Origin of the sequence: Actinacidiphila yanglinensis, from assembly GCF_900107965.1 — a bacterium.
Classification (GTDB): domain Bacteria; phylum Actinomycetota; class Actinomycetes; order Streptomycetales; family Streptomycetaceae; genus Actinacidiphila; species Actinacidiphila yanglinensis.
Map to the genome: position 1 here is coordinate 56740 of NZ_FNVU01000021.1, position 55886 is coordinate 112625.

A 55886-nucleotide genomic window follows, 5' to 3' on the forward strand; every position below is an offset into this window, starting at 1 on the left:
GGGTGCTGCTGGCCCATCCGCTCAGCCACGGCGGACGTACTCCCGCGGCGCGCGCGGCCACCGAGGCGGGCACGGCGCCCGAGGCCGCGGTCGACGGCACGGGGGAGGGCGCGGCCCCGGGCGGGAACGCGGCTGCCGGCGGGGGCGGGGCCGCGGTCCCCGATCGGCCCGGACCCGATGTCACGGCCGGGCGCGGACGAGGCCGCCGGACGGCCCTGCTGGTCGCGGTGTTCGGCCTGATCGCCGGCTGCTCGGCCTACGGCGAGGGCGCGCTCGCCGAGTGGGGTGCGCTGCACATCCAGCAGGACCTGCACAACGGCCCCGGCATCGCCGCGGCCGGATACGCGTGCGTCACTTCGGCGATGACCATCGGGAGGCTGACGGGCGCGGCCCTGATCACCCGGCTCGGGCAGAGTCGCGCGCTGGTGCTCGGCGGGCTGACCGCGTGCGCCGGGATGCTGGTGGGCGCGCTCGCGCCGTACACCGCGCTGGTGATGGTCGGCTTCGCGCTGACCGGCCTCGGACTGGCGAACCTCTTCCCGACCGCCATCGCGCGCGCGGGCGAGCTGACCGGTCCCAGCGGGGTGGCCGCCGCGTCCACCGTCGGCTACGGCGGGATGCTGCTCGGCCCGCCCTCCATCGGCTTCCTCACCGACGCGGTCGGCCTGCCCACGGCCCTCACCACGGTCTCCGCCCTCGCCGCTCTGGCCGCGCTGATCGCCTGGTCGGTACGGCACACGGCGCCGCCCCGCACGGTTTGACGTACCTCACCGGCGCGGAAACGGCGCCGAGGCGGCATCCTGTTGGGCACCCGGACGTCCGACAGCGCGGCGCCGCACACCGATGTGACGTCCGCCCGGGCGGAAGACCCCTCCGTGGACGCGTACCCGGGTGCGCGCGGAACCCCGGTGCGTCCGGTCGCCGCGGCCACGAACGCAGGAGGAGCCGATGCACATGCAGCCCTGGGCCGTCCGTACGGCCCGTGCCGTGGTCAGGGAGCGGTCCTCCCGGATCTACCTCGCCGCGGTCGCGGTGTGCCTGGTGCTGACGCTGGTGGAGACGGCGGTCGCGGGCGACCCCGCGGTGTCGTTCCCGGGCGTGCTGCTCGAACTCGCCACGCTGCCGTGGACGCCGGTGCTCTGGCGGCTGTTCGTGGCCGCGGGCGGGCTGGACGTTCAGGCGGCGGCCGATGGTTGGAGCGGATGGACGCTGACCCTGGTCGCGGCGGCTGTCTCCGCCGCCCTGGATGCGCTGCTGATCGGCTGGGCGGTCCGCACCGCCCGCCGCCGCGCGCTCACGTCACGCTGAAGACCGACGCGCTGGACGGGGACGCCGTACCCCAGGGTTCGGGGGCTTCGGGGACGTCGATGCCGGAGGAACCTGATCCGTCAGGACTTGACGAGCATGCGCTCCAGCACGGCGCGGTGGCACGGGCGGGCCTGCTCATGGCGCTTGCGGCCGGCCTCCGTGATCGCGACGCGGACTCCGCGCCGGTCCTCGCTGCAGATGCCGCGGTCGACCAGGCCCTCCTTCTCCAGGCGGGCCACCAGCCGGGACAGCGCGCTCTGGCTGAGGTGCACGCGATCGGCCAGCTCCTGCACGCGGAAGGTGCAGCCGTCCTCCGCGTCCTCGCCGACCAGCACGTCGAGGACCTCGAAGTCGCTGGCGCCCAGTCCGTACTGGTGCAGCTCGCGATCGATCTCGCAGGCAGTGCGGGCGTGAACGGCCAGGATGTCCCGCCATTCCTGCACGAGCGCGCGCTCACCCTTGTCGCCTGTCATGCCGCCACGGTAGCAGAAAACGGACCCGTATGCACGGGCATTAAATGCGCTTGCATTGGATGCGCATGCATGTAATCTGTTCGCCATGACCTCTCCGTCAGTCCCGTCCTCCCCCGTCTCCCGCTCCGGCGAGCGATGGAGTGCCCTCCAGTGGGGCACCCTCCTCGTGCTGTGCGCCGCGCTGTTCCTCGACGCGCTCGACGTCTCCATGGTCGGTGTGGCCCTGCCCTCGATCGGCAGCGACCTGCACCTGTCCACGTCCTCGCTGCAATGGGTCGTCAGCGGCTACATCCTCGGCTACGGCGGCCTGCTGCTCCTCGGCGGCCGCGCGGCCGACCTGCTCGGCAGACGCCGCGTCTTCCTGATCGCGCTCGGCGTCTTCGCGGTGGCCTCGCTGCTGGGCGGCCTGGTCGACTCCGGCGACCTGCTGATCGCCACCCGCTTCGTGAAGGGCCTCAGCGCCGCGTTCACCGCTCCCGCGGGCCTGTCCATCATCACCACGACCTTCCCCGAGGGCCCGGTCCGCAACAAGGCGCTGACCATCTACTCCAGTTGCGGTGCCACCGGCTTCTCGATGGGCCTGGTGCTCTCCGGCTTCCTCACCGAGGCCGGCTGGCGCTGGACGATGCTGCTGCCCGCGCCTGTCGCGGTCATCGCCCTGATCGCCGGTCTGAAGCTGATCCCGAAGATCCCGCGTGACAAGGCAGACGGCCGCGGCTTCGACCTGCCTGGTGCCGTCACCGGTGCGGGCTCCATGCTGCTGCTGGTGTTCACCGTGGTCTCGGCGTCCAGCGTCGGATGGGCCTCGGCCCGCACGCTCGGCTCCTTCGCCGCGGTCGCGGTCCTGCTGGCCCTGTTCACCGTCATCGAGCAGCGCTCGTCCTACCCGCTGGTCCGGCTCGGGGTGCTCCGCAACTCCAGCCAGGTCCGCGCCAACCTCGGCGCCGCCACCTTCTTCGGGTCGTACGTCGCCTTCCAGTTCCTCGTCACGCAGTACCTCCAGAACGTCCTGGGCTACAGCGCCATGCAGACCGCGCTCGCCTTCCTGCCCGCGGGCTCGCTCGTCGCGATCCTGTCCACCCGGATGGGCCCGGTCGTCGACCGCTTCGGCACCCCGCGGGTGATCGCCGCCGGCTTCACCTCGCTGGTCGTCGGCTACGTGCTCTTCCTGCGGATCGGCCTCCACCCGAACTACGCGGCGGTCATCCTGCCCTCGATGCTGCTGCTCGGCGGTGCCTTCGCGACCGCCTTCCCGTCCCTGAACATCCAGGCCACCAACGGCGTCCGCGACGACGAGCAGGGCATGGTCTCGGGGCTGCTCAACACGTCCTTCCAGGTGGGCGGCGCGATCTTCCTCGCCGTGGTCACCGCGGTGGTCACCTCCAGCGCCGGAAGCCACCCCGCCACCCCGCAGGGCACCCTCGACAGCTACCGCCCCGGCCTGTGGGTGGTGACCGGGATCGGCTTCGCCGGCCTGCTGCTCACCCTGTCCGGGCTGCGCCGCCGCCGTCCTTCCTACGGCATCCTCGTCGCCTCCTCCGAGACGGAGCCGGCACGCATCGACGTAGACGCCGCTGACGGTGCCGTCGAGACGGCCGCGGTCGGCGGTGCCGGCGTGGACGCCGCCGGGACGACCGGGCACGAAGGACGGACGGTGGTGCGCGACTGAGCCGGACGGGGACCGGGACCGGAGCCGGACTTGAAGGTGAAGCCGAACCCGTAGGACCCGACCGACCGGCCGGCCCCGCGCGAGGAGGGAACGCGCGGGGCCGGCCCGCGTGTTCACCCTGGGGACGGGCGTGCCCGCGGATGTGCGGGGGCGGGGTGTCGGGGAACGCGGCGGTACTGTACGCCGTCTATGAACCCGTGGTACGGAGAAGGGCGAGGCGGTGGACATGAACGGTGCGGCCAGGGGAGACCGGGGCACGGTCGGGCGGCGGACCCAGGCGGAGCGTGAGGCCGCCACCGTGGAGACGATGTACGCGGTGGCGACCGCCGCCGTCCTCGGCGCGGTCGGTTTCCTCGTCGTGACCGCGCCCGTGATGGCGGGCGTCGTGCACGGCAGGGCGCGTTCCGGCTGCGTCACCGCGGCGATGCTCGTGGCAGCCGTGCTGTTCTTCGGCCGGATCGTGCTGACGCTCCTGCGGTTCGAACGCCGCGCCCGGCAGCGGCGGAAGGACCCCTGGTACCCGTGGGATGCGGTACCCGTCCCGGAGACGTACGGCGACGCGGGCGATGCGGGGCTCCCGCCGGTGGCGCGGCACCGGCCGCGGCGGGTGGTGCGGCGCGCCGCGAGCAGCGGGGGGAAGCGGGAGGAGAGCGCGGGGAGTGGTCGAAGCGGCGGGACCGGCGGGTCGGGTGGCCACGACGGCTGAGGTCGCGTCGGCTGAGGGCGGGTCAGCGAGGGTGCGTCAGTAGGGGGCGGGACGGTCGGGGCGTGTCCGGCTGGGATTGCTGCGGCGCCGCGAAGGGATCAGCCGAGCCAGCCGGGCCGGACCAGCCCGGACTCGTAGGCGTGCACGACGAGTTGGGCCCGGTCGCGGGCGCCGAGCTTCACCATGGCCCGGCTGACGTGCGTCTTCGCGGTGAGCGGGCTGACCACCAGCCGCCGGGCGATCTCCTCGTTGGACAGGCCGATGCCGACCAGTGCCATCACCTCGCGCTCCCGGTCGGTGAGCTGGTCGAGGTCCGCCGCTGCCGCCGGCTCCTTGGAACGGGCGGCGAACTCGGCGATCAGCCGCCGGGTGACGCCGGGGGAGAGCAGGGCGTCGCCTCCGACCACCGCCCTGACCGCGCGCAGGAGTTCGGCCGGCTCGGTGTCCTTCACCAGGAACCCGGACGCGCCCGCCCGGATGGCCTCGAAGACGTACTCGTCGAGTTCGAAGGTGGTGAGCACCACCACCCGCACCTCCGCGAGCGCCGGGTCCGCGGTGATCGTACGGGTGGCGGCCAGGCCGTCCATCAGCGGCATCCGGATGTCCATCAGCACCGCGTCCGGGGTCAGTTCGCGCACCAAACGGACGGCCTGCGCGCCGTCGGCCGCCTCGCCGACCACCTCGATGTCCTCCTGCGCGTCCAGCAGCGCCCGGAACCCCGCGCGGACCAGGAGTTGGTCGTCGGCCAGCAATACGCGGATCATGGGCGCTCCTTGGCGGAGGACAGGCCGGTGCGGAGGGATGAGCCGGGTGGACCGGGGGGGCGGGGCGGGTCGTGCGGGCCTTGCGGACCGGGCTGCTGCATGGGTCCCCAGGCGCAGCTCTGGTCGGTGGTACCGGGGTCGCCGTCCTCCGCGCGCGCGGCCAGTGGGAGCACCGCCCGGACCCGGAAGCCGCCGTCGCCGCGGGGCCCGGCGCTCACGTTACCGCCGAGCGCACCGGCCCGTTCCCGCATCCCGACCAGGCCGTTGCCGCCGCCTGTCTCGCCGCCCGCGACCGCCGGGCCGTCGTCGTCGACCAGTACCTCGACGGCGTCGGGCCGGTACGTCAGCCGGATCCGCGCGGTGCGGGACCCGGAGTGCCGCATGATGTTCGTGAGCGCCTCCTGGACGATCCGGAAGGCGGCCAGGTCGGTACCGGGCGACAGCGGCACGCGGTCGCCCTCGATCGCGACGTCGGCGGCGAGCCCCGCGACGGTGGCCTGCTCGACGAGTTCGGGCAGCCGGTCAAGACCCGGGGCAGGGGAGCGCGGGGCCTCCCCGGGCGCACGCAGGGTGCCGAGCACCTGGCGGACCTCGCCGAGCGCCTCCTTGCTGGCCGCTTTGATCGTGGTCAGCGCGGTCCTGGCCTGCTCCGGGCGCTTGTCCATCAGGGCGAGCGCCACGCCGGCCTGCACGTTGATCACCGAGATGCTGTGGGCGAGGACGTCGTGCAACTCGCGGGCGATCCGCAGCCGTTCCTCGTCGACCTTCCGGCGCTCGGCCTCCGCCCGCTCCCGCCGGTCGCGGGCGATCTGCTCCCGCCGGACCCGGAACAGCTCGGCCGCGGCGAGCACCGCCAGCAACCACGCGCCGACGCCCGACACTTCCGTCCAGGACACCCGCCGGTCGCCGGACGGCGGCAGCCACTGGTAGAGCCAGGTGCCGACCAGGATGTGGGCGGCGTAGGTCAGCGCCGCGATGATCAGCACGGCCCTGCGGTGGCCGGACGCGACCGCGCTGAAGAACGCGACCACCATCGCGAGGAACACCGGTCCGTACGGATAGCCGAGCACGATGTAGAGCAGCGTGACGGCGGCGGTGCCGGCCGCGACGGCGACCGGTTGCCGGCGACGGAACAGCAGCATCGCCGGCCCGGCGAGCAACAGGACGTATCCCAGCGCGTCCAGGTCGGTACGGTCCGGCTGGTGCCGCCCGGCCACCCTGGTGCCGCCCACCTGGATGAGCGTCAGCACGATCACCGGCACCCATACGGACCGAGCGCGCAGAAGCCCGCGGTGATGGGGTCGCTGCGGGTTCTCGTACGTCACGCGTCCCACGCTAGACCGCCCGTCACCGGCTTGGCGTCCACCGCCGGTCGGCGACGCGACTACTTCGTCCGAAGTACTCGGAGGTGCGCGGCATCCGCTGTCGGCCACGGGACGGCTCCACCGCGGCTGTCCGCGGAGAGGGGTCGGCGGTTCCGCGGACCGGCTCCGGGGAGGCTACGCCCGCTGGTTCGCGTGCTTCCGCCGGTCGCCCGGGGCGTCGTCGTCCATCCCGGCGCCGTCCGTACCGCTTGCGGCAGGCGTGTCGGGTGCGGCGAGCGGGTCCGGCCGATCCGCTGTATCGGGTATCCGGTCCTGCGGGGGCAGCCCGACCTGGAGGCCGAGCGCGGCGGCGGCCTGGTCGAAGAAGGGGCCGCGGGCCTCGACCACCTGGTTGAACTGGCCGAACACCTCGAAGCTGACGATGCCGAAGACCTGGGCCCAGGCGGCGACGAGCGCGGCGATCACCGGAGCGGGCAGCTCCGGGGCAAGCTCCTCGGCCAGCCGGACGGCGTCGGCCCGGACCGGCTGCGCCAGCGGACCGCCCGCGGGGTCGCCGAGCCTGCCCTCCGCGTGGGCGTCCTTCGCCACCTCTATCAGCGCGAGGCCGACCCGCGAGGCGGGCACGACGGTGTCCTGCGGCGCGGCGTAACCGGGCACGGGGGAGCCGTAGATCAGGGCGTACTCATGCGGGTGGGCGACCGCCCAGTCGCGGGAGGCGCGGCAGACCGCGGTCCAGCGGTCGAGCGGCTCGGCGCGCAGCGCGGCGGCCAGCGCCTCCTCGGCGGCCGAGCCGACCTCGTCGTACGCGTCGATGATGAGGGCGGTGAGCAGGTCGTCGCGACTGGGGTAGTAGCGGTACAGGGCGGAGGAGGCCATGCCGAGTTCGCGGGCCACCGCCCGCAGGGACAGCCGCGCCGCGCCCTCGTCGGCGAGCTGCCGGCGGGCCTCGTCCTTGATGGCCGCGGTGATTTCGTCCCTGGCCCGTTCCCTGGCCCCTTTGATCACGCTCATGACCTCAGTGTGCCACGGAAAGAGATCGCCGTCCACGAACGAGAGCAGTGCTCTTGCTTTTTCGGGCGAAGGTCGTGCACACTGTTCTCAAGCGAGAGCACCGCTCACACAAGTGGGCGGGTGTCCACATATCCCATGAGGGAGCCATCATGTCCGAGCAGGCCGCAGCCGCCCCGCACGTCAAGAAGCCGGGCTGGTTCACTGTCAACGTCCTCAACCGCAGCATCGCCTGGCTGACCGACCGCGGGCTGAGCGTCTGGGGCTCCCGGGTGCTGGCCGTCCGCGGCCGCAAGAGCGGTGAGTGGCGCCGTACCCCGGTCAACGTGCTGACCCTCGACGACGAGCGCTACCTCGTCGCGCCGCGCGGCCACGTCCAGTGGACGTACAACATGCGGGTCGCGGGCGGGGGCCGGCTCCTGCTCGGCAAGCGGGTGGAGGAGTTCACCGCCACCGAGGTCGGGGACGACGACAAGCCCGCCGTGCTGCGCGCCTACCTCAAGCGCTGGAAGGCCGAAGTGGGCGTGTTCTTCGACGGGGTGGGGCCGGATTCCTCGGAGCAGGAGCTGCGCGCGATAGCGCCCAAGCACCCGGTCTTCCGGATCGACCGGGCCCCGGGCAAGCGGTGAGGCGGGGGCCCGGTCGCGCCCGGGCGGCGGTCGCCGCAGCGACCGCCGCGGGGGCGGTCAGGTGCGGTCGACCGCGTCCAGCGCGCGACGGGCGATCGGGTGGGTGCGCACCAGGTCGGCCAGCGAGCGCTTGCCCCGGGTGATCCCGGCGAAGGCGCGCCAGGCCGGCGGGAAACTGGTCAGTACCGCGTGGAGCAGTCCGGGGCGACGCTCGAAGAGCGCCAGCATCCGCCGCCCCACGCCCATCTCGACACCGAGCCCGGCTTTGACCGCGAAGGCGTAGTTGAGGGCCTGGCGGCGGGCGTCCACCGCGTCGTGGGCCTCAGCGATGCGCACCGCCCACTCGCCGGCCAGCCGGCCGGAGCGCAGGGCGTAGGAGATGCCCTCGCGGGTCCAGGGCTCCAGCAGCCCGGCCGCGTCGCCGCAGACCAGCACGCGGCCGCGGGAGAGCGGGGAGTCGTCGGAGCGGCAGCGGGTCAGGTGCCCGGAGGAGACGCTGGGCTCGAATCCGGACAGGCCGAGCCGGGCGATGAAGTCGTCCAGATAGCGCTTGGTGGCGCCCCCGTCGCCGCGCGCGGAGATCACACCCACCGTGAGGGAGTCGCCCTTGGGGAAGACCCAGCCGTAACTGCCCGGCAGCGGGCCCCAGTCGATGTGGACCCGGCCGGTCCAGTCCTCCGCCACCGAGGCGGGCACCGGGATCTCGGACTCCAGCCCGAGGTCGACCTGGTCGAGCTTCACCCCGACATGGGCTCCTATGCGGCTGGCGCTGCCGTCGGCGCCGACCACCGCGCGGGCGTAGACGATCTCCTCCGCGGCGCGCTTGCCGGCGATGCCGCCGTTGGTGACGACGACCGCGACGGTCCGGCGGTCGGGCACGCCGGGGCCGTGCTGTTCGACCCGGGTGACGGTGACTCCGGTGCGGACCTCGGCGCCGGCCTCACGGGCGGCCTCGACCAGCCCGTTGTCGAACTCGGGGCGGTTGATGAGGCCGAAGAGCATCTGCCGGGAGCGCTTGGTGCGGGTGAGCCGGCCGTTGAGGCTGAAGGTCACCGCGTGCACCCGGTCGCGCAGCGGGAGTTCGTAGCCGGGCGGCAGCGCGTCCCGGGACGGCCCGATGATGCCGCCGCCGCAGGTCTTGTAGCGGGGAAGTTCGGCCTTCTCCAGCAGCAGGACCCGCCGGCCGGTCACGGCTGCCGCGTGGGCGGCCGACGCGCCCGCCGGGCCCGCGCCGATCACCACGACGTCCCAGACCGTCTGGGTCTGGTCGTCCTCCGCGCCGCTGCCCTGCGCCGCCTGCTCACCGCTCACGTCGTTTTCGCTCCCGCTCGCCACGCTCGGCCGTCCTCGCTGTTCAGCGCTCTTCGCAAGCATCCTATTGCGCCCGTGGCCAAGGGCTCGCTGTGGCACCATCGGCAGCGGCCCGCCGGTCCAGGTGGGGGCCCGGTGCGCCGGTGTCTGTCGTCGTTTGTCACTCTTTCGTTGCCGTCGTGTCGGCCCCGTCCACCCTCTACCAGGAGAACTCATGTCGTCAGTCCCGCTGTCCGAGACCGTCGCGTCGCTGATCCCCCGTGCCAGGACCGAGCTGGCCGAGCTGGTGTCGTTCGCCTCGGTGGCCGACGAGCGGCAGTTCCCCCGCAGCGAGTCGCACAAGGCCGCGGCGTGGATCGTGGACGCGCTGCGGCAGGAGGGCTTCGACGAGCTGGCCCTGCTCGACACGCCCGACGGCACCCAGTCGGTCTACGGCCGGCTGCCGGGCCCGGCCGACGCGCCGACGGTGCTGCTGTACGCGCACTACGACGTCCAGCCGCCGCTGGACGAATCGGCGTGGCTTTCCCCGCCGTTCGAGCTGACCGAGCGGGACGGCCGGTGGTACGGACGCGGTGCGGCCGACTGCAAGGGCGGTCTGGTGATGCACCTCACCGCGCTGCGCGCGCTCGCCGAGCACGGCGGCGTCCCGCTCAACGTGAAGGTGATCGTCGAGGGTTCCGAGGAGCAGGGCACCGGCGGCCTGGAGCGGTACGCCGAGGCGCACCCCGACCTGCTGACCGCCGACGCCATCGTGATCGGCGACACCGGCAACTTCCGGGTCGGCCTGCCGACGGTCACCTCGTCGTTGCGCGGCATGGTGCTGATGGAGGTCCGGGTGGCGACCCTCGGGGGGAACCTGCACTCCGGGCAGTTCGGCGGTGCGGCCCCCGACGCCCTGGCCGCCCTGATCCAGATGCTCGCCAGCCTGCGCGACGCGTCCGGCGCGACCACCGTCGACGGCCTGGACGGCTCCGGCGAGTGGACCGGACTGGCCTATGACGAGGCCGACTTCCGCCGCGACGCCAAGGTGCTGGACGGAGTGGACCTGGTCGGCGGCGGCGCGATCGCCGATCGGCTGTGGGCCCGGCCCGCGGTCACCGTGCTCGGCATCGACGCGCCGCCGGTGGTCGGTGCCACCCCGTCGGTGCAGGCCGAGGCCGGTGCCCTGGTGAGCATCCGGGTGCCCCCGGGCTTCACCGCCGAGCGGAGCGCCGAGGCGCTGGAGGCCCACCTGCGGGCGGCGGCGCCCTGGGGCGCGAAGGTCGAGGTGGCGCAGCGCGGGAGCGGGCAGCCGTTCGCCGCGGACACCGCCAGCCCCGCTTATGCCTCGATGGCGGAGGCGATGCGCGAGGCGTACGGCGAGGAGATGGCGGTGGTGGGCCAGGGCGGTTCCATCCCGCTGTGCAACACCCTGGCCACCCTCTACCCGGAGGCCGAGATCCTGCTGATCGGGCTGAGCGAGCCCGAGGCGCAGATCCACGCGGTCAACGAGAGCGTGTCGCCGCAGGAGTTGGAGCGGATGGCGCTGACCGAGGCGCTCTTCCTGAACCGCTATGCGGCGGCGCGCTCGGCCGAGCAGAGCGCCTGACGGTTCGTTGCGTGGCGCGGGGCGTCGGTCGGCGTGGATCCGACGCCCCTGGGCCCCGGTCAGCGTGTGGCGGGGTGCCCGGCCTCCAGGTTGAGGGCGCGGCCCTGTTCCCGTGCCCGCAGTGCCCAGCGCAGCCGGTCCAGCCGGACCGGGGGCAGCAGACCGGCGGCCTCGTCCTCGGTGACGAACCGCCAGCCGCGCAACTCGGCGTCGGGCAGCAGCAACCGGCCGATGTCGGCGGAGGGCATCCGGCCACCGTCGAAGAGCAGTCGCAGGCCGCCGTGGCCGGGCGGGTGCGGCGGTTCCCAGTCCACGACGAGCAGTTCCAGCCCCCTGTTCAGCTCGATGCCCAGTTCCTCGGCCACCTCGCGATGGCCTGCGCGGACGGGCGACTCGCCGCGCTCCACGATGCCGCCGGGGAACTCCCAGCCCGGCTTGTAGGTCGGGTCCACCAGCAGCACCCGGTCGGCGTCGTCGAAGAGCAGCACCCCGGCGGCCACCGTCTCGGCGCGCGGCTCGGGCGTCTGGATGATCCCGCAGACGCCCTCGCCGCGGCCGACCGCCTCGGTGACCGCCACCGCGGTCTGCCGCGGGCTGAGCCCGGCGGTGCCGATCACGTACGCGTCGCCGGTCAGCCAGGGCAACGCCGCGGTGTAGTCCGCGATGCGGTCCAGCGCCCAGCGCCGGGCGGTGTCGTCGGCCGCGGGATTGTCCGGAAAATCCGTCCTGGCGGTGATCCGGGAACGCAGGATCGTTTCTCCGGGGTCAAGCAGCACATGTCGGACCTCGATGCCCCGGGCCGCCAGCCCGCCGAATATCTCGTCCCGGTGCTCCTGGCACAGCAGCGTCATCGGTGTGACCAGCACGCCCCCCACCTCGGCGAGCAGTGCGGCGGCGGTCTCCACCACCAACCGCCGCCAGATCGCCAGTTCCTGGTAGTCGGTGACCTCGTCGAGCCGCTTCTCCGGCAGTAGTTGGCGCAGGCAGCCGCCGAGCGCCTCCGGGTCGTACAGGGTGCTCTCCGGTACCAGGTCCAGCATTTCGCGCGCCGCACTGGACTTGCCAGCGCCGAACGCACCGTTCACCCAGATGATCACGGTGCCCCCTTCTCCGTAGACCCCTACGAATTGCCCGGATCATCGACCCCGGCAAACGCACCCGGTCACGTGGTGGCACGTACGGGGCGCAGCAGCAGCCGGCGTTCGGCGAGCACCGCGGAGATCGGGTCGTCCCGCTCGGGACCCTGCGGGCCGTAGTGCGAGCGCATCTCCACGTCGGCGGGCGGCACCTGGTGCACCCCGCAGCGCCCGCAGCCGCCGGCGGCGTCCAGCCGGGTGCCGCACCGCTCGTGATGGAAGGTCCGCAACGGGCCGCCCGGGGTGGCGTGCCGGCCGCCCCACAGCGCCAGGCCGTGCACCACCGGCCACAGTTCGAGGCCCGCGTCGGTCAGCAGGTAGTCGTACCGCGGCGGGGACTGCTGGTAGGCCGCCTTGCGCAGCACGCCCGCCTCCGTGAAGGCGGTGAGGCGGGTGGTGAGCACGGCGCGCGGGATGTCGAGGTGGACCAGGAAGTCGTTGAACCTGCGCACGCCGTAGAAGGCGTCCCGAAGGATCAGCAGGCTCCAGCGCTCGCCGACGACCTCGAGGGCGCGGGCCAGGGAGCAGTCCTGCTGGGCGTAGTCGGTGCCGAGTGCCATACGGGAAAGAGTACTGCTCGGTTCAGTGAATGAACTCTCGATGTTAGGCTGCCGTCGACCTTGAGAGTTCATTCACCAGACTCGATGGATCGGACTCTCTTCACCAGCCTCGTCGGACCCGCCGGTCGCGCCGGAACCACCAGCGCGTCGCGGAGGGTCCGACGCCTCGACGGAGGAGCCCTGTATGGATGTCCAGGCCGCGCGAGGTTCCGGGACGCCGCCCCTGAACCCTCCTCCGGAGTCGAGGGGTGGTCCCGATCCGGATGCCGATCCGGGGCCCGGGCCCGGCGCGCGTGCCACGTTGCTGGCCGTCGGGATCGGCACCCTGGTGACGCTCATGGCCTTCACCGCACCCGCCACCACGCTCGCCGCGACCGCCGGCGGCCTGCACGCGGGCCCGGTCGCCCAGACCTGGATGTTCACCGGCACCCCGGTGGGGCTCGCCGCGCTGCTGCTCATCATGGGCTCGACCGCCGACGCCCGCGGCCGGCGGCGGGTGTTCCGGGCGGGCGCCGTGCTGCTCGTCCTGGCCAGCGTGCTGTCGGCCGCGGCGCCCGACACGGCGTTGTTCCTCACCGGCCGGATCCTCCAAGGCGCCGGGAGCGCCGCGGTACTCGCCGCCGGGCTCGGCCTGATCGCCCACACCCACCCCGCCGGACCGCACCGGGTGCGCGCGCTCGGGTGGTTCGGGGCCGTCCTCGGCGCGGGGATCGCGCTCGGCCCCTGCTATGCCGCGTCGCTCACCCAGGTCTGGGGCTGGCGCTCGCTGTACTGGGGACTGGCCGCCCTCGCCGCGGTGGCCGCGATGCTGACCGCCGCGGTACCCGAGTCGCGGGCCGGCCGGGCCCGCACCCTCGACCTGACGGGCGCGCTGGTGCTCGGCGCCGGGATCGCCTGCCTCGTCGCCGCGTTCGGCGAGGGCCGCAGCGGCTGGGTGCGGACCGCGGTCGTAGCACCGCTCGTCGCCGGGCTCGCACTCCTGGTCCTGTTCGGCGGCGTCGAACGGCGGGTGCGCGAGCCCATGCTCGATCCCGCGCTGTGGCGCAGCCCCGCCTTCCTTGCCGCGAGCGCCGGCGCGTTCGCCACGGGGCTGGCCGTCGTGGGGCTGTTCAGCTACCTGCCGACCGAACTCGAACTCGTCCTCGGCATGACCCCGCTCGCCGCGAGCCTGCTGTTCATCGTCTGGGCCGGGGTGTCGGCGGCCACCGCCCTCTTCGCCCGCCACCTCGCCGGCCGGATCGGCGCCGCCACCCAGGTCGCCGCCGGCCTGCTGCTGTCCGGCGCGGGCCAGGCCGGGCTCTACGGGATGCGGGCCGGCGGTTCCTGGGGGCACCTCGTGCCGGGGCTCGCCGTCGCCGGGGTCGGCGGCGGCGTCCTCAACGCGGCCCTCGCCCGCCTCGCCGTGTCCAGCGTGGCCGCTGATCGCAGCGCGATGGGCTCCGGCGCGAACAACACCGCGCGGTACGTCGGTTCCGCGCTCGGGCTCGCCCTGACCGTGTCCGTGGCGTCGGCCGCGCACGGGCCGACCCCGGCGGTTGCGCTTGCGGCCGGCGCGAACCACGGGTTTGTCGCTGCCGCGGGGATCTGCGTGGTCGGCGCGGCGGTGGTTCTGCGGCTCGGCCGCGAACGGGGGGTGGCGTGAGGGTCGAGGTGCCTCCGGGGCTGCCCCGTTCTGCCGGTTGGGGGATCGCTTGGCGGTGGTGGGTTGCCCGCGCAGTTCTCCCCCGGCCTGGCGGCTGGGAGGTGCCCCCACGCGCCCCTGGTACGTGCGGGTTCCTTCGCGAAAAGAGGGTCGCCACCAAGGGATGAGCGGAACTGCGCTCCCCGAGAGCTTCGCGTGGGTACTCCCACGCCACCGTTGACCGAAAGGTTCCGTGACAAGGGGACGGGGCTGGCGCTCGCCCAGGTGGCGGACGTTGAGCCGTTTCATCGCTCGTACCGGTCGGGGGTTCCGGTCAGAACAGGGGGTCGGGGTCCGGCGTCCTGGGGCGTAGCGGGGCGGTCGGTGCGGGGAGTGTCTGGCCGTCGGGGCGGCTGAGCGGCCAGCCCGCGGCCAGCCGGGCGTCGAGGAGCAAAGGGCCCTCGGCGGTGTCCAGGTGCAGGTCGTGGCCCGCGATCGCGCGGACCGTGCCCGTCACGGCGGAGCCGGGCGGCAGCGCGGTGACCTCGGCCGCCGGGGGAGGGGGCGGTGGGTCCGTGTCGAGTCCGAACTCCTCGGCGTGGTCCACGCAGCGCAGCGGGGCCCGCCGCAGCGACTCCGGCAGCTTGTCGTGAAGGGCCGTCACCCGCGCGTGCAGGGCGGCGACTTCCGCGGCGCGGGCCGCGGGCCCCGGCAGGCGGTGCCGGGCCTCCCGCTTGGCCGGGTCGAGCACCCGGTCCGGGACGTCGAGGGCGGAGCCGAGCACCGATTCCGTGCGGCGGGCGGCCATCAGCGGGCCCTCGCCCAGGAAGGTGAAGCACACCGCGGCCTGCTCCAGCAGGCGCAGCCGCCCGCGGGCGACCGCGGTGATGCCGACCTTGAGCAGGCCGGGGCCGAAGTACGCCAGGTACACGGCGTACGGCTGCCGGTCGTCCGGCACGGTGTCCGCGGCGACCGAGGACGCGCGGTCCAACGCCGCACACGTCTCGCACTGGTCGCGCCGGGCGCCGGGGGCGACTTCGGTGCTGTCCGGGCACGGGATGCCGCGGCCCCGCCGCCACACGCCCGCGCACCGTCGGACCGCGTCACCGGCCACGGCGAGGTGGAGCGGCGCCCCGAGGCGGACCGGGCTCGCCCGCACCCCGCGCGAGGGGTGCGCCCACATCCAGCGGGCCCCCTCCTCCCGCCAGCGCATTCCCGTACACCGCCACATGGCGTCCACCGTAGGGCGTGCCACCGACAGCCGTACGGTCCGGCCCGGCGCGGGCGGGGAGCAGGCCCGGGGCTGCTTCGTACTGCGGCGGGAGCAGGGGAGGTGTCGCTGGTGGGACGACGACGCCGGGGGTGGGTGCGGGCGAGGCTCGGTGGTGTCGGAGGAGTCCGGCGACGCGGGAGCCGAGGAGGGCGCCCGGGGCTGATCGAGAAGAGGTCGAACGATGGACACGTTGGCTTGGCACGACGGCGGGCCCGGCCCGTGGATCCTGTTCTTCCCGCTGGTCTGGGCCGCCGTGGTGGCCGTGGTGGTCACCACGCTGCGGCGGACCGGATGGCGCGGACGGGGCCGTGGCGGGCCGTGGCAGAACCAGCGGTGGCCCGGCGCCATGGGTGAGAACTCGCCGATGGCGGTGCTGGGGCGCCGGTTCGCCTCGGGGGAGATCGACGAGGAGGAGTACTGGCGCCGGATGTCGGTGCTGGAGGAGCACTTCGCCAGGGATCCGCGCGGCGGTCCGGGCGGCGGCAAGGGCGGCGCGGCGTAGCCCGCGGACCGCGCGCCCCACGCGGTTCCGACGCGCGCCGGCCCGGTGACGGCCGCAACGCCGGACCGGCCGCCCCCTTCCCCGTCAGGGGAGGTGGGCGGCCGGTCCGGCGCTCACATGCACGGCGTACGCCTGCGGTCGGCGCGCGGGGGGCGCGGTCCGCGTCAGGCGCGGCGCCCGGGTCCGTCCTTCACGTGGTGCCGACGGGCTCGTGGTGCCGGGCGGGCTCGCGGTCAGGCGACCGAGGCCGCGACGGCGATGCGCTCCGGAGCCGCGGTCTTCTCCAGCGGCACGGCGGCGGTCCGCAGCGGGACCAGCTTCGGCTTCTGGGTGGGCGTGCGCAGCACGAACCACACCACCTTGCCGGTCTCGTCGGGCAGCAGGTCCGTGCCCCAGCCGTCGCACATCGCCTCGACCATCGCCAGTCCGCGCCCGGTGGTCGCGGTCGGCTCCATCGGCTGGAGGTGCGGCAGCCGCGTGTCGTGGTCGGCGACGGCCACCGTGAGGCGGTCCGGCACCAGGGTCATCTTCACCGCGCACTGCTTGTCGGGCTTCGCGTGCCGGTGCACGTTCGCCAGCAGCTCGCTGATTCCGGTGGAGGCCGCGTCGACGAGCGACTCGACCCGCCAGTAGCGGAGCTGGGCGGACACGATGCGACGGATCTGCTGGATGCGGTACGGGTGCGCCTCGAGTTCGAGCGCACACTCGCGCATGGCTGGGTCGGTCTGGTCGGATTGCATGATCACGGCTGCGACTCCCTCCGCGGTGGGGCCGGTGACCCGCAAGCGGGGCCGGGCTTCACCGCTCCGATGGGAACACTTGAGCGGGAATGCGTAGAGTGACTGCGGCAGTACTCCGTGATGCGTAATCAGGTTCACCCGTTGCGGGGGTTGCCGCAACTCGGGGTCTTACGGGTCATTTATCCCGTTCCTGGTATCCCTCTCGGTTTCGATTCCGCCCTCGGCGCGGGCCCGTGTGCGGCCCCGCGCCGAGGGTTCCGCGCCGGCGCCGCTACTCCGGTCCCGTGTCGTCGGGGAGCGTGCGGGCGAGCGCCGCGAGCGTGGCGAGGGCGCCGCGCAGGACGTCCCGCGGGGGAGAGGCGAGGCCGATGCGGACCGCGTCCGGTGCGCGTCGCGACCCCGCGGCGAACGACGCCGCGGGGGTGACGGCGATCCCCCGGCGCCCCGCCGCGGCCACGAACGTGTCGGCCCGCCACGGCTCCGGCAGGTCCCACCAGCAGAAGCAGGAGTGCGGGTCCGTACGGAGGGCGAACCCGCGCAGCACCTCCGCCGCGAGCGCCTGGCGCAGGGCGGCCTCCTCCCGCTTGGCCGCGCACAGCCGGGCGACGGTGCCGTCGCCGACCCAGCCGGTCATCGCTTCCAGGGCGTAGCCGGTCACCCCCCACCCTCCCGAGCGCAGCGCCGTCGCGACCGGCTCGGCGAGCCCGGCGGGAGCGATCGCGAAGCCCGCGGTCAGGCCGGGCGCCAGCCGCTTGGAGAGGCTGTCGGCCAGCACCACCCGTTCCGGCGCGTAGGCGGCCAGCGGCGGGGGCGCGTCCGGCCGCAGGAAGGCCCAGATCGCGTCCTCCACGGCCACGGTTCCCGTCCGGCGCAGGGCCTCGGCGAGGTCGGCCCGGCGCCGGTCGGACATCGTGAGGGACAGCGGGTTGTGCAGCGTGGGCTGGACGTACACCGCGTGCAGCGGCCCCTCGCGGTGCGCGGCGAGCAGCGCGCCGGGCCGCAGCCCTTCCTCGTCGCAGGCCAGTGGCACCGCGGTGCGGCCCAGGCGGGCCGCGAGCGCCTTGACCACGGGATACGTGAACTCCTCGACGCCGAGCCGGCCGCCGACGGGGACGAGCGCGGCCAGCGCGCCCGCGATGACCTGGCGGCCGCTCCCGGCGAACAGCACGTCGTCCGCGGCCGGCCGCCACCGCGGGTCGGCGAGCAAGGTCGCGACGGCGTCCCGCGCGGCGCCGGTGCCCCGCGCGCCCGCCGGGCCCAGTGCCGCCGCGAGCACATCGGGCCGCGACATCCGGGCCAGCCCCGCGGCGAGCAGTTCCGACTGGCCCGGCACCTCCGGGTAGTTGAGCTCCAGGTCCACCCGCTGCCGTGCGGGCTCCGCGAGCGCCGGCCCCTCCACGGGGGCGGCCGCGCGGACGAACGTCCCGCGCCCCACCTCGCCGACCACCAGCCCGCGCCGTACCAGTTCGGCGTAGACCCGGCCGGCCGTGGAGTCCGCGATGCCGTGCCGCCGGGCGAAGGCCCGCTGCGTCGGCAGGCGGTCCCCGGCCCGCAGCCGCCCCGCCGCGATCTGCGCGGCCACCGCGTCCGCCACCCGCCGGAAGTCCCGCACCGCGTCCTCCTGATCGTCCGCCCGGGGCCGCCCTGCCTCCTTGGCCGCCGCGCCCTGACCCGGCGCGCGTCCCGGCGCCGACGGCAGCTTATTGCACCGAGATCAATGCGCCGTATTGCCCTCGCCATTGCCCGCTCCCTAGCATCGAGGCATCGCCGGAGCAGAGGAGAAACACCAGGTGAGCAGCGCACTCGTCAACGGGATCACGATCGGTTACGACGACAGCGAGGACCGGGGGAACGGCGAGGGCGAAGGCGTCCCGAGCAGCCGTACCGCCCCGAGCATGCCGACGACCCCGAGCATCCGGACGGCCTCGCCCGGCCGTACCGCCTCGTCCGCCACCCCTGGCGCGGACCCCCGGCCCACCCCGCTGCTCCTCGTCCACGGCCACCCCTTCGACCGGACCATGTGGTGCCCCCAGACCGCCGCGTTCGGTGCCGGGCGCCGGGTGATCGCACCCGACCTGCGCGGCTACGGCCGGACCTCCGTGCGGCAGGGCAGCACCGGGCTCGACGTGTTCGCCCGGGACCTCGCCGGCCTGCTCGACACCCTCGGCGTCGATCGGGTCGTGGTGTGCGGGCTGTCGATGGGCGGCCAGATCGTGCTGGAGTTCCACCGGCTGTTCGCCGAGCGCGTCGCGGGGCTCGTACTCGCCGACACCTTCGCGCAGGGCGAGACCCCGCAGGGGCGCAGGGAGCGCTACGCCCGGGCCGAGGAGCTGGAGCGCGACGGCATGGACGGGTACGCGCACGCGGTGCTGGACTCGATGGTCGCCCCCGCCACCGTCCGGGACCGGCCCGAGGTCGCCGCGCACGTCCTGGGAATGATGCGCGCGGCGCCGCCGGCCGGCGCCGCCGCCGCGCTGCGCGGCCGGGCCGAACGCCCCGACTACACCCCGACGTTGGCGCGGATCGCGGTACCGACGCTGGTGGTGGTCGGGCGGGACGACGTCTTCACGCCCGTCGCGGACGCGCGGTTCCTGCACGAGCGCGTCGCGGGATCGCGGCTCGTGATCGTGGAGGGCGCGGGGCACATGCCCAACCTGGAGCGGCCGGACGCGTTCAACGCGGCCCTCGCCGACCTGCTGGCGGCCGTGCCGGAAGCAGCCGAGGGCACCGCGACGGGACCCGGCTCCCGTCCCGCCTCGGCGACCGCGTCCTGAGCCGCCCCCGGACCCGGACCCGGGCCCGTACCCGGCCCCCGGTCCCGGGCTCCCCGAGGGCCGCCCTTGCCCGGCCCGCGGTGCCCGGCGCAAGCCCTGAGATGTGACGAAACTCTGACATCGGCCCCCGGGCCTGGTCCTGCGCGGCCCCACGTGCTCGAATCGTTGCATGGACAACCACACGGCCGATCCGCCCGCCGCCGCGCCGGGCGGCGACGCGGGCCCCGGGAGCAGGCCCGGGCGTGAGCCCGAGCAGGACAACGAGGAGGGCCGCGGATCACCGGTGGGGCGGCGGGTCGTGCTGGGCATGCTCGGCCTCGGTGCCGTCGGGGTCGGGGTCGGTGGCGCGCTCCAGGGACGGCTCGACTCGGTCCTCGCCGCGGTCAGCGCCAAGGACCCGACCGGGGTGACCGGGCTGCTGCCCGGCGGCGGGGGCTTCCGGTTCTACTCGGTCTCCGACTCGATCCCGCACCGCAGCGAGAGCGACTACCGGCTGACCGTCGGCGGTCTCGTCGACAAGCCCGCGTCCTACCGGCTCTCCGACCTGCGGGCGCTGCCCCAGACGCGGCTGGTGCGCGACGTGCAGTGCGTCACCGGCTGGCGGGTGCCGAAGACGGCGTTCTCCGGGGTGCGGCTGTCCACCCTGCTCGACGCGGCCGGCGTCAAGGACCCCGGCACCGCCGTGCACTTCACCTGTTTCGACGGCGTCTACACCGAGAGCCTCACGCTGGCCCAGGCCCGCCGCACCGACATGCTGGTGGCGCTCACCATGAACGACAAGCCGGTCACCTCGGCGCACGGCGGACCGGTCCGGCTCTACGCGGCACCGATGTACTTCTACAAGTCCGCGAAGTGGCTGTCCGGCATCACCGTCACCAAGAAGGTCGAACGCGGCTACTGGGAGAACTACGGCTATGACGTCGACGGATGGGTCGGAAAGTCCAACGGCCGCCATGACGCCCCGACGTCGTGACCGCCCGGCGCCGGCCGGGACCGTGCGCCGGTTCACCCGGGCCGAGACCTGGGTGCACCGCAGCCTCGCCTGGCTCATGGGCGTCTGCGCCTTCACCGCGGCCGCCCTGTACCTGCCCCCGCTCGCGGAGATCGTCGGACGTCGCCGGCTGGTGGTGACGGTGCACGAGTGGTCCGGCATCCTGCTGCCCGTGCCGCTGGTGCTCGGCCTCGTCTCCCGCGCCTACCGCGCCGACACCAGCCGGCTGGGCCGGTTCTTCCCGCACGACTGGACGTGGTTGCGCATCGCCGTCCGCCGGCGGCGCCGCGACTCGCGGTACGCGGGCAAGTTCAACGCCGGGCAGAAGCTCTACGCCGCGTTCGCCGTCGGCGCGATCCTGATCATGATCGGCACCGGCCTGATCATGTGGTTCCCCCGGCTGAGCCCGCTGGTCTGGCGAACCGGCGCGACCTTCGTCCACGACTGGCTCGCACTGCTGATCGCCGCCGTCATCGGCGGGCACGTGTGGCTGGCCGCCAGCGACCCGGAGGCCCGCCGCGGTCTGCGCACCGGCCGCGTCTCGCACTGGTGGGCCCGCCGCGAGCACCCGCTGTGGCGGATCGAGGCGCCTGCCCCGCGGACGTCCACCCGCGCCAGGTCCGCTCCGCGGTCCGAGGCGCCCTCCGCCCCCGACGCGCCCCCCGCCTCCGGAGGTCCCGACGACGCGGGCATCCGCTGACCCGGCCGCCGCCTGCGGCCGGGGCCCCAATGGCCTTACGCTGACCGGCCGTTCGGTTCCGTTACAGCGAGGACACCGCACCGTCGCCCGAAGGCCACCGGGGTTTCGCCGCCCGCACCTAGCGTCACCGTATGACCACGTCGCAGCTGGCGAGCCGGAACAGCGCCGTACCGGCCGGGTCCGAGGGCGGGTCCACGCCGCCCGCCCCCCAGCCCGAGTCCCACCGTCCGCCGAGCCGGGGACGGCCGCGGCTGACCGGGGCGCGCCGGCTGGGCGCGCGCGCCGTCCTGGCGGTGCTGCTGCTCGCCGCGCTGTGCGCCACCGCGGTGATCGGCGCGGTCACCGTGCGCGGCGACACCTCGCGGCTGCGCACCACCGTCTCCGACCGCGCCGCCGTGGCCACCCAGTTGAGGTTCGCGCTGGCCGACCTCGACGCCCAGCACGCGGACACCCTCGCCCCCGGCATGTCGGCCGACGGCGGCGGTGCGGTCGTCGGCAACCAGCTCGAAGCCCTGATCACCGCCCAGCAGCGGCGCGCCCAGGTCAGTGACGCGCTGCGGCGGTTGAGCGGCGACGAGGCCCACAGCGATCAGGTCCGCGCACTCCTCGACGGCCTCGGCCACTACGACGACCTCAGCGGCCGTGCCTCCTACGTGGACGAGCAGGCGCCCGACCGCCTGGCCGGGCATCCCCCGGCGGTCACAGTGGCCTTGAACGCGCAGGCCGGCGCCGTGATGACGCAGGAACTGCTGCCGACCGCCGATCGGTTGGCCTCCGACTACCAGCGGCAGGCCGACGACGAGGCCACCAAGATGCGTACGGACACCCATCGTTGGGCGCTCGTGGTGGGCCTGCTCGGACTGGTCGCGCTGCTGTTCGTCCTGTGGTGGCAGCGCGAACTGGCCCGCGACTACCGGCGGTTGCTCAGCCCGCCGCTGGCCGCCGCCACCGCCGCGGTGCTCGCGGTGTGCCTGGCCGGCGTGTTCGCCCTCACCTCCTGCGCGAGCGCCGTCGACGCCGCCGACCACCAGGGGCTGCGGCCCTGGTCGCGGCTGGCCGAGGCGAGCGCCGTCGCCACGCAGGCCGCGGCCGCCGAGAGCCGCTGGTTCGTGCAGGGCGACGACCTCGGCAAGGGCGACGCGATCCTGTTCACCACCCTCACCAAGCGCCTGGACACCCTGCTGTCCCCCGACGGGTACGCGACTCCCGCCGAACGCCCCGCCTACGAGGATGTGCTGACCCGCTACCACCGCTTCCGTGCCGACGACACCGCGCTGCGCCGGCTGAAGGACGCGGGGAAGACCGACGAGGCCGCGGTGCTGCTCACCACGGTCGGCCGCGGCGACATCGCCTTCGACTTCTGGGACTTCGCGACGACGCTGGACGATCTCGCCGGGCAGCAGCTCGACGACTTCGCGGGGCACACCGCCGACGCCCGCGGCGACCTCGGCGGCTGGCCCGCCGTGCCCGCGGGGGCGCTGGGCGCCGCCGGGCTGCTGGTGCTGCTGGCGATCCGGCCGCGGCTGGCGGAGTACCAGTGACGGCCGAGCCCTGAAGCGAGGCGCGGACCGCTCGTCCGGCGCGGGACCCGGGCCGCCCGCACCCGCCCGCCCCGCCGTCACGGGCGCGGAATGGGGGAGTCGCGCCGCCGGGCGCCCGGCGAACGTATATTGGTTGATCGAAGCCGTACCGCCTGGGGGGGCACCGAGCGCGATCTCTTTTCCCCCGGCCGTCCTGGACGAGATGAGAGCCCGCCCGATGACCACAGACTCCGCGCCCACCCCGGAAGGGGATTCGTCCATTCCGGACGAGGTGTGGCAGCAGTTCCTCACCGACAACGAGCGCGACATCCGGGCCTCCGCGCCCAAGGAGCCGTCCGCCCGCGCCCGGATCGTCGCCCGCCGGCTGCGGGAGCAGGAGGAGCGCGCCGCGGCGCCGGGCGCCAGGCGGCGCTGGGGCCGGCGCGGCTCCGCACCCGCCCCGGCCGCACCGGCGGCGCACGACACCGCCTGGCGCACCGGCCGCACCGACGAGGGCGACCGGCGGACGCTGCGCCGCAGCAGGGTGCGCGGGATGGTCGCGGTCGTGGTGCTCGTGGTGGTCCTGCTGATCGTGCTGTCGCCCAGCCACGCGTGGTCGCTGGTCACCGGGAACGGCTGACCCCGCACGACCGGCCCCCGCACCACCGACCCCGACCGGCCCCGGTCGCGCGGCACCGCCGCCCGGCGCCGTCCAGCAGGCAGCCCGGGCCCGAACGGGCCTGCCGCAGCGGGGCGTTGCGCGCCGTTCAGCCGCCGGCGGGCGGCGCGGGCTCGCCCGCCACGATCAGGTCCGACAGGTGCTCGGCGATCTCCTCGCGCAGCACTTCCGGTATTCCCGCATCGGTGACCAGCGTGTCGACGTCCTCCAGGGTGGCGAAGGAACTCAGCCCCACCGTGCCCCACTTGGTGTGGTCGGCGATCACCACCACCCGCCGCGCCGAGCGTACGAACTGCCGGTTGGTCTCGGCCTCCGCGAGGTTCGGCGTGGACAGGCCCGCCTCGACCGAGATGCCGTGCACGCCCAGGAAGAGCAGGTCGAAGTGGAGTGACTGGATCGCGCGGTCGGCGACCGGGCCGACCAGCGTCTCGGAGAGCGTGCGCATCCCGCCGGTGATCACCACGGTGGCGGCGGCCGAGCCGTGGTTGCCGCCGGCCAGCCGCTGACCCGACTGGAAGACGTCCGCGACGCGGACGGAGTTGGTCACCACGGTCAGGTCCGGGACTTCGAGCAACTGCTGGGCCAGGGCGTACGCGGTGGTGCCGCCCGCCAGAGCGATCGCGGCCCCCGGCGGGACCAGCGCCGCCGCCGCGCGCGCGATCGCCTCCTTGGCGCCCAGTTCGAGACCCGACTTGGCCTCGAACCCCGGCTCGTGGCTGCTCGGTTCGACCACCGGCACCGCACCGCCGTGCACCTTCTCCACCACGCCCTGCCGCGCGAGCGCGTCCAGGTCGCGGCGGACCGTCATGTCGGAGACGTTCAGCCGCCGGGTCAACTCGTTGACCCGCACCCCGCCGCGCCGCCGGACCTCGTCCAGGATCAGGGCCCGTCGCTGTTCCGCGAGGAGGTTCTGGTTGTCGCTCACCCGTGACCCCATCCCGTCCGTGTCGTTGTCCAGTACGCCGACCGTCGAAGTGCTGCGGTCATCCTTCCACGTGGGACACCGCCGCGGATACGAAGGACCGCCCCCGGAGATCACGGCGACCGCTGACGGTCACGATTGCGGCACGGCCGGTGCACCGATGTCTGACGCGTCCCCGGGGCGGGCACCACCCCACGCACCGCGGACAGCACAAGGAACGGGGGCTCCCGTGGCCGTGAAACCCCGACCCGCGCCGGCGACCGCGCCCGTACCCGCCCAGGCCGTCCCCGACGCCTCACCGCAGATCGCCCTGGAACTGCTCGTGCACGGCGTCGGCGGCGCCACTCCCGAGCAGATGCTCGACGACCCCAGAACGGTCTGCGTGGCCGGCGACGACACCGCCGGCATCCACCGGCGCGCGCGGGACGCCGACGCCGAGCGCCACCCCGAGCGCTACCGCGACGCCCCCGTGCCCGAGGCGTACTGCTGGTCCAACCTCACCTCCGGGGACTCCTCCCGCGCCCTGTGGCTGCTGCTCCTGCCGTTCATGGTCGCCAACCTCGCGCACTGGATGCGCCCGCCCTCGGCCCGCACCCGGCTGGCGCGCGGCTACGAGGTCACCGTCCGGATCCTCGCCCTGACCCTCACGGTGCTGCTGGTCGCCGCCGCGTGCGAGGTCGCGCTCGACATAGTGGCCTGGCAGTGCGCGGGCCACGCCGGATGCAGCCGCGGCAAGTCCTGGCTCGGCTTCGCCGCCGCCACCCGGCACGGCTGGTGGAGCCAGCCCGGCCGGCGCCTGGCACTGGCGGCGTCGGTGCCGTTCGCGCTCACCGCTCTGCTGTGGTGGCTGTCCCACCGCACCTGGTACGCCTACGAGTCGCAGCGCCCGGACGTCCCGAGCACCCCGGCCCCCGCGCAGCCGGCGCCGGGCACGCCCGCGATGGCGCTGCCCGGGTTCTGGTACGGGCGCAGGTCGGTCGCCGTGCTGCGCGCGGCCCACACCTCGGCCGGGCTGCTCACCGTCTGCGCCGCCCTCACCGTGCCCGCGCTGCGCTACGACACCGGCCGTCCCGGGCTGCTGCTGCCGGTGCTGGGCTGGACGCTGGCCGGCGTGCTCGCGGTGTTCGCCGTCACCGCATGCGTCGTGGTGGCCCGCGCGGACCGCAGCGAGAGCGGGCTCGACGACACGTCCGGCCCGGCGGTCGCCCGCGTGCTGCTGGCCGGTTCCACCGCGCTGCCGGTCGCCGCCGTGCTCTACGGCGCCTGGAGCCGCCCTGGTTGGGCCTCCCACGGCCGGCTGCCGTCCACCCAGGCGTTCTCCGCGATCACCGTGGGGCAGGGCGCGCTGATCGCGGTCCTGGCCGTCGCCGCGGTGCTGCTGCAGAGGCGCCGCCCGCCGGAGTTCGCCGGTGCCCCCGTCGCGATGCACGGCCTGGCCGGCCCCGCCGTCGCGCTGCTCGGCTGCGTGCTCGGCGGGGTGATGAGCGGCGGCGTCGCCCAGCGCACCGCCGACTGGCTGGACCGCGGCGGCACCCCGGGCCGGTCCGGCAGCCCGCTGACCGGGCCGCCGGCGGTGCTGAGCTGGGAGGCGTCGGTGATCCCGGCCGCCCTGCTGCTGATCCTGATGGTGGCCGCGGGCGCCCTCTGGCGGTTGCGCCGGCGGCAGGCCGGGCTGTGCGCCGAGGTCGACGCGATGTACCCCGGCAAGCGGCACGACCGCTCCCGGACCCGGCGGATCGCCGGGGTGATCGCCCGGGCCGGGCTCACCGACAGCGCCCCGGCGCTGGTCGCGGTGGTGGGTGCGGCGGCGTTCGCGCTCGGCGCGGGCGCGGTCGCCGGGGCCTGGGCGGGCGCCGGCACCCCGGGCGAGGCGGCGCGGCACGCGCCGGCCGCGGTGTCCGCGCTCGCCGACACCGCGCAGTCGCTGGGCTCGTGGCTGGTGGGCGCCGGCTTCGTCGCGCTCGTCACGGTCGGCCGCCGCGCCTACCGGGACACCTCCGCCCGCCGCACCGTCGGCATCCTGTGGGACGTCGGCACGTTCTGGCCGCGCGCCGCGCACCCCTTCGCGCCGCCCTGCTACGCCGAGCGTGCGGTGCCGGACCTGACCTGGCGGATGGCCACCTGGACGCGGGCCACCGGCGGGCGGATCGTGCTGTCCGGGCACTCGCAGGGCAGCGTGCTGTCGGCAGCCGCGGTGTGGCAGCTCGAACCCGCCACCCGCTCCCGCGTCGCCCTGCTCACCTACGGCTGCCCGCTCGCCCGGCTCTACGGCCGCTGGTTCCCGGCGCACTTCGCGCCCACCAGGCTGCGCGACCTGCACGGCGACATGCGGACCTGGTGCAACCTGTGGCGCCGGACCGACCCCATCGGCGGCCCGGTCGGTGTGTCCCCGGGCGCCCCCGTCGACGTCGGCCCGCTGCTCGACCCCGCGGCGTACGGTCGCGACGCGCGCCACCCGCTGCCCGAACCCGTCCTGGGGCACTCCCACTTCCAGGCGGATCCGGCGTTCGCCGAGCAGCGCGCGGAGTTGCTGGCGCGGCTGCGGCGCCCCTGACCCGGCAGGCGGCCCGCCCGCACGGTCGCGGGCGGGCGGCGCGCCGCCCGCCGCACCGCTACGTCAGGTTGGGCAGGTCCTCCGGGTAGAGGAGTTGCAGCTCGTCGTGGGTCGGCTCGTCGACGTGGGCCATGCGTACGGCGTGCCGCTCCACCATCCCCTCGAAGGTCTGCCGCGCGGTGCGCCCGTTGCCGAACGCGGGCCCCTTCGGGATCGCGGTGAAGTACTTCAGCAGCGCCTCGGCGGTGTCGTCGCCGAGCTGGTACTCGTGCTCGGTGGTCTGTGCCTCCACGATCCGCAGCAGCTCGTCCGGCGTGTAGTCGCCGAAGGTGATGGTGCGGGAGAAGCGGGACGCCACACCAGGGTTGGAGGCGAGGAATCGCTCCATCTCGGCGGTGTAGCCGGCCACGATCACCACGACGGCCTCGCGGTGGTCCTCCATGAGCTTCACCAGGGTGTCGATCGCCTCGCGCCCGAAGTCGCGGCCGGCGTCCTCCGGCGCGAGGGCGTACGCCTCGTCGATGAACAGCACCCCGCCGCGTGCCCGGTCGAACGCCTCCTGCGTGCGGATCGCGGTCGATCCGATGTGCTCGCCGACCAGGTCCACGCGCGCGACCTCCACCAGGTGCCCGCGCTCCAGCACGCCGAGGGAGGCCAGGATCTCGCCGTACAGCCGCGCCACGGTGGTCTTGCCGGTACCGGGGGAGCCGGTGAAGACGAGGTGGCGGCGCGGCGAGGGCGCCTTGAGCCCGGCCTTCTCCCGCCGCCGGCCCACCGAGATGAGGTCGATCAGGGTCCGCACCTCGCGCTTGACGCCGTCCAGGCCGACCAGCGAGTCCAGGTCCCCGAGCACGGCGTCGCTCTCCCGGGCGGTCACGCGGACCTGCGCCTCCTGCGGCTGGTCGGCGGGCCGCTGCGCGGGGACGCCGCCCAGCAGGCCGAACGACTGCGCGGCGGCGCTCTGCTGCCGGGCCGGCGTGGTCTCCGCCCCCGTGGCGCCCGCCGTACCCGACGCGCCCGCGAGGGGGCCGGCCGGTACCGGTTCGGGCATGTCCTCGGTGGCCGCCCGGTCGCTGGTGCAGTCCTCGGTGATCGGGCCCGGCTCGGCGAACTCGTAGCCGCCGCGGGCGCAGCGCTCGGTACGGCAGCGGGTCAGGGTGGAGCGGCAGCCGTCGATGACGTGGAAGCCGAAGCCCCGGCTGCCGATCACCCGGCACCCGGTGAACGCGCCGCGCCCGCCCGCGGACACGTACACGCCCGCCTCGCCCGGGTTGGTCACGGTGCAGCGCTCCAGCGCCGGGTCGGCGCCCTTGGTGACGATCACCCCGGTCGCCGCGTCGTCGATGGTGACCTGGGCGAGGGTGCCGCCGCTGCCGTGGTCGCGGAACCACGCACCGGTGGCGGCGTCCTTGATCCGGCAGTCGTCGAGCTGCACGCTGGCGCCGTCGCTCACCGAGACCGCGGTGTTGCGGATCTGCGCGAAGTCGCTGTCGACCACGTCCGCGCGGGAGCCGCGGTCCAGGACGAACAGCGCGTCCGGCACGTCGTGCACGCGGCAGGAGTCCAGTATGGCGACCGCGCCGTCGCTCACCCACACCGCCGGGTAGTCGCCGGTGCTGTCATGTATCTCGCACTGGTTGGCGTCCGCGCGGGTGCCGGGGTCCCAGACGGACAGCCCGTTGCGGCCGAAGCCGCGCACCGAGCAGCGGGTGAGCGTCAGCACCGAACGGGCCCGCAGGTCGACGGCGTTCTCCGGGATGTCGTGGATGTCGCAGTCGGCCATGGCGAGCACCGCGTCGGTGTCCAGGGTGATGCCGTCGCCGGTGGTGCGGTGCACCTGGCAGTCGGTGAACTGCCCGGTGCCGCGGGCGGACAGCTGCACGCCGGTGCCGCGCACCTCGAACACCTCGCAGCTGACCGCCTCCAGCGAGCTGCCCTCACCGGTGACCGACATCCCGGCACCGGAGGTGTGGTGGATCCGGCAGCGCTCCAGCCGGGGCCCGGCGCCGCCGCGCACCGCGAAGCCGCTCTGCCCCGCGGCGACGACCTCGCACTCCTCGAACAGGCCGCCCGCGCCGTCCAGGACGCTCACGCCCATGCCGGCGGGGTTGTCCACGGTGCAGCGGCGCACCGTCGGGCGGGCGCCGTCGCGCACCTCCAGGCCCACCGCCGAGCGGGTGTTGATCCGCACGCCCGACAGCTCGGGGGTGCCCTCCTCCACCAGCAGCGCGGCCGAGGTGACGTCCTGGCACTCGATCAGCACGTCGTGCACCGTCGCCGCGCCCCGCAGGGTCAGGGCGACCCCCGAGGCGGGTGCGAGCCGCACGGTGCCGGGCCCGTCCGCACACCGCACCGTCACGGCGCGGTCGATCAGCAGGTTCTCCCGGTAGGTGCCGGGACTCACCGAGAGCACGTCACCGTCACTCGCCGCTTCCAGCGCGGCGGCGAGTGTCTCGTACTCACCTGTGCGGCGGCGCCACCGAGAACTGCTCGGGTTGGTCACCTGCACCACGCCATGTGCCATCGGGCTGCTCAGCCCCCACCTCTTGCGTCGGCCGACCGGGGATCAACCGTAGCGTGCGCGGAGGCATGCTGGTGACGCGTGGCGGGCTGCCGTGGACCCGGGAAAGCGCCGGACGGTCAACCCCCGGCGCCGGCGCGGCCCCAATCCTGGTCCACCCGGGCCCACTCGCGCTCCCAGGAGTCCATCCGACGCAGCATCAGACGCCACATCAGCAACTGGCGGGATATCACCAGCAGTCCGGCCGCGGCCGATCCGACCGCGACACCGGCCAGGACCGCGTGGGTGGTGGCGGTGACGGTGTCGAGCGGCGGCGGCACCAGGGTGCCCTTGTGGTCCGTCCAGAGGCTGATCCGGCCGCGCTGCCAGACCTCGAGGTCGGAGGAGACCGTGGCGGTGTGCACGCTGTGGTCGGGCGCGGTCCAGCGCAGCACCTCGGCGGGGCGGGTCGCCGAGCCGGAGTCCTTGGGATGGGCGAGGGTCGCCGACACCAGGGTGCGCTGGGCGTGCTCGGTGGCCACTTCGTGCCGCAGGGTGCGGTCCACCGACCGCTCCGCCCACCAGCCGAGCAGCGGCAGCGCGCAGAACAGGGCGGCGGTCACCAGTGCCAGCCACGACTCGACCACGTCGGTGCGCCGGCGCAGCGGATTGCGCCGCCACCGCCAGCCGCGCCTCGTGAGCCTCTTGCGACCCCTCATCGACGGCCACCCCCTTCACACCCATCAACTACCGCAACCGGTGCGATTCATGCACGGCCCGCCCGCGGGGGGCGCGGACGGGTGAGCGGAATCATCACTCCATCACGGTCAACGGATCGCCGACGTGCAGGGTTCCTGAGGTCTCGGGTACGAGATTCTGGCCGAAAACCAGCCGGGCGCCGAAGTTGCGGTGCCGGGCGAGGGTGCGCAGCGGCTCCTGGCCGCGCCTGCCGGTGGCCTGGTCCGTGGTGGTGACCACGCAGCGCGCGCAGTCCTTGGGCACCCGGAAGACGACCTCGCCGATGCGTATCCGCCGCCAGCCGTCCTCGGCCCAGGGCGCGGTGCCGTCGATCACCGCGTTGGGGCGGAACCGGTCCATCGGCAGCGGGCCCTCGTGCGGCCGATCGCCCCCGGCGATCAGATGGTTGAGGGCGTCCAGCGACGCGGTGGTGGTGACCAGCAGCGGGAAGCCGTCGGCGAAGCTGACGGTCTCGCCGGGCCCGGCGTAGTCGGGGTCGATCGGCCGGCGCAGTTCCGGCCGGTCCAGGTGGACCAGCCGCACCGGGCTGCCGAGGTGATCGCTGAACCACGCGCAGGCCGGCTCGTCCGCGGGCCGCACCTCGACCTGCCCGGAGAAGATCCGGGCGGTCTCCAGCGGTGCGTGCGCCGGCACCGCCACGTCGAGCGGGTCACGGCCGGGCGCGGTCACGCGCAGCCCGCCGCCGCCGGTCAGCGCGGTGTGCAGCAGTGCCAGCCGCGGGTCCTCGCGTTGCGTGACCGCCTTGCCGGTGGCGGCGTCGACCAGCATCCAGCGGCGGTCCCCCGCGAGCCCCCACGGCTCCACGACCGCCGTCGGCGTGCTGGTCGCACGCAGCGACTTGACCGGATAGACGTGCAGCGCGCCGACGGTCGGCAGGGCAGGGAGGATCGATGTCGTCACTCCGCCATCGTGCCATCGTGCCGGGCGCCGCCCGCAGGTCAGCCCTGGTAGTACCCGCCGCCCTGCTGCGCCGGCGGCACCCCGAGGCCGAGGTTGCGGCGCTGGTAGTTCTCCTCCGGGTGCCCGGCGGGCCCCTGGCGCGGAGCCATCGGGCGCGGCGGCGCCGGGCGGGCCGTCTGGTAGCCGTTCGGCGACTGCTGCTGCGGCTGCGCGGGGTAGCCCCCGCCGTTGCCGTTGCCGTTGCCGTAGCCGTTGGTGTACGCCGGGCGCTGCGCGGCGGCCTGCTGGGGCGTGTACGCCGCGGGCTGCTGCGGGTACCCGGCTGCCGGGTAGCCGTTCTGCATCGGCTGGGGGTGCTGCTGCCCCATCTGCCCGACCTGTCCCATCTGTCCCACCGGGCTCATCGGCTGGGCCGAAGGGCCGGCCGGCAGGGCGGGGAGGGCGGCGGGCAGCGCGGGCAGATTCCCGCCGCCGCCAAAGGAGTTGTAGCCGCCGGAGTCGTACGAGGGGTACGGCGCGGGCACGCGGATGGGGGCGATCTGCGGGGTGCCTCGCTCGGCCACGAGGCTGTCGTAGATCGGGGTGTCCGGGAAGGACGCAGACGAAGGGTAGTAGCTGCCGTAGCCGCCACCGTACGAACCGCGGGGGGTGGTCATGAGCCATAAGTTAAGCCCACGATGTGGTCGTTGGGGAGTCCGATTGGATGGTTGTTTTGCGTGCAGTGAGTGACCTCCGTTCCCCAATATGAGCGAATCCGCGAAAATCGGTCAGCAACTCATGATCTGATCAGGTAAAAGCCGTGCGCCGCCGGGGGTTACCGGCGGTCCGGGTGCGCGGGGCAGGGGAGCGCGAGGGGCCGCCGATGACGCTGCGCGCAGGGGAGGGTGCGGGGGCCGCGGACCCCGTCACCCCGCCCGCCGGCCGGCGCGGTACGGCCCGGCGTCAGCACGGCGGAGAGGGACACCGCCCGCACGATGGACCCCGTACCGGCCGCCGGACCCGGGCCGGCGGCCGATACGGGTCACACCGACGCGTCCGGCTTCGCGTACGTCCGGCCCTTCCACGCCGCGCCCCGCCCGCGGTAGTGCTCGATCGCCGAGTCCACCGTCATCAGCAGGTACAGCGCCGCGGTGTACGGCAGCAGCGGCGCCAGCGCCCACGGCTGCCCGTAGTACCGCAGCATCGGCAGGTAGGTGCCCGCCATCAGCGCCCACGCCGCCGCGCCCAGAACGCACAGCGGCCACGCCCCCGCGACCGCCCCGCCGATCGCCGCGACCGGCGGCACCAGGTAGATCAGGGCCAGCCCCAGCACCGTGCCGGCCAGCACCAGCGGGTTGTGCCGCAGCTGGGCGTACGCGCTGCGCGCCACCATCCGCCACAGCTCGGCCAGGTCCGGGTACGGGCGCACGCTGTCCACCCGCTCGGCCAGGCCCAGCCAGATCCGGCCGCCCGAGCGCTTCACCGCCCGCGCGAGTGCCACGTCGTCGATCACCGACTGCCGGATCGCGTCCGGGACGTCGGCGGCCTTCGCCGCGGACGCGCGCAGCAGGACGCAGCCCCCGGCCGCGGCCGCCGTCCGGCCGCGGGGCCGGTTGATCCAGCGGAAGGGGTAGAGCTGCGCGAAGAAGTACACGAACGCGGGGACGATCAGCCGCTCCCAGCCGGTCTCCACCCGCAGCCGGGCCATCTGCGAGACCATGTCCAGGTCGTTCCCGACCGCGGCCTCCACCAGCGCCCGCAGACTGCCCTCGCGGTGCGCGATGTCCGCGTCGGTCAGCAGGAAGTACTCCGCGCCCGTCCGCTCCCGGGCCAGCGCCATCCCGTGCCGGACCGCCCACAGCTTGCCCGTCCACCCCTGGGGCGGCTCGCCCGGCGAGGTCACGGTCAGCGGCAGCGACCCCGGCCGCGCCCCCAACTCCCGTGCCAGCTCGCCCGTCCCGTCGGTGCTCCCGTCGTCGACGAGGAAGATCTCCGCGCGGCCGGGGTACTCCTGCGCCAGCAGCGAGGCGAGGCTGCGCCCGATCACCTCCGCCTCGTCCCGCGCCGGCACCACCACGGCGACGTCCGGCCAGGCGTCCACGGCCTCGCCCCCGCCGGTGCGCGGCAGCCGTACGTCCGTCCGCCAGAACCCCCCCTGGCCCGCCAGCAGCCACACCCACGCCACCAGTGACACCCCTGCGACCCCAGTCATCACGCTCACCCCCGCAGTCTGCCCGACACGCTCCCGCCCGCCCCCACCGCCGCCCGCCACCGCGCCGACCGGCGTGTTGCGGCCGTGTCGCGGCCGAGGGCGCCCCTCGGGGGACCGCTTAGAGTGGTGCCGTGAAGATCGGGCTGATGGACTCGGGGATCGGGCTGCTGGCGGCGGCGGCCGCCGTGCGGCGGCTGCGCCCGGACGCGGACCTGGTGCTCTCGTCGGACCCGGACGGCATGCCGTGGGGCCCGAGATCGGCCGAGGACGTGACGCGCCGAGCGCTGGAGTGCACCCGCGCCGCCGCCGCGCACGGGCTGGACGGGCTGATCGTGGCGTGCAACACCGCGTCGGTGCACGCGCTGCCGGCGCTTCGGGCCGCGTTCGAGCCGGGGCTGCCGATCGTGGGCACCGTACCGGCGATCAAGCCCGCCGCCGCGGCCCACCGCAAGGTGGCGATCTGGGCCACCCCGGCGACGACCGGCAGCAGCTACCAGCGCGGCCTGATCGCCGAGTTCGGCAACGGCGCCGGGATCACGGAGGTCGCCTGCCCCGGGCTGGCCGACGCGGTGCAGCACGCCGACCCGGACGCCATCGCCGCCGCGATCGCCGTCGCCGCGACCCGCACGCCGGCGGATGTCAGTGCCGTCGTCCTGGGATGCACCCATTACGAACTCGTCGTCGACCGCATCTCCGCCGCCGTACCCGGCGCCGAACTCCTCTGCTCCGCCGACGCCGTGGCCGCGCAGGCCCTGCGCAGGGTGCCCGCGACCCCGGGTGGCGGCACCCTCGCGGTCCTCCTCAGCGGCCGGTCCGAGTCCCTTCCGGCCGCCGCCCTCGCCTACCCGGAGGGCGCGGGCCTCGCCGTGACACCCGCCACGGCTTGATGCCGGTACGGTGCCACGGGCTCCGCGGATGAGTACGCTGCCACCATGACGCACGCCCCCCGGCCGGAGGCCGGCGCGTCCCAGGTGTGGACGGGCCGGGCCAGCAACCGTATGCAGTGGGTACTCGCTGCCGTGGGCGCCGCCTGCCTGGCGCTCGGCATCTCGCTCGCGGTGGAGGGCCCCGGTCCCGCCGTGAGCCTGGCCCCGCTGGTGATGTCCGTGGTCGGGTGCCTCGCGGTCGGGCTGCTCGTGCTGTTCGGCACCGTGGCCTTCACGCATGTGCACGTGCGCGTCGACCGCGAGGCGGTCCAGGTGCGCTGCGGCCACATCGGGGTGCCCCGCCGCCGGATCCCCATGGAGGAGGTCAGCGGCGCCCGCCTGGCCCCGTTGATCAGCCCGCGCTCCTGGGGCGGCTGGGGCTACCGCTGGCTGCCGGAGAAGGGTACGGCCGTCGTGGTGCGCCGCGGCCCCGGCATCGTCATCGACCTCGGCGGCGGCCGGTGGTTCACGGTCACCGTCGACGACGCGGAGGGCGCCGTGCGCACCATCCGCGAACTGCTCGGCCTCAAGGCGGCACCGCGCGACCAGAACGGCCCCGGCCCGCGCTGACCGCCGGCTCTGCGGCCGGTCAGCGGCCCGACCCCTGCCCGGCGCGTTGGTGCGGCGCGGGAGCAGGCACCTGCGCCGGAAGAGGACGCGACGTGACCAGTCCCGCCAGCAGCCCCGCGGCAGCCGTGACCGCCGTGTAGCTGAGCACGTGGTCGACGGTGGCCAGCAGCCCGAGCCCGGTCAGGGCCGCGCCCGCGGTCAGTACCGCCGGCGTCGAGCGCGGGGAGCGCCACAGCGCGCACAGCGTCCACACGTACGCGCCGCCGAGCAGCGCCACGCCCGGCGCGCCCTGCTCCGCCGCGAGCTGGAAGGGCGCGGACTGCGGGGTCTCGGCGGTGGGGGTGTCGGTGGGCAGCGGGGGGCCCTCCTCGGAGAAGCGGTCCGGGCCCACCCCGCGCAGCGGATGGCGTTCGGCGAGGTCCAGAGCCTGGTGCCAGAGCGCGACCCGCGGCTGGGTGAGCTGCCCGGTCAGGGACTCCGACAGCCCGCCGGGGAGGCTGTCGGCCGCGACCGCGTAGCTCCCGCCGACCGCCAGCGCCGCCGCCAGCGCGAAACCGAGCAGCCCGAGCAGCCGGTGCGGCATGCGCCCGGCGGCCAGCGAGCACAGCACGACCGCCACCCCCGCGGCGAAGGCTGCCGCCGAGCCGAGGGCCAGAGCGGTCACCGCGGCCGCCGTCGCCAGCAGCCGCAGCAGTGCCCGCCACACCGCGGGCGGGAGGCCCCACACCGCCCGGGTCACGCCCCACGCCGCGCAGCACGCCGCACCGGCGGCAAGGACGAGCAGCGCGGCGTCCGCGTTCGGGTAGCCCAGCGGTGGTGCGGCCCTGACGCCCGACAGCCGGTGCCCCGGGCCCAGCACCAGCGCCAGGACCGTCACCGCGCCTGCCGCGAGGGTCACCGTGGGCAGCAGCGCGCCCAGGATCCGCCCCGCCGCGTACCCGGCGGTGATCGCCAGCAGCGCCAGCATCATCCCCTCGGGCCTGGCCTCGCGCCCCGCGGCGCAGACCATCACCCACACCGCGCAGCAGGCCAGCACCACCATCCCGGCCACGTCCACCGCACCGCCGCCGGACGGCGGTCGCGACGGCGGCGCGGACCGCTCGCCGTCGACGCTTCCGTCCGCACCGCCGGGACCCGCGAGATCCCAGCCGCCGGGACCCCCGAGATCCGCAGCTGCGAGGCCCACGCTGCCCAGACGCACGCTGCGCGGACCCGCGTCCCGCCGCCCCGCGCCGTCCGTACCACCGTCGTCGGGTCCGTCGCGCCCGTCGTCCCCGTCGCCGCCCGGCGTACCGCCCCCTGCCGCCGCGCGGGCGGTTCGCGCCGCTTCGGGCGCGCCGCCGGCCGTCGTGTCCATGCCCCGGTACCCCCTGCCGCCACCCCGGACACGACGGGGTGCCGCCGGGCCCGCGTTCCCCGCGTGGGCGCTGCTGTTCGGATCACGGTAACCGCTGGCGGCCGCCCTGGGGATACGTCACACAGGAAGCCGTTCCAGCTTGTGAAGTCTGGTGCTGATGTGGCGTTCACCTTTCTTCTCGTAGGCTCGGGGCATGGCGACTCCCAAGTTCATCCAGGACATCCGCGCGAAGGCCGGCGACACCCTGCTCCTGATGCCCGGTGTGGTCATGGTGGTCTTCGACGACCGCGGCCGGGTGCTCCTCAACCGCCGCACGGACACCGGGCGGTGGGCACTGATCAGCGGCATCCCCGACCCGGGTGAGCAGCCGGCCGAGGCGGCCGTGCGGGAGATCCACGAGGAGACCGGGGTGTCCGCGGTGGTGCAGCGGGTGCTCAGCGTCTTCACCAACGAGCCCGTGACCTACGACAACGGCGACCACGCGCAGTACATCGACATCGTGCTGCGCTGCCGGGCGCTCGGCGGCGAGGCCCGGGTCAACGACGACGAGTCGCTGGACGTGCGCTGGTTCGCCCTGGACGAGCTGCCGCCGCTCGGGCCGATCGCCCGCGGCCGGATCGAGTCGGCACTGCGGGACGACCCGACGTGGTTCGCGCCCGCGACCCCGCCCGGCCTCGGCGACGAGGGCTACCAGGCGCCGTAGCCTCCGCACCTGACCCAGCACCTGCACCGGCCCCCCGCTCCGCACGTGTCACACCTTCCCGCGCTTCGCCCTCTCAGGGGCATCGGAACGCGGCAAGGAGGAGACGAACGTGAACAAGTTGCGGGGCAACCCGTGGGCGATCCTGATGGTGCTGTCCATCGGGTTCTTCATGACCCTGCTCGACCTGACGATCGTGAACATCGCGATCCCGGACATGGTGGACCACCTGGGCGCCTCGCTCGACCAGATCCTGTGGATCACCAACGCCTACACCCTGGCGCTGGCGGTGCTGATGATCACCGCGGGGCGGCTCGGCGACCTGCGCGGCAAGAAGAACCTCTTCATCTACGGGGTGGCGCTCTTCACGCTCGCCAGCCTCGCCTGCGGGCTCTCGCAGAACCCGACCGAGCTGATCACGTTCCGCGCCGTGCAGGGCCTCGGCGCGGCGATGCTGCTGCCGCAGACCCTGTCGCTGGTGGTGGACGTCTTCCCGGCCGGGAAGCGGGGGGCGGCGCTCGGCATCTGGGGCGTGGTCGCGGGCGTGTCCGGCGCCGCGGGTCCCTCGGTCGGCGGGCTGCTGGTCACCCGGCTGGACTGGCGGTGGATCTTCTTCGTGAACGTGCCGCTGGGCGTTCTCGCCGTGGTGGGGGCGATCGTGCTGGTCCCGGCGCCCAGGCGTACTGTCGCGCACCGTTTCGACGCGACCGGGGTGCTGCTGTCCACGGTCGCGCTGTTCCTGCTCTCCTTCGGCCTGATCGAGGGTCAGAAGTACGCGTGGAACGGCTGGATCTGGGCCATGATCGGCGGCTCCGCCGCGGTCGGCGCGGTCTTCCTGCTGCACCAGCGCGGCCGTCAGGCCGGGGAGCCGCTGGTGCCGTTCTCGCTCTTCGCGGACCGCAACTTCAGCCTGATGAACGTGGTCGGCATCGCCATCTCCTTCGGCCTGGTCGGCCTGTTCCTGCCGATCACCGTCTACCTCCAGTCCGTGCTGGGCTTCAGCGCCCTGAAGGCCGGCGTGGTGCTGATCGCGCTGTCGATCGGGACGTTCGCGACGGCGGGCCCGGCCAGCGTGCTCACCGCCCGGCTCGGCGGCAGGTGGATCCTGTTCACCGGTCTGGTGCTGTTCGGCGGCGGCCTGGTGTGGATCGCCGCGGTGGCGAAGGTCGGCGGGGGCTGGCTGCCCGTGGCGGTGCCGCTGGTCGTCATGGGCATGGGCGCGGGCTGCACCTTCACCCCGATGGCGAACGAGGTGATGCGCAACGTGCCGCCCCGGCTCACCGGTGCCGCGTCGGGCGTCAACAACGCGCTGCGGCAGGTCGGTTCGGTGCTGGGGGCGGCGGTCATCGGCGCGGTGCTGCAGGGCCGGCTCGCCTCCTCGCTCGAGGACCAGGCGCATCGGAGGGCCGGTGCGGTGCCGCCCGCCTTCCGCGACCGCTTCGAGCAGGGCTTCGACCAGGCGGGCAAGCACCTCGACGTGGCCGGCGGCTCCTCCGGGACGAAGCTTCCGGCCGGCGTCCCGGCCGCCCAGGCGCACCGCCTCCAGGAGACGGCCGACGCGGTCTTCGGGCACGCCTTCATCGACGCGATGCGGCCGACGTTGCTGGTGGCGGCCGGCGTGCTGGCGCTGGGCGCGCTCTCCTGCCTGTTCGTGCGGAGGTTCGAGGGGGAGTCGGCGAACCCGCACGGCGTGCCGCTGAGCCAGGAGGAGGTCGAGGCGGCGGAGGCGGACGGGGCGGGCGCGGCGGCGGACGGGGCGGCGGCGGCAGCGCCCGCGCAGGGCTGACATCGGGCGCGCGCCGGTGCCGCTGCCGGCGCGCGCACGGCAGGGCGGGGTGACTGCTGACGGACCGTCGGATCGTTCGCGGATCCGCCCCGAACAGCCGTCTGGCCAGGGCTCTTTGTCAGTGCTTGGCGGTAAAATCGAGAGTGTTCGAGAGGGTTGGCCGACGCCTCAGGAGGAAGCCGATGGCCGCTGCCGTACTGCCCCTGAAAACACGCCGAAACGCATCCGTGCCCGTGGTCGCACTGCCGAAGAAGCCGCTGCCCGCGGGGTTGCCCCGCGAGTGGTACGTCTCCCACAACCGCCGCCTGAAGAGCATGCGGCTGACCATCGCCCTGCTCGACTCGGGGTGCTACGAGCCGGCCCAGGCCGGGAACGGACGGATCCGCCGCACCGCCGAGCGGATAGGGGTGCACCCGCCGTCCGACCTCACCTGCCGGATGGTCCGCAACCTGCTGCGAGGGTGCCCCTGAGCCCTGAGCCTGAGCACCGCGTGCCTGTCCCTCGCGCCCTTCTCCCGGGGGCGCGAGGGACGGGGCCGCTCACACCTTGCGGTAGATGTACGCCTCACCGGCGGCAGCCGCCACCGCGTCGATGTCGGCGCCGGTGGACGCGGTGACGACGGCGGCGACCGCGCCCTCCAGGAACGGCGCGTCGATCAGCCGTGCGCCGGCCGGGAGTTCGTCGTCGGCGAGCAGGGCCTTCACCGTCAGCACCGCGCTGCCGATGTCGGCGAGGACCGCTATCCCCGCGCCGCGGTCGACGGTCCGCGCGGCCGAGGCGATCAGGTCGGAGCTGGTGCCCAGCCCACCGTCGGGGCCGCCGCCGGCGGGCTCCAGCGGCACCTTGGCGCTGCCGCTCAGCGAGGCAGCGAGGTCGGCGACGGCGTTCGCGGCCGCGGCGCTGTGCGAGACCAGCACGATCCCGACCAGCCGCTCGGCGTCGTCGCCGCCGGTGCCCTGCGCGGGCGCGGTCATGAGGAGGACGCCTTCCGTACGGTGTCGGCGAGCGTGGTGAGCAGCAGAGCCGACGAGGTCGCGCCCGGGTCCTGGTGGCCGATGCTCCGGTCGCCCAGATAACTGGCCCGGCCCTTGCGGGCCCGCAGCGGGGTCGTCGCGGTGGCGCCCTCCTCCGCGGCCGACGCCGCCGCCGTGACGGCCTGCTCGGTGCCGCCGCCCGCGTCCAGGGCCGCCGTGAAGGCGTCGAGCGCGGGCAGCAGCGCGTCCACCATCGTCTTGTCCTCGAGCTTGGCGCCGCCGAGTTGCACCAAGCCGTCGACCCCGGCCCTGAGCCCGTCGCGCAGTTCCGCCGCCGTCACCGCCGGCGCGTCGCCGAGCGCCTTGCCGGCCCGCCGCAGCAGCGTGCCGTACAGCGGGCCGGACGCGCCGCCGACCGTGCTGATGAGCTGGCGGCCGATCGCGACCAGCACCGCGCCGGGCGTGTCCGGCGGTTCCTGCTCCAGGGCGGTGCGCGCCGCGCGGAAGCCGCGCCGCATGTTGGCGCCGTGGTCGGCGTCGCCGATGGGGGAGTCCAACTGGGTGAGATGGTCCGCCTCTTGCTCGATCACGGACGTCACCGCGTCGAGCCATCGGAGCAGCAGGGCCGCGTCTATGTCGGCGGGCAGGTCGGGGACGGCGTTCATGCGGTGCCTTTCCACGGTTGGTCGAAGCGCCACCGTACGCGGTGGGTGCGCCCGCGATCCGGGCGGCGGCCGGTCGCCGCGGTCAGCAGCCCCAGCGCAGCGCCGGGGTCGACACGGGCGCGTCCCACAGCCGCAGCAGCTCCTCGTCGGCCTGGCAGATCGTCACCGAGGCGCCCGCCATGTCGAGCGAGGTCACGTAGTTGCCGACGAGGGTACGGGCCACCGAGACCTTCCGGGCGCCCATCGCCCGGTGCACCTCTGCCGCGAAGCCGTACAACTCCAACAGGGGGGTCGCGCCCATCCCGTTGACCAGCAGCAGCACCGGCGCGTCGGGCTGCAGGTCGTCCACGACCGCGTCCACGGACACGTCGGCGATCTCGCCCGAGGTCATCATCGCGCGGCGCTCCCGGCCCGGCTCGCCGTGGATGCCCACGCCCAGCTCCAACTCGCCCTCTGGCAGGTCGAACGTCGGCCCGCCCTTGGCCGGGGTGCTGCACGCGCTCAGCGCCACCCCGAAGCTCCGGGACGCCTCGTTGACCCGGCGGGCGATGCCGGCCACCCGGTCCAGGGGAGCGCCCTCGTCGGCCGCCGCACCGGCCAGCTTCTCGACGAAGAGGGTCGCCCCGGTGCCGCGCCGGCCGGCGGTGTACAGACTGTCGGTCACCGCCACGTCGTCGTTCACGAGCACCTTGGCCACCTGCACGCCCTCGTCCTCGGCGAGTTCGGCGGCCATGTCGAAGTTCAGCACGTCACCGGTGTAGTTCTTCACGATGAACAGCACGCCCGCGCCGCTGTCCACCGCCGCCGCGGCCCGCACCATCTGATCGGGCACTGGCGAGGTGAAGACCTCGCCCGGGCAGGCCGCCGTCAGCATGCCGCGCCCGACGAAGCCGCCGTGCAGCGGCTCGTGCCCCGAGCCGCCGCCCGAGACCAGTCCGACCTGCCCGTCGTACGGCGCCCCGCGGCGTACGATCACCCGGCGCTCGACGTCGACGGTCAGATCGGTGTGCACCGCCGCGAACCCCCGCAGTGCGTCCGGGACCACGTTCTCCGGTACGTTGATCAGCATCTTCACGGGAATCTCCTCGCCAGGCTAGCGGCCAGGGCACTGCCTGCTCATCCGCAGGTCAGGGCCCGTATCTGGGGTGTGATCTCGGAGGCCCTCGGCGGGCCGTACCGGCCTCGGGCGGTGACGTCGCCGGCTCGGTGCGGGCTGCGGTGGCAGGTCCGGGTCCCGCCGGGATCCCGGACCCTCCTCGGTGCCACCTGAAGCCGGCGCATGTCTCCCAGTATCCGCCAGTGATCGGGAATCGCCATCGCGTCGTCGGCGACCTGTCACGGGCGGCCGGGGGCTCAGGACCGGAGGAAGTCGAGCAGGTCCTTGTTGAAGGTCTCGTTGTACGGGGCGACCATCGCGAGGCCGTGCGGGGCTCCCGGATAGACCTTCAGGGTGGCGTCCTTGACGATCTTGGCGGAATTCTCGGCGGCCGCCACGATCGGCACGATCTGGTCGTCGTCGCCGTGCACGATCAACGTCGGGATGTCGAACCGCCGCAGGTCCTCGGTGGTGTCGGTCTCCGAGAAGGCCTTCACGCAGTCGTAGGCGCCCTTGATCCCCACCGTCATGCTCCACAGCCAGAACGCGTCGCGGATGCCCTCGGAGACCTTGTTGCCGGGGCGGTTGGCGCCGTAGAAGGCCTCGCTCAGGTCCTGGTAGAACTGCGAGCGGTCGGCGGCGACACCGGCCCGGATCTGGTCGAACACCTCCAGCGGCAGGCCCTTGGGGTTCGCCTCCGTCTTGAGCATCAGCGGCGGGATCGCGCTCTGGAGCACCGCCTTGGCGACCCGGTCCGTGCCGTGGCGGCCGATGTAGCGGGCCACTTCGCCGCCGCCCGTCGAGTGGCCGACCAGGACCACGTCCCGCAGGTCGAGGGCCTCGATCAGCGCGGCCAGGTCGTCGGCGTAGGTGTCCAGGTCGTTGCCGTCCCAGGTCTGCCCGGAGCGCCCGCCGCCGCGCCGGTCGTGGGCGATGGCGCGGAAGCCGTGGTCCGCGACCAGTTGGAGTTGGGGGTCCCAGGCATCGGCGGTCAGCGGCCAGCCGTGGCTGAAGACGACGGGCTGACCCGATCCCCAGTCCTTGTAGAAGATCGGGTTGCCGTCCTTCGCGGTGGTGAAGGGCATGGTGGGTCCTTTGCGCTCGACGACTACGGGAAGGAGGCGGGGACCCGGGGACGGCAGAACGCCCGACCTGGTCCGCTACGCGTCCTTTGTGCGCATAGGCACCATTTTAAGGCCGCACGCTCCGGACGACTTGTCGTAGCGGCGCGGGGCGCATCGGGAAGGGCGACCCGGGCTCGGCCTTGGCCATGGATGTGCGGAGCGTGAACGGGCGAGGGGCAGGGGACACGCCTGCGCGTGTCCCCTGCCCCTCGCCCTTCCGTGCGCGGCGGCCCGGTGGTGTCAGCTGGCGACCGGCGCCATCTTGTCGACCGTGCCCGGGTTGGCCTTCATCCACTTCTTGACGCCGGCTGTGGTGTTGCCTTGTCCGGCGGCTTGGATGTCGGCTTCGAGGGAGCTGAGTTGGGGTTCGGTCATGTGGGAGTTCTTCATCCAGGTGCTGACCTGGGGGAGTTGGGTGGCGCTGGTTTTGTTGGCGATGTTGTGGATGGAGTCGCCGGGGCCCCACAGGCCCTTGGGGTCGGTGAGTTTGGTCATCTGGTAGGTGCTGTAGGCCCAGTGGGGGGACCAGAGGACGACGGCGACGGGTTTGTGCTGGGCGTAGTCGCGTTTGAGTTCGGCGAGCATGCCGGCGGTGGAGCTGGCGACGAGTTTGTATTCCTTGTCGAGTCCGTAGCCGGGCAGGACGGTGCTGTTGAGGAGTTTCATCTCGCCGGCGCCGGGTTCGATGCCGATGATCTTTCCGTCGAATTCGGAGGCTTTGCCCTTGAGGTCGGCCATGGTCTTGATGCCCTTGACGTAGGAGGGCACGGAGACTTCGAGGGAGGTTTTGTCGTACCAGGTGCCGAGGTCGGTGTAGTTCTTGCCGTATTGCTTCATGTAGGAGGCGTGGGTGGTGGGGAGCCAGGCGTCGGTGAGGTAGTCGAAGTTGCCGCTGGCCAGGCCGGTGAACGCGGCGCCGGGGTCGTAGGTGTTGACCTGTGCCTTGTAGCCGCGTTCGTCCAGGACCTCCTTCCACAGGTTCGCCGAGGCGATCGACTCGTCCCAGTTGAAGGAGCCGATCTTCACCGCCTTGCCGTGCCCCACGTTCGTGGACGCGGTCGTCGGCGCGGTCGAGTCGCCGTTGCCGGAGAACGCCCCGATGCCGCCCGCGACCAGCGCGAGGATGACCACCGCGGACAGGCCGACGGCCGGGCGCGGCCGGTAGCGGAGCACCGCGAAGCCGTGCGTCGAGACGCGCGATCGGGCCATCGCCAGTGCGCGGCGCCCGAGCGGTGAGACCTGGTCGCCCAGCGCGCCGGTGATCCGGTCCAGGTAGATGGCCAGGATGACCACCGAGATGCCGCCTTCGAAGCCGAGGCCGATGTCGACCTGGCTGATCGCGCCGAAGACGGTGGAGCCGAGCCCCTCCGCGCCGACCATGCCGCCGATGACGACCATCGACAGCGCCAGCATGATGACCTGGTTGACGCCCGCCATGATCGTCGGCAGCGCCAGCGGGAGCTGCACGCGCAGCAGCGTGCGTCCCGGCGGCGTGCCGAACGCCTCGGCCGCCTCGACCAGTTCGGGGTCGACCTGCCGGATGCCCAGCTCGGTCATGCGGACCCCGACCGGCATCGCGAAGACGATCGTGGCGATGACGGCGGGCACCGTCCCGAGGCTGAAGAAGATGATCGCGGGGATCAGGTACACGAACGCGGGCAGCGTCTGCATCACGTCCAGCACCGGCCGGATCACCGCGCTCGCCGAGCGCCGTCCGGCGGCCCAGATGCCCAGCGGCACCGCGAGCACCAGCGCGATCACGGCGGAGACGATCACCAGGGACAGCGACTTCATCGCCTCGTCCCACTGCGCGACCGAGTCGATGAGCGCGAAGCCGAGGAACGCAAGCACGCCCGCGGGCAGCCCCCGCATCCACAGCGCGATGACCGCGAGGATGGCCGCCATCAGCAGCGGCGACGGTCCGCCGAGCAGCCACTCGACGCCGTTGTACATGCCGTTGACGACCGTGCTCAGGAAGTCGAACAGCCAGGAGAAGTGGTTGGTCAGCCAGCGGACGACGTCTTCGGCCCAATTGCCGAGGTGAATCCTAGGCACGGGCGGCCTCCTTGCCCTCGATGTCACCGTCGTCGCCGTTACCGCCACCCTCCGGGACGCCGTCCCGCGGCCCCCCGCCGTCCAGTGCGGCGGCGTCCGGCAGCCGGTGGCTGCCGGTGTCCTCGACGTTCTCGCCGAGTGCGGCCAGCAGGGTCACGCGCGGGATCACGCCGGTCAGCCGGCCGTCGCCGTCCACGACCGCCAGCGGCAGCTTCGTCTGCGAGGCGGGGGTGAGCAGTTCGGACAGCGGCGCGTCGGCGTGCGTGGTGAGGCAGTGGGTGTCCATCAGGTCGCGGACGGTGCCCTCGGTCCTCCGCAGCGCCTCGGTGACGCGCCCCTCGGTGACGGTGCCGACCAGCCTGCGGCCGCGCTCGACCACGAAGGCGGCGGACGCCTGGTCGGTGCGCAGCGCGCGCATCGCGGCACGCGGGCCGTCGTTGGGGCTGACCATCACCCGCGGCTCCTCCATGATCGAGGCCGCGGTCAGCACCCGGGAGCGGTCGACGTCCTGCACGAAGCTGGCCACGTAGTCGTTGGCCGGGTCGGTGAGGATGTCCTCCGCGGTGCCGATCTGGACGATCCGGCCGTCGCGCATCACGGCGATACGGTCGCCCAGCCGCATGGCCTCGTTGAGGTCGTGGGTGATGAAGACGATCGTCTTGTGCAGCCGCTGCTGGAGTTCCAGCAACTGGTCCTGCATGTCGCGGCGGATCAGCGGGTCCAGCGCCGAGAACGACTCGTCCATCAGCAGCAGGTCCGCGTCGGTGGCGAGTGCGCGGGCCAGGCCGACCCGCTGCTGCATGCCGCCGGACAGCTCGTCCGGCCAGGAGTTCTCCCAGCCGTCCAGGCCGACCAGTGCCAGCGCCTCGGCCGCCTTCTCCGCGCGCTCCCTGGCCGGCCTGCCCTGGACCTCCAGCCCGTAGGCCGCGTTCTCCAGCACGCTGCGGTGCGGGAACAGCGCGAAGTGCTGGAAGACCATGCTGATCTTGCGGGAGCGCAGGTCGCGCAGGGCCTTCGCGGACAGGCCCGTGAGGTCCTGGCCGTCGAACAGCACCCTGCCCGAGGTGGGCTCCAGCAGACCGTTGAGCATGCGCAGCAGGGTGGACTTGCCCGAGCCGGACAGGCCCATGACGACGAAGATCTCGCCCGGCTCCACGTTGAAGGAGGCGTCGATCACCGCCGCGGTCGTACCCTCCTCCCGCAGTTCCGCGCGGCCGGCCCCTTCCTGAAGCCGGCGAATGCCTTCCTTCGGTTTGCGACCGAAGATCTTGAACACGTGCTCGATGACGAGCTGGGACACGTTTGCCTTTCGGGGCCGGGGACAGGACCGATCAGAACCGGAGGCGGTCGCATACCGCGCCCAATGGGTTCATAGCGAAACTATCCGGCGGCGACCCCGAGTGTCCCGGCGGCGGAAATCGCCAACGGCACACCGACCTCCGGGTCCGGGTCGCCGCCTACCCCGCGCCATGCGCGGGCCAAACAAGATGGCGCGCGGACGGAATTTTTGTCCGTTTATGACGGGATATAAAGACCGATTCATCGTGATCGGATCGTGGCCGTGATGACACCGTTCCGCAGGCACGTGGCTATTGACGACCAATGGTGCCCGTGTTAACTCCTGGGGCTGCGCGGAGAGCAGAGGCGCTTCTCGAACCAGTGATCGGCGTAGGGCTCGTCGTTGAAGGCGGGGACCTCCTGGAATCCGCAGGAGTGGTAGAGCCGGATCGCCGCGTCCAGTGCCTTGTTCGTGTCCAGCCGCAAGAGGGTGCGGCCGTGCCCCGCCGCGCGCGCCTCCAGCTCCGCCAGGAACCGGCGGCCCAGGCCCAGCCGGCGCGCCTGCGGGGCCACCCACATCCGCTTGACCTCGGCGGGCGCCCCGGGCGGCAGCTTCAGGCCGGCGCAGCCGACCGGTTCGCCGTGCAGCCGGGCGACCAGGAACTCGCCGCGCGGCGGCCGGAGCTCCCCCGGGTCGGGCAGCAGGCTCCGCGCCGGGTCGAAGCCGTCCTGGAAGCGCTCGCCCAGCTCGGCGGCGTACGCCCGCAGGCAGTGCTCGGCGTCGGGCCGGCCCGGGTCGACGGCCTCCAGCGTCACGGTCGCGGCGGTCAGCAGCCGTTCGACGTCGGCCATCGCCGCGACCAGCCGGGCGCGCTGGGCGGTGTTGAGCGGTTCCAGCAGGGATCCGGCCAGCTCGTCGCTGCGGCCGTCGATGGCGGCGCGCTCGGCCCGCCCCGCGGCGGTGAGCCGTACGGTGCGCACGCGGCGGTCGCTGGGCTGCGGCTCGACCGTCACCAGGCCGTCGGCCTCCAGGGAGCGCAGCAGCCGGCTGGCGTAGCCGGAGTCGAGCCCGAGCCGCTCGCGCAGCCGGCGCACGTCCTGGCCCTCCTCGCCGATCTGCCACAGCAGGCGTGCCGCGCCGATGGGCCGGTCGCTGCCGAGGTAGTGGTCGTGGAGCACGCCCACGCGTTCGGTGACGGTGCGGTTGAACCGCCGTACCTGGTCGATCTGTGCCCTGTCCATCCTCTGACTCTAGTCAGGCAATGCGCGCGGGCTGTCCGTTGGGGCGTATTCGCCCGGGCGATCCGGTCCGGGTCGATCCGGTCCGGGCCGATCCCGTCCGGGGCGGGCCATCCGGGTCGGGGAGCCCGCAGGGCGGTGCGGGGCCGGGGGCGAGGCACGCGGGCGTAGGCTGCTGGAATGGGTGAACGCTCAGTCATTGCGTGGGCATGGAAGCGCGGGAGGCGGCCGATGGTGGGCAGCGTGGGAGCACCGCAGCGGGCGTTGTGGATCACGGCCGCGGCCGGGCTCGCGGTCGACCAGGTGACGAAGGCGATCGCCGCGGTGACCGTGGAGGGCAAGCAGCCGGTGCACGCGCTGGGCGGGGCGGTGACCTTCACCGCGTTCCGCAACTCCGGCGCCGCCGGGTCGTTCGCCCCGCACGCGACCCTCGTCTTCACGGTGCTGGCGGTCGGCGTGCTCACCTTCATCGCGTGGGCGTCGTCGTCCGTGCGGTCGGTCGGCTGGGGCGTCGGGCTCGGCCTGCTCTTCGCCGGTGCGGGCGGCAACCTCGCGGACCGGCTCTTCCGTACGCCCGGGTTCGGCCGCGGCGCGGTGCTGGACTTCATCCAGGTCGGCCACTCCGGCATCTTCAACCTCGGTGACCAGTGCGTGACGCTCGGCGCGCTGACGGTGCTGGTGCAGACGTTCCGCGGGGTGCCGATGCGCGCGAACACCCCCGCGCACTGACCCGCGCTCCGGGTACGCGCCAGGGGCCCGGGTGTGACGGCGGGCCCGGCCCGCGTCAGATGCCCGCCGGTTCCCCGCGCAGCCCCAGGTGGCTCCACCGGACGCCGGGTCGGCCGTGCGGGTCGGCCCGCTCGCTGCGGTGGACCGGGTGCAGGCCGTGCGTGCGGGCGAGCCGGACGGTCTCGTCGGCGGTGACGTCGAACATCCGCCGGCCCGGCGGGACCGGGCCGTGCCGCAGGGACAGCACGATCCGACCCTCGTCGGCGAGCAGGCCGGCGAGCGCGCCCATCGCGGCCGTCCGCTCCGCGGCGTCGAGGTGCATCCACACCGCCGTCAGCAGGATGAGGTCGAAGCGCCGGTAGCTGCTGAGGTCGGTGTCGGTGCGGCGGACGGTGCCGGTGCCGGTGCCGGTGTCGGTGTCGTCTGCCCGATGCCCCTGCCCGTCTCCGTGCCCGAGGCCCCGCAGCACGGGCAGGTCCGGCAGCGCGTCGTCGACCCACTCCACCCCCGCGCCGGCGTGGATCGCCCGGCCCCGCGCGCGCAGTTCCGCGGTCGGCTCGACGGCGACGACCCGGTGCCCCAGCGCGGCCAGTGCCGCCGCGTCGCGCCCGCTGCCCGCGCCGATGTCCAGCACCGTGCCGGCCCGGGCCGGGAACAGGTGCAGCACGTCGTGGTGGACGTCGGCGAACGCCACGCTCTCGTACTGGTCGACGAGTTGCCCGGCGGCTTCGGCGTAGCCGGCGGTACTGGCCCGGGTCTCGTGGGTCCCCTGATCGCTCACCCGCACAGCGTATTCCGCGCCGGCCGCCCGTCCGGCTCCGCGTCGTACCCGGTCAGGAGCCGCCCGAGGCGTCGTCCGGGGCCGTCCACACGTCCGGTCCGCCGCCGTGCCAGACGAACAACGCGGGGTCGTCCAGGCTGACGCTGTCCGGGTCGAGGCCCGCCCGGCGCAGGAACTCCAGCAGGTCGGCCGGCCCGCGGGCCAGCCCGAGCGTCTCCCGGCCCACCCGTATCCGTCGCCCGCCAGGTCCCGGCGGCTCCACGATCACCTGGGTTCCGTGCTCTGCGTCCATGCCCCCAGCCTGCCCACGCGGGGCCACGTCCGCATGTCGGCCCGGTAACGACCCGCACGGCAAAGCGCCTGCGCGCGGCGGCCGTCGCGTGAGGCGGTGTCAGCCGGGCGTGAGGGCGCGGGCGTAGACCGAGGAGCTGCGGCGGACCGTCATGCCGACGTGCTCGTAGAGGGACAGGGCGCCGGTCTCGGAGTGCGTCCACAGGGTGCAGCCGGTGCGGCCGCGCCGGTGGAAGGCCCGGAACACCTCGCGCAGCAGCACGCCCGCGATGCCGCGGCCCCGGTGGTCGGCGCGGACCGCGAGCCGGTCGACGTACCCCTCCCGGGAGCCCGGGACGTCGAACGCGAGCGCGGCGCCGACCATCTCGGTGCCGGCGAACGCCACGGGCGACACCTCCGGGGCGAAGGCGGCGCGCTCCACGGTCAGCCGCGCCCACTCGTCGTAGGGCAGGCGCCTCTTCTGCCACAGGCTGAAGGCGTCCTCGAAGAGTTCGTGCGCCGCCTTCTCGTCCCCGGAGCGGAACGGCCGCACGTCGACCCCCGCGGGCGGCTCGGGCACCTCCGGCTCCTCGGGCAGCGCGATCCCCAGCAGCCACTGCGTGACGAACGGCTCGTACCCGCGCGAGCGCAGCAGCGCGACCGTGGCCGCGTCGGCGTCCTCGGCCGGCTGCGCCAGCCGCACGCTGCCGACCGAACGGGCCCGCTCCTCGGCCCAGTCCAGCAACAGGCGGCCCAACCCCCGCCCGCGGTGGGCGGGATGGACGTCCACCTCGCTGCGGCGGCCGCCGTGCACCCACGCCCGGCCCACCAACTCCGGTTCCGCACCGCGTTCCCGACCCGGCCGGTGGACGAGCAGGGTGTCGAGTGCCGGGTCCAGGGCGGGCAGTGTCAGGTGCGCGGTGACGGCGTCGAGGCCGGTCTCCGCGCGGCCGAGCACCTCGCGCTCGCAGTCGGCGACGAGCCGGTGGATCGCGCCGGCGTCCGCGGGCGTGGCCGGCCGCGCACGGTACGGCGGGGGCAGCGGCGGAAGCGGGGGCACCGGCGGGGGGTGGCCGCCGCGGAGGTCATGCACGGGTGCTCCCGTCATCGGAGGGCGGACCGGCCGGGGGTGCGGCGGCGTCGGTGGAGGGTCCCGTGCCAGGCGCGGCGCCGGGTACGGCGGAGTGGTCGGTGGGCGGGCCGGCCATGGTGCGGTAGGGGCCCGCGGCCAGCGGATAGCGGACGAAGAGCACCGCCTCGACGTCGCCGTGCGGAGCGCTGTAGACGTGCGTCCCGTCGGCCCGCCAGTGCGCGTGCTCGCCGGGGCCGGCGGTGGTGGGCGCGGCGGGATCGCCGACGAGGGCGGTGCCGCTGAGCACGTAGAGGTGCTCGCGGGTGCCGGTCAGGTGGGGGCCGGAGCGCTGGACGGCGCCGGCGCGGATCCGCACCCGGAACACCTCGGTGACGGCGCCCGCGCCTTCGTGCCGCTCGGTGAGCAGGGCGGTGACGGCGTCGCCGCTGGCGCGGGCGCGCGCCTCGGGAACCGGCGGGGCGGAGCCGGCCTGATCGGCGAGCGCCGTGCTGAGCGGGACGCCGAGCGCGGTGGTGAGGGCGTACAGCGTTTCCAGGGTCGGGTTGCGGCGGCCGCCCTCCAGTTCCGAGAGCGTGGCCTTGCCGAGGCCGGAGCGCCGGGCGAGTTCGGACAGCGACAGCCGCCGCTCCTCGCGCAGGGCCCGCAGGCGCCGGCCCACCTGCTCGTTGAGTTGCATCGGCCTTTCTCCAGGACGTACGCGCGACCGGCAAGCGGCCGACGGGCCGAAAGCGATTGACGGGTGCCCGTGGCCCACCCTAGCGTTCCGCGGACGGAACGTTCCATAGACGGAACGCCTCCCTGGCTCGACTGCGCGCGTCCTCCTCTCCGGAAGTAGCGATGACCCCCTCCTCGCCCCGCGGCCCGGCCGCACTCATACGCGCGGCCGCACCGCCCTCCGCGGTCGCGGCCGGCCTCGTCACGGTGCTGGTCGGCGTCACCAGCTCGGCGGCCGTCGTGCTCAGCGCCGCCCGGGCCGCGGGTGCCGGCCCGGCCGAACTCGCCTCCTGGATGCTCGCGTTGGGCGTGGGTCTGGGCGCCACCACCATCGGCCTCTCGCTGCGTTTCCGGGTGCCGGTCGTCACCGCCTGGTCCACCCCCGGCGCGGCCCTGCTGGCCACCGGCCTCACCGGCGCGTCCATGGGCGAGGCCGTCGGCGCCTTCCTCCTGTCCGCGGTGCTCATCCTGATCAGCGGGGTCACCGGCTGGTTCGCCCGCGCGATGGCGTCGATCCCGGTGTCACTCGCGGCGGCGCTGCTGGCCGGGGTGCTGATGGAGTTCGGCACCGGGCTCTTCCGCGCGATGCACGGCGACTTCGCCGTCACCTTCACGATGTTCGCCGGGTATCTGGTCGCCCGGCGGGTGCGGCCGCGCTACGCCGTGCTCGTCGCCCTCCTCGTCGGCATCGCGGCGACGACGGCGACCGGCGGGTGGGGCGGCGCCGCGGGCCACATCCGGTTCACCCCGGCCGCGCCCGTCTTCACCGCGCCGCGGTTCGACTGGCAGACCCTGGTGGGCGCGGGCCTGCCGCTCTACGTGGTGACCATGGCCTCGCAGAACCTTCCGGGCGTCGCGGTGCTGCGCAACGACGGCTACGACGTCCCGGTCTCACCGCTGCTCGGCTGGACCGGCGCGGCCAACGCCGTCCTCGCCCCGTTCGGCGCCTTCGCGTTGAACCTCGCCGCGATCTCCGCGGCCATCTGCACCGGCCCCGAGGCCCACCCGGACCGCGAGCGCCGCTACCTCGCGGCCGTCTGGGCCGGCGTGTTCTACCTGTGCGTCGCGCTGTTCGGCGGCACCATCGGCTCGCTGCTGACCGCGATGCCGCGGGCGCTGGTGCTCGGCACCGCCGGGGTGGGGCTGCTCGGCACCATCGGCGGTTCCCTGCACGGCGCGCTGGCCGACGACCGCGACCGCGAGGCCGCCGTCGTCACCTTCCTCGCCACCGCCTCCGGGGTCACCCTGCTCGGTGTCGGCTCCGCCTTCTGGGGCCTGCTCGCCGGGGTGTTCACGATGCTCGTCGCCCGGGCCGGGCAGCGGCGGCGCGAGGCGCAGCCGGTAGGTTTCGCCCATGGGCGGGGAACAGAGCCAACCACCGGTACGGCCGGAACCGGCGCCACCACCGGGCCCCCTGATCGGCTCGGGGCGTAGCGCCGACGTCTACGAGGCCGGTGGCGGCTGGGTACTGCGCCGCTACCGCATCCCGGTCGACGCCGCATCCGAGGCGGACGTGATGAACCACCTCTCCGCGCACGGTTATCCCGTGCCCCGGCTCCGGCCGCCGGGCCCCAGCCCGCTGCCGCCCACCGACCTGGTGATGCGGCGGCTGTCCGGGCCGACCCTGCTCGCGGCCGTCCAGGACGGCAACGTCGGCCCGGCGGCGGGCGGAGCCCTGCTCGCGAGCCTGCTGCACCGGCTGCACGCGGTCCCGGCCCGGATCGCCGCCGACCCCGCGCACCGGGTGCTCCACCTCGACCTCCATCCGGACAACGTGATGCTCACCTCCGACGGGCCCGTGGTCATCGACTGGTGCAACTCCCGCGAGGGGCCCGCCGCGTGGGACTGGGCGATGAGCGCGCTGATCCTCGCGCAGGCCGCGGTGCTCGGCGGGCCCGTGGCCGCCGCGGCGCGCGCCGCGCTGACCGCGCTCCTGGGCGGCGGCGCCCCGCTCGCGGTCCTGGCGGACCCGGACGGCCCGGCGCTCCAGGAAGCCGTCCGTATGCGCACCGGCAACCCGACCATGAGCGCGGCCGAGGTCGCCGCGATCCGCGGGGCGGCGGCACTGGTCAGGGAACTGAGCGTCCCGGGTCGCCCGCCCGTGTGAGGGACCGGAGTTCGCGGGCGCCCGGCACGAACCGGTGGGACCCGGCAATGGCGCGGCCTGTGCGGACGCTCGGGTGGGCGCGGTGGCCTGTGTGCCGGGCCGGATGGATAGACTGGCGCCGTGGCGTCCGAGGACGCCGCGCGGCGGTGGGGCCCGCCGTACCCGAACCGCGGCGAGGACGCCGCCAACGGTCCCTGCTTGCGAAGCGCACCTTCGCCTCGCGCCGCACAGGCGTGAGCGGTGGCGTGCCGTCCTGATGCGAGTAGGAGACTCACGTGGCAGACCCGCGCCCGCCCCTCTTCGAGGAACCGGTCGACTCCGACGTCGACCTGCACGTCCCCGGCCAGCGCGCCGAACTGAGCACGCATCCGGCCACGGTGCTGGCCGTCATCGCGGTCGGCGGCGCGATCGGGGCCTGCGCCCGCTACGGCGCCGCGCTGCTGTGGCCGACGGCCACGGACGCCTTCCCGTGGACCACGTTCGGCGTCAACGCCGTGGGCTGCGCGGTCATCGGGGTCTTCATGGTGCTGATCACCGACGTGTGGACGGCGCACCCGCTGGTGCGGCCGTTCTTCGGCACCGGAGTGCTCGGCGGCTTCACCACCTTCTCCACGTACGCCAGTGATGTGCGGGGCCTGGTCGACCACGGGCATCCGCGCCCGGCGCTCGGGTACTTGGCGCTGACCGCCGCGGTCGCCCTGGCCGCGGTGTGGGCGGGGGCGAACGCCACCCGCCGGGTGGTGGCCGCGACGACCGGCAGGGAGGTCCGGTGAACTGGCTGCTCGTCATCCTCGGCGCGATGGTGGGCGCCCCGTTGCGCTACCTCACCGACCGCGCCGTGCAGGCCAAGCACGACACGGCGTTCCCCTGGGGCACCTTCGCGGTCAACGTCGGCGGGTGCGCGGTCCTCGGCCTGGTCGCCGGCGCCGCGGCCGAGGGCGCCGCCTCCGCCCACCTGCAACTCCTGCTCGGTACCGGGTTCTGCGGCGCCTTGACCACGTACTCGACGTTCTCCTACGAGACGTTGCGACTGGCGGAGAACCGCGCCCGTTTCTACGCGGCCGCGAACGTCGTCGGCAGCATCACCGCCGGACTGGGCGCCGCGTCCCTCGGGTTCGCACTGGCCGAGGCGTTCTGGGGCTGACGCCTCCGGGCGCGCGGCGGGCCGGTGGCCGTCCCGCCCGGGCCGTCAGCGCGCCGACACCCGGATCCGCGGCGTGGCGGCGTACGCGGCGGTGGGGTTCATCGCCCTGCCCCGCACCGTGACCGTGGCGGCGGTGGCGACCTTCGCGCAGGCCGGGCCGGACGGTTGGCGCGTGGCCCCGCGGGCGGCGGCGGAGGCGGCCGGGCCGTCGAAGGACTCGTCGACGCGGGACGCCCCGCGGGCGGGCGTGGCGCGCGGCGGCGTGTCCGCCGCGATCGCGGCGAAGACCCGCCGGGCGCCGGGCGCGGGAACCAGCCGGGCGGCGTTGTCCGGGTCGGCGGCGACCGGCATCGTGGTGAAGGAGACCCGGGGGGAAGGCACTTTGCGCACGTCCTCCGCGAGGCCGACCAGCCGGGGGACGGCGGCCAGGCCCGGATCGACGGTGAGCGCCTTGGTGGCGGCGTCGGCCAGGGACAGCATCCCGGCGGGGTCGGTGAGCGAACCGCTCTGCCGCAGTCGGCGCCCCAGCGCGCTCAGGAAGAGGTGCTGTGCGGCCGTACGCCCCAGGTCGCTGCCGTCGCCGAAGGCGTGCCGGGTGCGCAGGTACTCCAAGGCCGCCCGGCCGCGCAGGTCGTGGCGGCCGCGGGCCAGTTTCAGATGCGAGTACGGGTCGTACAGGTCGCGGTCCACGCACACCGGCACCCCGCCGACCGCGTCGGACATCCGGACCACGCCCGCGAAGTCGACCATCACGAAGTGGTCGATGGGGATACGGGTGAGGGAGTGTACGGCCGCGACGGTGCAGCCGGGGCCGTACTGCAGCGTGGAGTTGACCGGGCCGCGGCGCGCGGCGGCGGTCCCGCCCTTCGGAGTACGGCAGGCGGGCAGGTCGGTGACGGTGTCGCGGGGGATGCTCAGCACCGTGGCGTGGCCGCGGTCGGCGGAGACGTGCAGCACCATCGCCACGTCCGCGTTCCGGCCCGGGCCGCAGTCGCCGCCGAGCTTGCAGTCCGCCGGGTCCGCGCGGCTGTCGGAGCCGATCACCAGGACGTTCACCGGCGTCCGGCCGAAGGCGTCCGGCCGTTCGTGGCCGGCGTCCCCGCCGATGCCGCCGAACAGCGGCATGTCCCGGATGTTGCCGTTCAGCCGCAGGTACAGCAGGGCGCCCGCGCCCGCCGACAGCAGTACCGCCGCCGACAGCCCGGCGCTCAGCCAGCGCAGCAGCCCGGAGCGGCGGCGGACGGCGGACGGCAGCGGCGGGCGCGGCTCCCACACCCGCTCGCCGCGTACCGGCCGCCGCCGGGGACCGCCGGCCGTCCCGCGCTGCTCCTGCCCCTCGGCCATGGCTGTGCTCGTCCTCGCGTCCCTCGTCCGCGCACCGGCCGGCCCGCCGCCCACCAGCGCAGTTGCAGTATTACGCACGGTGCCCGCGAATCCACGTTCCGTACGGTCGGGTGTCGTACCCGGGTGGAGGGCGCCCTTCGCGTGCCGCTTCCCGCCGATTACGGTGGACGGGACAGCAGGACGGGTGGGGCGGCACGCTGGGCGGGCGCGGGCGGTGGGCAGGACCGGGGCCGCGCGGGCGCCTCGCGAACGCCGGGAGCAGGGAGGCGGCCATGCGGGAAGAGGACCCGGACCCCGGTACGGCACTGCGCGCCGATCCGCCCGTGCCCGGTGCCTCCGCCGCGGCCGACCCCGGTACGGCGCCCGGGCCCGATCCGGTGCCGGCGCCCGACTCCCCGCCCGATCCGGGCCTGTTCGGGCCCGACTCGGTGACCTGGCAGCTGCACGGCGACCCGATCATGTGGGTTGCCGGTGTCCGCGCGCTCTACCTCCAGGCGCTGCACCCGCGCGCGGTGCGCGGCGTCGCGCAGAACTCCGACTTCCGCCGCGACGCGTGGGGCCGCCTGCTGCGCACCGCGTCGTTCGTCGGCGGGATCACCTACGGGACCACGCCCGCCGCCGAGCAGGCCGGGGCCCGGATCCGCGGTATCCACCGCAGGCTCTCGGCGGTCGACCCCGGCACGGGGGAGCGGTACGGCGTCGACGACCCCGACCTGCTGCTGTGGGTGCACTGCGCGGAGATCGACTCCTATCTGGGCGTCGCCCGGCGCTCGGGCTTCCCGCTCACCGGCGCCCAGGCGGACGCGTACGTCGACGAGCAGCGCGAGGCCG

The 55886-nt window shown here is 74.4% G+C and carries 52 protein-coding genes and 3 pseudogenes (2 of these 55 only partly in view); 26 read left to right on the forward strand and 29 right to left on the reverse strand.

What is annotated here, in order from left to right:
• Positions 1-761, forward strand: the 3' portion of a protein-coding gene (locus C4U44_RS33305) for an MFS transporter (RefSeq protein ID WP_200823494.1). Its footprint begins 592 nt before the window's first position; 761 of the gene's 1353 nt are visible here — the last part of the coding sequence; its start codon lies off the left edge, out of view; it ends in the stop codon at positions 759-761.
• A gap of 187 nt (positions 762-948) precedes the next feature.
• Positions 949-1308 (forward strand): SCO4225 family membrane protein, encoded by a 360-nt coding sequence (locus C4U44_RS33310; RefSeq protein ID WP_103889823.1) that lies wholly within the window; start codon positions 949-951, stop codon positions 1306-1308.
• A gap of 80 nt (positions 1309-1388) precedes the next feature.
• On the opposite strand, the gene C4U44_RS33315 is transcribed toward C4U44_RS33310, so the two are convergent.
• Positions 1389-1781, reverse strand: a complete 393-nt coding sequence (locus C4U44_RS33315) for a MarR family winged helix-turn-helix transcriptional regulator (protein ID WP_103889824.1) — start codon at positions 1779-1781, stop codon at positions 1389-1391.
• Positions 1782-1866: 85 nt separating this feature from the next.
• Here C4U44_RS33315 and C4U44_RS33320 point away from each other — a divergent pair, with 85 nt between their 5' ends.
• Complete coding sequence (locus C4U44_RS33320) at positions 1867-3450, forward strand: MFS transporter (protein WP_103889825.1); 1584 nt, start codon at positions 1867-1869, stop codon at positions 3448-3450.
• 226 nt (positions 3451-3676) lie between these two features.
• The gene (locus C4U44_RS33325) at positions 3677-4156 is read left to right on the forward strand and encodes a DUF6332 family protein (RefSeq protein WP_235032553.1); all 480 of its coding nucleotides are present in this window, start codon (positions 3677-3679) and stop codon (positions 4154-4156) included.
• 98 nt (positions 4157-4254) lie between these two features.
• On the opposite strand, the gene C4U44_RS33330 is transcribed toward C4U44_RS33325, so the two are convergent.
• The 3 genes and pseudogenes from C4U44_RS33330 to C4U44_RS33340 all read right to left on the reverse strand — a co-directional run.
• On the reverse strand, positions 4255-4920 hold the full coding sequence (locus C4U44_RS33330) for a response regulator (protein WP_103889827.1): 666 nt from the start codon (positions 4918-4920) through the stop codon (positions 4255-4257).
• Entirely contained in the window at positions 4917-6245 is a 1329-nt protein-coding gene (locus C4U44_RS33335) for a sensor histidine kinase (RefSeq protein WP_322973715.1), read from the reverse strand. Before C4U44_RS33335 ends, C4U44_RS33330 begins: the two co-directional genes overlap by 4 nt.
• Positions 6246-6563: 318 nt before the next feature.
• Positions 6564-7256: pseudogene (locus C4U44_RS33340) on the reverse strand (TetR/AcrR family transcriptional regulator); the annotation flags it as partial.
• 149 nt (positions 7257-7405) lie between these two features.
• Between C4U44_RS33340 and C4U44_RS33345 the strand changes: the two are divergent.
• Entirely contained in the window at positions 7406-7882 is a 477-nt protein-coding gene (locus C4U44_RS33345; protein WP_103889830.1) for a nitroreductase family deazaflavin-dependent oxidoreductase, read from the forward strand.
• A 57-nt stretch (positions 7883-7939) separates the two neighbouring features.
• On the opposite strand, the gene C4U44_RS33350 is transcribed toward C4U44_RS33345, so the two are convergent.
• A complete protein-coding gene (locus C4U44_RS33350) occupies positions 7940-9193 on the reverse strand; it encodes a geranylgeranyl reductase family protein (protein ID WP_235032536.1) in 1254 nt (417 codons plus the stop codon).
• Positions 9194-9407: 214 nt separating this feature from the next.
• Between C4U44_RS33350 and C4U44_RS33355 the strand changes: the two genes are divergently transcribed.
• Entirely contained in the window at positions 9408-10781 is a 1374-nt protein-coding gene (locus tag C4U44_RS33355; RefSeq protein WP_103889832.1) for a dipeptidase, read from the forward strand.
• A gap of 59 nt (positions 10782-10840) precedes the next feature.
• Here C4U44_RS33355 and C4U44_RS33360 read toward each other — a convergent pair whose 3' ends face one another.
• Both C4U44_RS33360 and C4U44_RS33365 read right to left on the reverse strand, forming a co-directional pair.
• Positions 10841-11878 (reverse strand): NUDIX hydrolase, encoded by a 1038-nt coding sequence (locus tag C4U44_RS33360; protein WP_103889833.1) that lies wholly within the window; start codon positions 11876-11878, stop codon positions 10841-10843.
• 65 nt (positions 11879-11943) lie between these two features.
• On the reverse strand, positions 11944-12477 hold the full coding sequence (locus C4U44_RS33365) for a winged helix-turn-helix transcriptional regulator (protein WP_103889834.1): 534 nt from the start codon (positions 12475-12477) through the stop codon (positions 11944-11946).
• Between the two features lie 301 nt (positions 12478-12778).
• Between C4U44_RS33365 and C4U44_RS33370 the strand changes: the two genes are divergently transcribed.
• Positions 12779-14119: an MFS transporter gene (locus C4U44_RS33370; protein ID WP_200823495.1), complete on the forward strand. Its 1341-nt coding sequence runs from the start codon at positions 12779-12781 to the stop codon at positions 14117-14119.
• Positions 14120-14432: 313 nt separating this feature from the next.
• On the opposite strand, the gene C4U44_RS33375 is transcribed toward C4U44_RS33370, so the two are convergent.
• Entirely contained in the window at positions 14433-15329 is an 897-nt protein-coding gene (locus C4U44_RS33375; RefSeq protein ID WP_235032537.1) for a DUF2797 domain-containing protein, read from the reverse strand.
• On the opposite strand from C4U44_RS33375, the gene C4U44_RS41750 reads away from it, so the two are divergent.
• Both C4U44_RS41750 and C4U44_RS33385 read left to right on the forward strand, forming a co-directional pair.
• The gene (locus tag C4U44_RS41750; protein ID WP_103889837.1) at positions 15328-15534 is read left to right on the forward strand and encodes a hypothetical protein; all 207 of its coding nucleotides are present in this window, start codon (positions 15328-15330) and stop codon (positions 15532-15534) included. The genes C4U44_RS33375 and C4U44_RS41750 overlap by 2 nt on opposite strands.
• 18 nt (positions 15535-15552) lie before the next feature.
• Positions 15553-15873 carry an SHOCT domain-containing protein gene (locus C4U44_RS33385; protein WP_103889838.1) on the forward strand — a complete coding sequence of 107 codons (321 nt, stop codon included), beginning with the start codon at positions 15553-15555 and terminating at the stop codon, positions 15871-15873.
• Positions 15874-16106: 233 nt separating this feature from the next.
• Here the strand turns inward: C4U44_RS33385 and C4U44_RS33390 are convergent, their stop codons facing one another.
• Together C4U44_RS33390 and C4U44_RS33395 are read right to left on the reverse strand one after the other, a co-directional pair.
• Entirely contained in the window at positions 16107-16613 is a 507-nt protein-coding gene (locus C4U44_RS33390; RefSeq protein ID WP_103889912.1) for an ATP-binding protein, read from the reverse strand.
• A 271-nt stretch (positions 16614-16884) separates the two neighbouring features.
• Entirely contained in the window at positions 16885-18225 is a 1341-nt protein-coding gene (locus C4U44_RS33395; RefSeq protein ID WP_103889839.1) for an aminotransferase-like domain-containing protein, read from the reverse strand.
• A gap of 178 nt (positions 18226-18403) precedes the next feature.
• Between C4U44_RS33395 and C4U44_RS33400 the strand changes: the two genes are divergently transcribed.
• The 5 genes from C4U44_RS33400 to C4U44_RS33420 all read left to right on the forward strand — a co-directional run bounded on the left by C4U44_RS33400 (position 18404) and on the right by C4U44_RS33420 (position 23238).
• Positions 18404-19387, forward strand: coding sequence for an alpha/beta fold hydrolase (locus C4U44_RS33400; protein WP_235032538.1), 984 nt, complete (start codon positions 18404-18406; stop codon positions 19385-19387).
• Positions 19388-19556: 169 nt separating this feature from the next.
• A complete protein-coding gene (locus C4U44_RS33405) occupies positions 19557-20360 on the forward strand; it encodes a molybdopterin-dependent oxidoreductase (RefSeq protein ID WP_103889840.1) in 804 nt (267 codons plus the stop codon).
• Positions 20341-21078 carry a cytochrome b/b6 domain-containing protein gene (locus C4U44_RS33410; protein ID WP_235032539.1) on the forward strand — a complete coding sequence of 246 codons (738 nt, stop codon included), beginning with the start codon at positions 20341-20343 and terminating at the stop codon, positions 21076-21078. Before C4U44_RS33405 ends, C4U44_RS33410 begins: the two co-directional genes overlap by 20 nt.
• Before the next feature lie 131 nt (positions 21079-21209).
• Entirely contained in the window at positions 21210-22619 is a 1410-nt protein-coding gene (locus C4U44_RS33415) for a hypothetical protein (protein ID WP_103889842.1), read from the forward strand.
• Positions 22620-22836: 217 nt separating this feature from the next.
• Positions 22837-23238 (forward strand): hypothetical protein, encoded by a 402-nt coding sequence (locus C4U44_RS33420; protein ID WP_103889843.1) that lies wholly within the window; start codon positions 22837-22839, stop codon positions 23236-23238.
• 127 nt (positions 23239-23365) lie between these two features.
• Here C4U44_RS33420 and C4U44_RS33425 read toward each other — a convergent pair whose 3' ends face one another.
• Complete coding sequence (locus C4U44_RS33425) at positions 23366-24202, reverse strand: DeoR/GlpR family DNA-binding transcription regulator (RefSeq protein WP_103889844.1); 837 nt, start codon at positions 24200-24202, stop codon at positions 23366-23368.
• A 157-nt stretch (positions 24203-24359) separates the two neighbouring features.
• Here C4U44_RS33425 and C4U44_RS33430 point away from each other — a divergent pair, with 157 nt between their 5' ends.
• Positions 24360-26753: a hypothetical protein gene (locus C4U44_RS33430; RefSeq protein WP_407642927.1), complete on the forward strand. Its 2394-nt coding sequence runs from the start codon at positions 24360-24362 to the stop codon at positions 26751-26753.
• Between the two features lie 58 nt (positions 26754-26811).
• On the opposite strand, the gene C4U44_RS33435 is transcribed toward C4U44_RS33430, so the two are convergent.
• The 5 genes from C4U44_RS33435 to C4U44_RS33455 all read right to left on the reverse strand — a co-directional run bounded on the left by C4U44_RS33435 (position 26812) and on the right by C4U44_RS33455 (position 33103).
• A complete protein-coding gene (locus C4U44_RS33435; RefSeq protein ID WP_103889846.1) occupies positions 26812-29277 on the reverse strand; it encodes a right-handed parallel beta-helix repeat-containing protein in 2466 nt (821 codons plus the stop codon).
• A 116-nt stretch (positions 29278-29393) separates the two neighbouring features.
• Complete coding sequence (locus C4U44_RS33440) at positions 29394-29972, reverse strand: Rv1733c family protein (protein WP_103889847.1); 579 nt, start codon at positions 29970-29972, stop codon at positions 29394-29396.
• 94 nt (positions 29973-30066) lie between these two features.
• The gene (locus C4U44_RS33445) at positions 30067-30912 is read right to left on the reverse strand and encodes an MOSC domain-containing protein (protein ID WP_235032540.1); all 846 of its coding nucleotides are present in this window, start codon (positions 30910-30912) and stop codon (positions 30067-30069) included.
• Between the two features lie 38 nt (positions 30913-30950).
• Positions 30951-31568 carry a DUF6643 family protein gene (locus C4U44_RS33450; RefSeq protein ID WP_103889848.1) on the reverse strand — a complete coding sequence of 206 codons (618 nt, stop codon included), beginning with the start codon at positions 31566-31568 and terminating at the stop codon, positions 30951-30953.
• 365 nt (positions 31569-31933) lie between these two features.
• On the reverse strand, positions 31934-33103 hold the full coding sequence (locus tag C4U44_RS33455; protein WP_103889849.1) for a glycosyltransferase: 1170 nt from the start codon (positions 33101-33103) through the stop codon (positions 31934-31936).
• Between the two features lie 131 nt (positions 33104-33234).
• Between C4U44_RS33455 and C4U44_RS33460 the strand changes: the two genes are divergently transcribed.
• Both C4U44_RS33460 and C4U44_RS33465 read left to right on the forward strand, forming a co-directional pair.
• Positions 33235-33990 (forward strand): glutamate racemase, encoded by a 756-nt coding sequence (locus C4U44_RS33460; protein ID WP_103889850.1) that lies wholly within the window; start codon positions 33235-33237, stop codon positions 33988-33990.
• Positions 33991-34035: 45 nt separating this feature from the next.
• On the forward strand, positions 34036-34599 hold the full coding sequence (locus C4U44_RS33465; protein WP_103889851.1) for a hypothetical protein: 564 nt from the start codon (positions 34036-34038) through the stop codon (positions 34597-34599).
• Between the two features lie 19 nt (positions 34600-34618).
• Here C4U44_RS33465 and C4U44_RS33470 read toward each other — a convergent pair whose 3' ends face one another.
• On the reverse strand, positions 34619-35956 hold the full coding sequence (locus tag C4U44_RS33470) for an O-antigen ligase family protein (RefSeq protein WP_235032541.1): 1338 nt from the start codon (positions 35954-35956) through the stop codon (positions 34619-34621).
• Between the two features lie 193 nt (positions 35957-36149).
• Between C4U44_RS33470 and C4U44_RS33475 the strand changes: the two genes are divergently transcribed.
• The 3 genes from C4U44_RS33475 to C4U44_RS33485 all read left to right on the forward strand — a co-directional run bounded on the left by C4U44_RS33475 (position 36150) and on the right by C4U44_RS33485 (position 38912).
• On the forward strand, positions 36150-36659 hold the full coding sequence (locus C4U44_RS33475; RefSeq protein ID WP_103889852.1) for an NUDIX hydrolase: 510 nt from the start codon (positions 36150-36152) through the stop codon (positions 36657-36659).
• A 109-nt stretch (positions 36660-36768) separates the two neighbouring features.
• Positions 36769-38442 (forward strand): DHA2 family efflux MFS transporter permease subunit, encoded by a 1674-nt coding sequence (locus C4U44_RS33480; protein WP_235032542.1) that lies wholly within the window; start codon positions 36769-36771, stop codon positions 38440-38442.
• Between the two features lie 182 nt (positions 38443-38624).
• Positions 38625-38912 carry a hypothetical protein gene (locus C4U44_RS33485; RefSeq protein WP_103889853.1) on the forward strand — a complete coding sequence of 96 codons (288 nt, stop codon included), beginning with the start codon at positions 38625-38627 and terminating at the stop codon, positions 38910-38912.
• A gap of 69 nt (positions 38913-38981) precedes the next feature.
• On the opposite strand, the gene C4U44_RS33490 is transcribed toward C4U44_RS33485, so the two are convergent.
• From C4U44_RS33490 to C4U44_RS33520, 7 genes and pseudogenes are all read right to left on the reverse strand, one after another.
• Positions 38982-39416 carry a PTS-dependent dihydroxyacetone kinase phosphotransferase subunit DhaM gene (locus C4U44_RS33490; RefSeq protein ID WP_103889854.1) on the reverse strand — a complete coding sequence of 145 codons (435 nt, stop codon included), beginning with the start codon at positions 39414-39416 and terminating at the stop codon, positions 38982-38984.
• Positions 39413-40081, reverse strand: a complete 669-nt coding sequence (gene dhaL, locus C4U44_RS33495) for a dihydroxyacetone kinase subunit DhaL (protein ID WP_103889855.1) — start codon at positions 40079-40081, stop codon at positions 39413-39415. The genes C4U44_RS33490 and dhaL overlap by 4 nt, the downstream gene beginning before the upstream one ends.
• Positions 40082-40163: 82 nt before the next feature.
• Positions 40164-41156, reverse strand: a complete 993-nt coding sequence (gene dhaK, locus C4U44_RS33500) for a dihydroxyacetone kinase subunit DhaK (protein ID WP_103889856.1) — start codon at positions 41154-41156, stop codon at positions 40164-40166.
• Positions 41157-41434: 278 nt separating this feature from the next.
• Complete coding sequence (locus tag C4U44_RS33505; protein WP_103889857.1) at positions 41435-42262, reverse strand: alpha/beta fold hydrolase; 828 nt, start codon at positions 42260-42262, stop codon at positions 41435-41437.
• Between the two features lie 291 nt (positions 42263-42553).
• Positions 42554-44356: pseudogene (locus C4U44_RS33510) on the reverse strand (ABC transporter permease/substrate binding protein); the annotation flags it as partial.
• Positions 44349-45656, reverse strand: coding sequence for a quaternary amine ABC transporter ATP-binding protein (locus C4U44_RS33515; protein ID WP_103889859.1), 1308 nt, complete (start codon positions 45654-45656; stop codon positions 44349-44351). The gene C4U44_RS33515 and the pseudogene C4U44_RS33510, both read right to left, overlap by 8 nt.
• Positions 45657-45970: 314 nt before the next feature.
• The gene (locus tag C4U44_RS33520; RefSeq protein ID WP_103889860.1) at positions 45971-46876 is read right to left on the reverse strand and encodes a helix-turn-helix domain-containing GNAT family N-acetyltransferase; all 906 of its coding nucleotides are present in this window, start codon (positions 46874-46876) and stop codon (positions 45971-45973) included.
• A 240-nt stretch (positions 46877-47116) separates the two neighbouring features.
• Here C4U44_RS33520 and C4U44_RS33525 point away from each other — a divergent pair, with 240 nt between their 5' ends.
• Positions 47117-47602 carry a signal peptidase II gene (locus C4U44_RS33525; RefSeq protein ID WP_160145165.1) on the forward strand — a complete coding sequence of 162 codons (486 nt, stop codon included), beginning with the start codon at positions 47117-47119 and terminating at the stop codon, positions 47600-47602.
• A gap of 55 nt (positions 47603-47657) precedes the next feature.
• On the opposite strand, the gene C4U44_RS33530 is transcribed toward C4U44_RS33525, so the two are convergent.
• From C4U44_RS33530 to C4U44_RS33545, 4 genes and pseudogenes are all read right to left on the reverse strand, one after another.
• Positions 47658-48383 carry a class I SAM-dependent methyltransferase gene (locus C4U44_RS33530; RefSeq protein WP_103889917.1) on the reverse strand — a complete coding sequence of 242 codons (726 nt, stop codon included), beginning with the start codon at positions 48381-48383 and terminating at the stop codon, positions 47658-47660.
• A gap of 52 nt (positions 48384-48435) precedes the next feature.
• Positions 48436-48675: a hypothetical protein gene (locus C4U44_RS33535; protein WP_103889862.1), complete on the reverse strand. Its 240-nt coding sequence runs from the start codon at positions 48673-48675 to the stop codon at positions 48436-48438.
• 99 nt (positions 48676-48774) lie between these two features.
• Positions 48775-49746, reverse strand: a complete 972-nt coding sequence (locus C4U44_RS33540) for a GNAT family N-acetyltransferase (protein WP_235032543.1) — start codon at positions 49744-49746, stop codon at positions 48775-48777.
• Positions 49747-49879: 133 nt separating this feature from the next.
• A pseudogene (locus C4U44_RS33545) lies at positions 49880-50422 on the reverse strand (helix-turn-helix domain-containing protein); the annotation flags it as partial.
• Positions 50423-50583: 161 nt separating this feature from the next.
• On the opposite strand from C4U44_RS33545, the gene C4U44_RS33550 reads away from it, so the two are divergent.
• The 4 genes from C4U44_RS33550 to crcB (C4U44_RS33565) all read left to right on the forward strand — a co-directional run bounded on the left by C4U44_RS33550 (position 50584) and on the right by crcB (C4U44_RS33565) (position 53711).
• Positions 50584-51894, forward strand: a complete 1311-nt coding sequence (locus C4U44_RS33550; protein WP_103889865.1) for a benzoate/H(+) symporter BenE family transporter — start codon at positions 50584-50586, stop codon at positions 51892-51894.
• Entirely contained in the window at positions 51815-52567 is a 753-nt protein-coding gene (locus C4U44_RS33555) for a phosphotransferase (RefSeq protein WP_103889918.1), read from the forward strand. The genes C4U44_RS33550 and C4U44_RS33555 overlap by 80 nt, the downstream gene beginning before the upstream one ends.
• A gap of 275 nt (positions 52568-52842) precedes the next feature.
• A complete protein-coding gene (crcB, locus tag C4U44_RS33560) occupies positions 52843-53340 on the forward strand; it encodes a fluoride efflux transporter CrcB (protein WP_103889866.1) in 498 nt (165 codons plus the stop codon).
• Complete coding sequence (gene crcB, locus C4U44_RS33565; protein WP_103889867.1) at positions 53337-53711, forward strand: fluoride efflux transporter CrcB; 375 nt, start codon at positions 53337-53339, stop codon at positions 53709-53711. Before crcB (C4U44_RS33560) ends, crcB (C4U44_RS33565) begins: the two co-directional genes overlap by 4 nt.
• A 45-nt stretch (positions 53712-53756) precedes the next feature.
• Here crcB (C4U44_RS33565) and C4U44_RS33570 read toward each other — a convergent pair whose 3' ends face one another.
• Complete coding sequence (locus C4U44_RS33570; protein ID WP_103889868.1) at positions 53757-55055, reverse strand: LCP family protein; 1299 nt, start codon at positions 55053-55055, stop codon at positions 53757-53759.
• A 272-nt stretch (positions 55056-55327) separates the two neighbouring features.
• On the opposite strand from C4U44_RS33570, the gene C4U44_RS33575 reads away from it, so the two are divergent.
• Positions 55328-55886: the 5' portion of an oxygenase MpaB family protein gene (locus tag C4U44_RS33575; protein WP_103889869.1), read on the forward strand. 425 nt of this gene lie beyond the right edge of the window; only the first 559 of its 984 coding nucleotides appear in the window; its start codon is at positions 55328-55330; its stop codon lies beyond the right edge, outside the window.

Bases quoted from the DNA above. Each gene is read 5' to 3' on its own strand.
- C4U44_RS33465 (WP_103889851.1), top strand. From the start codon at position 34,036: ATGACGCACGCCCCCCGGCCGGAGGCCGGCGCGTCCCAGGTGTGGACG.
- C4U44_RS33355 (WP_103889832.1), top strand. From the start codon at position 9,408: ATGTCGTCAGTCCCGCTGTCCGAGACCGTCGCGTCGCTGATCCCCCGT.
- C4U44_RS33475 (WP_103889852.1), top strand. From the start codon at position 36,150: ATGGCGACTCCCAAGTTCATCCAGGACATCCGCGCGAAGGCCGGCGAC.
- C4U44_RS33550 (WP_103889865.1), top strand. From the start codon at position 50,584: ATGACCCCCTCCTCGCCCCGCGGCCCGGCCGCACTCATACGCGCGGCC.
- C4U44_RS33505 (WP_103889857.1), bottom strand. From the start codon at position 42,262: ATGCCCTTCACCACCGCGAAGGACGGCAACCCGATCTTCTACAAGGAC.
- C4U44_RS33365 (WP_103889834.1), bottom strand. From the start codon at position 12,477: ATGGCACTCGGCACCGACTACGCCCAGCAGGACTGCTCCCTGGCCCGC.
- C4U44_RS33330 (WP_103889827.1), bottom strand. From the start codon at position 4,920: ATGATCCGCGTATTGCTGGCCGACGACCAACTCCTGGTCCGCGCGGGG.
- C4U44_RS33450 (WP_103889848.1), bottom strand. From the start codon at position 31,568: ATGACCACCCCCCGCGGTTCGTACGGTGGCGGCTACGGCAGCTACTAC.
- C4U44_RS33435 (WP_103889846.1), bottom strand. From the start codon at position 29,277: ATGGCACATGGCGTGGTGCAGGTGACCAACCCGAGCAGTTCTCGGTGG.
- C4U44_RS33420 (WP_103889843.1), top strand. From the start codon at position 22,837: ATGACCACAGACTCCGCGCCCACCCCGGAAGGGGATTCGTCCATTCCG.
- C4U44_RS33520 (WP_103889860.1), bottom strand. From the start codon at position 46,876: ATGGACAGGGCACAGATCGACCAGGTACGGCGGTTCAACCGCACCGTC.
- C4U44_RS33390 (WP_103889912.1), bottom strand. From the start codon at position 16,613: ATGCAATCCGACCAGACCGACCCAGCCATGCGCGAGTGTGCGCTCGAA.
- C4U44_RS33430 (WP_407642927.1), top strand. From the start codon at position 24,360: ATGTCTGACGCGTCCCCGGGGCGGGCACCACCCCACGCACCGCGGACA.
- C4U44_RS41750 (WP_103889837.1), top strand. From the start codon at position 15,328: ATGGCGTCCACCGTAGGGCGTGCCACCGACAGCCGTACGGTCCGGCCC.
- C4U44_RS33415 (WP_103889842.1), top strand. From the start codon at position 21,210: ATGACCACGTCGCAGCTGGCGAGCCGGAACAGCGCCGTACCGGCCGGG.
- C4U44_RS33320 (WP_103889825.1), top strand. From the start codon at position 1,867: ATGACCTCTCCGTCAGTCCCGTCCTCCCCCGTCTCCCGCTCCGGCGAG.
- C4U44_RS33555 (WP_103889918.1), top strand. From the start codon at position 51,815: ATGGGCGGGGAACAGAGCCAACCACCGGTACGGCCGGAACCGGCGCCA.
- C4U44_RS33405 (WP_103889840.1), top strand. From the start codon at position 19,557: ATGGACAACCACACGGCCGATCCGCCCGCCGCCGCGCCGGGCGGCGAC.
- C4U44_RS33485 (WP_103889853.1), top strand. From the start codon at position 38,625: ATGGCCGCTGCCGTACTGCCCCTGAAAACACGCCGAAACGCATCCGTG.
- C4U44_RS33570 (WP_103889868.1), bottom strand. From the start codon at position 55,055: ATGGCCGAGGGGCAGGAGCAGCGCGGGACGGCCGGCGGTCCCCGGCGG.
- C4U44_RS33315 (WP_103889824.1), bottom strand. From the start codon at position 1,781: ATGACAGGCGACAAGGGTGAGCGCGCGCTCGTGCAGGAATGGCGGGAC.
- C4U44_RS33490 (WP_103889854.1), bottom strand. From the start codon at position 39,416: ATGACCGCGCCCGCGCAGGGCACCGGCGGCGACGACGCCGAGCGGCTG.
- C4U44_RS33410 (WP_235032539.1), top strand. From the start codon at position 20,341: ATGACGCCCCGACGTCGTGACCGCCCGGCGCCGGCCGGGACCGTGCGC.
- C4U44_RS33535 (WP_103889862.1), bottom strand. From the start codon at position 48,675: ATGGACGCAGAGCACGGAACCCAGGTGATCGTGGAGCCGCCGGGACCT.
- C4U44_RS33375 (WP_235032537.1), bottom strand. From the start codon at position 15,329: ATGTGGCGGTGTACGGGAATGCGCTGGCGGGAGGAGGGGGCCCGCTGG.
- C4U44_RS33470 (WP_235032541.1), bottom strand. From the start codon at position 35,956: ATGGACACGACGGCCGGCGGCGCGCCCGAAGCGGCGCGAACCGCCCGC.
- C4U44_RS33440 (WP_103889847.1), bottom strand. From the start codon at position 29,972: ATGAGGGGTCGCAAGAGGCTCACGAGGCGCGGCTGGCGGTGGCGGCGC.
- C4U44_RS33385 (WP_103889838.1), top strand. From the start codon at position 15,553: ATGGACACGTTGGCTTGGCACGACGGCGGGCCCGGCCCGTGGATCCTG.
- C4U44_RS33325 (WP_235032553.1), top strand. From the start codon at position 3,677: ATGAACGGTGCGGCCAGGGGAGACCGGGGCACGGTCGGGCGGCGGACC.
- C4U44_RS33310 (WP_103889823.1), top strand. From the start codon at position 949: ATGCACATGCAGCCCTGGGCCGTCCGTACGGCCCGTGCCGTGGTCAGG.
- C4U44_RS33455 (WP_103889849.1), bottom strand. From the start codon at position 33,103: ATGACTGGGGTCGCAGGGGTGTCACTGGTGGCGTGGGTGTGGCTGCTG.
- C4U44_RS33345 (WP_103889830.1), top strand. From the start codon at position 7,406: ATGTCCGAGCAGGCCGCAGCCGCCCCGCACGTCAAGAAGCCGGGCTGG.
- dhaL (WP_103889855.1), bottom strand. From the start codon at position 40,081: ATGAACGCCGTCCCCGACCTGCCCGCCGACATAGACGCGGCCCTGCTG.